The 57671-nt window shown below is 48.4% G+C and carries 47 protein-coding genes and 1 riboswitch (2 of these 48 running past the window's edge); of the genes, 40 read left to right on the top strand and 7 right to left on the bottom strand.

The features are described 5' to 3' along the window. From metE to BLS14_RS13010, 3 genes are all read right to left on the bottom strand, one after another. On the bottom strand, positions 1–623 hold the 5' end (the start) of the coding sequence (gene metE, locus BLS14_RS13020) for a 5-methyltetrahydropteroyltriglutamate--homocysteine S-methyltransferase (protein ID WP_090952082.1). Its footprint begins 1726 nt before the window's first position; the window shows 623 of its 2349 coding nt (coding positions 1–623); it begins with the start codon at positions 621–623; the stop codon falls past the left edge of the window. Between the two features lie 218 nt (positions 624–841). Then, positions 842–1040, bottom strand: a riboswitch (cobalamin riboswitch). Positions 1041–1296: 256 nt separating this feature from the next. Continuing rightward, a complete protein-coding gene (gene nrdG / locus BLS14_RS13015) occupies positions 1297–1806 on the bottom strand; it encodes an anaerobic ribonucleoside-triphosphate reductase activating protein (RefSeq protein ID WP_063567215.1) in 510 nt (169 codons plus the stop codon). Further along, positions 1803–3764, bottom strand: a complete 1962-nt coding sequence (locus BLS14_RS13010) for an anaerobic ribonucleoside triphosphate reductase (RefSeq protein WP_090952079.1) — start codon at positions 3762–3764, stop codon at positions 1803–1805. The genes nrdG and BLS14_RS13010 overlap by 4 nt, the downstream gene beginning before the upstream one ends. Before the next feature lie 374 nt (positions 3765–4138). On the opposite strand from BLS14_RS13010, the gene BLS14_RS13005 reads away from it, so the two are divergent. Continuing rightward, the gene (locus BLS14_RS13005) at positions 4139–5776 is read left to right on the top strand and encodes a hybrid sensor histidine kinase/response regulator (protein ID WP_063567217.1); all 1638 of its coding nucleotides are present in this window, start codon (positions 4139–4141) and stop codon (positions 5774–5776) included. 47 nt (positions 5777–5823) lie between these two features. Here BLS14_RS13005 and BLS14_RS13000 read toward each other — a convergent pair whose 3' ends face one another. Beyond that, on the bottom strand, positions 5824–6837 hold the full coding sequence (locus BLS14_RS13000; RefSeq protein WP_090952076.1) for a LacI family DNA-binding transcriptional regulator: 1014 nt from the start codon (positions 6835–6837) through the stop codon (positions 5824–5826). 300 nt (positions 6838–7137) lie between these two features. Here BLS14_RS13000 and BLS14_RS12995 point away from each other — a divergent pair, with 300 nt between their 5' ends. Beyond that, a complete protein-coding gene (locus BLS14_RS12995; RefSeq protein ID WP_090952074.1) occupies positions 7138–8784 on the top strand; it encodes a cellulase family glycosylhydrolase in 1647 nt (548 codons plus the stop codon). Positions 8785–8987: 203 nt separating this feature from the next. Beyond that, positions 8988–9926: an aldo/keto reductase family protein gene (locus BLS14_RS12990; RefSeq protein ID WP_072733682.1), complete on the top strand. Its 939-nt coding sequence runs from the start codon at positions 8988–8990 to the stop codon at positions 9924–9926. 132 nt (positions 9927–10058) lie between these two features. Here the strand turns inward: BLS14_RS12990 and BLS14_RS12985 are convergent, their stop codons facing one another. Next, entirely contained in the window at positions 10059–11186 is a 1128-nt protein-coding gene (locus BLS14_RS12985) for a GGDEF domain-containing protein (RefSeq protein ID WP_090952071.1), read from the bottom strand. A 275-nt stretch (positions 11187–11461) separates the two neighbouring features. Here BLS14_RS12985 and BLS14_RS12980 point away from each other — a divergent pair, with 275 nt between their 5' ends. The 23 genes from BLS14_RS12980 (at position 11462) to BLS14_RS12870 (ending at position 34846) form a co-directional block, all read left to right on the top strand. Then, positions 11462–11857 (top strand): Fur family transcriptional regulator, encoded by a 396-nt coding sequence (locus BLS14_RS12980; protein WP_063567221.1) that lies wholly within the window; start codon positions 11462–11464, stop codon positions 11855–11857. After that, the gene (locus BLS14_RS12975; RefSeq protein ID WP_072733680.1) at positions 11833–12639 is read left to right on the top strand and encodes a winged helix-turn-helix transcriptional regulator; all 807 of its coding nucleotides are present in this window, start codon (positions 11833–11835) and stop codon (positions 12637–12639) included. Before BLS14_RS12980 ends, BLS14_RS12975 begins: the two co-directional genes overlap by 25 nt. A gap of 315 nt (positions 12640–12954) precedes the next feature. Further along, positions 12955–14418 carry a catalase gene (locus tag BLS14_RS12970; protein ID WP_090952068.1) on the top strand — a complete coding sequence of 488 codons (1464 nt, stop codon included), beginning with the start codon at positions 12955–12957 and terminating at the stop codon, positions 14416–14418. 248 nt (positions 14419–14666) lie between these two features. Beyond that, entirely contained in the window at positions 14667–15083 is a 417-nt protein-coding gene (locus BLS14_RS12965) for a BlaI/MecI/CopY family transcriptional regulator (protein WP_063567224.1), read from the top strand. Between the two features lies 1 nt (position 15084). Further along, a complete protein-coding gene (locus BLS14_RS12960) occupies positions 15085–15945 on the top strand; it encodes a M56 family metallopeptidase (RefSeq protein ID WP_063567225.1) in 861 nt (286 codons plus the stop codon). Positions 15946–15985: 40 nt separating this feature from the next. Beyond that, a complete protein-coding gene (locus BLS14_RS12955) occupies positions 15986–16396 on the top strand; it encodes a DoxX family protein (protein WP_176854493.1) in 411 nt (136 codons plus the stop codon). A 224-nt stretch (positions 16397–16620) separates the two neighbouring features. Next, positions 16621–17322, top strand: coding sequence for a pirin family protein (locus BLS14_RS12950; protein ID WP_090952065.1), 702 nt, complete (start codon positions 16621–16623; stop codon positions 17320–17322). A 48-nt stretch (positions 17323–17370) separates the two neighbouring features. Beyond that, on the top strand, positions 17371–17706 hold the full coding sequence (locus tag BLS14_RS12945) for a hypothetical protein (RefSeq protein WP_063567228.1): 336 nt from the start codon (positions 17371–17373) through the stop codon (positions 17704–17706). Between the two features lie 241 nt (positions 17707–17947). Beyond that, positions 17948–18901, top strand: coding sequence for an ABC transporter permease (locus BLS14_RS12940; protein WP_063567229.1), 954 nt, complete (start codon positions 17948–17950; stop codon positions 18899–18901). Continuing rightward, positions 18898–19866, top strand: a complete 969-nt coding sequence (locus tag BLS14_RS12935; protein WP_269453530.1) for an iron chelate uptake ABC transporter family permease subunit — start codon at positions 18898–18900, stop codon at positions 19864–19866. The genes BLS14_RS12940 and BLS14_RS12935 overlap by 4 nt, the downstream gene beginning before the upstream one ends. After that, positions 19860–20618 (top strand): iron ABC transporter ATP-binding protein, encoded by a 759-nt coding sequence (locus BLS14_RS12930; RefSeq protein WP_063567230.1) that lies wholly within the window; start codon positions 19860–19862, stop codon positions 20616–20618. The genes BLS14_RS12935 and BLS14_RS12930 overlap by 7 nt, the downstream gene beginning before the upstream one ends. A gap of 41 nt (positions 20619–20659) precedes the next feature. After that, positions 20660–21646 carry a siderophore ABC transporter substrate-binding protein gene (locus BLS14_RS12925; protein WP_090952062.1) on the top strand — a complete coding sequence of 329 codons (987 nt, stop codon included), beginning with the start codon at positions 20660–20662 and terminating at the stop codon, positions 21644–21646. Positions 21647–21950: 304 nt separating this feature from the next. Further along, the gene (locus BLS14_RS12920; protein WP_240321539.1) at positions 21951–23411 is read left to right on the top strand and encodes a spore germination protein; all 1461 of its coding nucleotides are present in this window, start codon (positions 21951–21953) and stop codon (positions 23409–23411) included. 4 nt (positions 23412–23415) lie between these two features. Further along, entirely contained in the window at positions 23416–24615 is a 1200-nt protein-coding gene (locus BLS14_RS12915) for a Ger(x)C family spore germination protein (protein ID WP_176854491.1), read from the top strand. Beyond that, complete coding sequence (locus BLS14_RS12910; protein ID WP_063567234.1) at positions 24608–24829, top strand: hypothetical protein; 222 nt, start codon at positions 24608–24610, stop codon at positions 24827–24829. Before BLS14_RS12915 ends, BLS14_RS12910 begins: the two co-directional genes overlap by 8 nt. A 50-nt stretch (positions 24830–24879) precedes the next feature. Then, a complete protein-coding gene (locus BLS14_RS12905) occupies positions 24880–26085 on the top strand; it encodes a GerAB/ArcD/ProY family transporter (RefSeq protein ID WP_176854488.1) in 1206 nt (401 codons plus the stop codon). A gap of 129 nt (positions 26086–26214) precedes the next feature. Further along, positions 26215–27051, top strand: a complete 837-nt coding sequence (locus BLS14_RS12900) for a uroporphyrinogen-III synthase (RefSeq protein WP_063567236.1) — start codon at positions 26215–26217, stop codon at positions 27049–27051. A gap of 275 nt (positions 27052–27326) precedes the next feature. Then, positions 27327–28049: an SDR family oxidoreductase gene (locus BLS14_RS12895; protein ID WP_240321537.1), complete on the top strand. Its 723-nt coding sequence runs from the start codon at positions 27327–27329 to the stop codon at positions 28047–28049. Between the two features lie 35 nt (positions 28050–28084). Further along, positions 28085–28723, top strand: coding sequence for a ThuA domain-containing protein (locus BLS14_RS12890; RefSeq protein WP_079695560.1), 639 nt, complete (start codon positions 28085–28087; stop codon positions 28721–28723). Between the two features lie 72 nt (positions 28724–28795). After that, positions 28796–29173, top strand: coding sequence for a phasin family protein (locus BLS14_RS12885; RefSeq protein WP_053782782.1), 378 nt, complete (start codon positions 28796–28798; stop codon positions 29171–29173). Next, positions 29174–30844, top strand: coding sequence for an ABC1 kinase family protein (locus BLS14_RS12880; protein ID WP_063567238.1), 1671 nt, complete (start codon positions 29174–29176; stop codon positions 30842–30844). 548 nt (positions 30845–31392) lie between these two features. Then, positions 31393–32859 carry a SulP family inorganic anion transporter gene (locus BLS14_RS12875; RefSeq protein ID WP_090952057.1) on the top strand — a complete coding sequence of 489 codons (1467 nt, stop codon included), beginning with the start codon at positions 31393–31395 and terminating at the stop codon, positions 32857–32859. 424 nt (positions 32860–33283) lie between these two features. Beyond that, positions 33284–34846, top strand: a complete 1563-nt coding sequence (locus tag BLS14_RS12870; RefSeq protein WP_090952054.1) for a DEAD/DEAH box helicase — start codon at positions 33284–33286, stop codon at positions 34844–34846. A gap of 235 nt (positions 34847–35081) precedes the next feature. Here the strand turns inward: BLS14_RS12870 and BLS14_RS12865 are convergent, their stop codons facing one another. Both BLS14_RS12865 and BLS14_RS32555 read right to left on the bottom strand, forming a co-directional pair. Next, entirely contained in the window at positions 35082–36014 is a 933-nt protein-coding gene (locus BLS14_RS12865) for a hypothetical protein (protein ID WP_090952051.1), read from the bottom strand. 2 nt (positions 36015–36016) lie between these two features. Continuing rightward, complete coding sequence (locus BLS14_RS32555; RefSeq protein ID WP_167434777.1) at positions 36017–36160, bottom strand: hypothetical protein; 144 nt, start codon at positions 36158–36160, stop codon at positions 36017–36019. A gap of 289 nt (positions 36161–36449) precedes the next feature. Between BLS14_RS32555 and BLS14_RS12860 the strand changes: the two genes are divergently transcribed. The 14 genes from BLS14_RS12860 to BLS14_RS12795 all read left to right on the top strand — a co-directional run. Then, the gene (locus BLS14_RS12860) at positions 36450–38243 is read left to right on the top strand and encodes a vWA domain-containing protein (RefSeq protein ID WP_090952047.1); all 1794 of its coding nucleotides are present in this window, start codon (positions 36450–36452) and stop codon (positions 38241–38243) included. Positions 38244–38481: 238 nt separating this feature from the next. Beyond that, positions 38482–41871 (top strand): tubulin-like doman-containing protein, encoded by a 3390-nt coding sequence (locus BLS14_RS12855; RefSeq protein ID WP_090952044.1) that lies wholly within the window; start codon positions 38482–38484, stop codon positions 41869–41871. Position 41872: 1 nt separating this feature from the next. Then, a complete protein-coding gene (locus BLS14_RS12850; RefSeq protein WP_090952041.1) occupies positions 41873–44404 on the top strand; it encodes a transcription initiation factor TFIID in 2532 nt (843 codons plus the stop codon). Positions 44405–44552: 148 nt separating this feature from the next. Then, the gene (locus BLS14_RS12845) at positions 44553–45836 is read left to right on the top strand and encodes a vWA domain-containing protein (protein ID WP_090952038.1); all 1284 of its coding nucleotides are present in this window, start codon (positions 44553–44555) and stop codon (positions 45834–45836) included. Between the two features lie 20 nt (positions 45837–45856). Continuing rightward, positions 45857–46504 (top strand): hypothetical protein, encoded by a 648-nt coding sequence (locus BLS14_RS12840; RefSeq protein ID WP_063566907.1) that lies wholly within the window; start codon positions 45857–45859, stop codon positions 46502–46504. Between the two features lie 44 nt (positions 46505–46548). After that, positions 46549–47808 (top strand): TRAFAC clade GTPase domain-containing protein, encoded by a 1260-nt coding sequence (locus tag BLS14_RS12835; RefSeq protein WP_064641834.1) that lies wholly within the window; start codon positions 46549–46551, stop codon positions 47806–47808. Next, on the top strand, positions 47805–50978 hold the full coding sequence (locus tag BLS14_RS12830; protein ID WP_090952035.1) for a GAP1-N2 domain-containing protein: 3174 nt from the start codon (positions 47805–47807) through the stop codon (positions 50976–50978). The genes BLS14_RS12835 and BLS14_RS12830 overlap by 4 nt, the downstream gene beginning before the upstream one ends. A gap of 436 nt (positions 50979–51414) precedes the next feature. Then, a complete protein-coding gene (locus tag BLS14_RS12825) occupies positions 51415–52302 on the top strand; it encodes an ABC transporter ATP-binding protein (RefSeq protein WP_063566910.1) in 888 nt (295 codons plus the stop codon). 90 nt (positions 52303–52392) lie between these two features. Then, positions 52393–52665 carry a hypothetical protein gene (locus BLS14_RS12820; RefSeq protein ID WP_090952032.1) on the top strand — a complete coding sequence of 91 codons (273 nt, stop codon included), beginning with the start codon at positions 52393–52395 and terminating at the stop codon, positions 52663–52665. A 187-nt stretch (positions 52666–52852) separates the two neighbouring features. Continuing rightward, entirely contained in the window at positions 52853–53335 is a 483-nt protein-coding gene (locus tag BLS14_RS12815; protein ID WP_090952030.1) for a glutathione peroxidase, read from the top strand. 370 nt (positions 53336–53705) lie between these two features. Continuing rightward, positions 53706–55067, top strand: a complete 1362-nt coding sequence (locus tag BLS14_RS12810) for an FAD-dependent oxidoreductase (RefSeq protein ID WP_090952026.1) — start codon at positions 53706–53708, stop codon at positions 55065–55067. Between the two features lie 211 nt (positions 55068–55278). Continuing rightward, entirely contained in the window at positions 55279–56133 is an 855-nt protein-coding gene (locus BLS14_RS12805; protein WP_072733667.1) for a formate/nitrite transporter family protein, read from the top strand. Between the two features lie 95 nt (positions 56134–56228). Further along, entirely contained in the window at positions 56229–56411 is a 183-nt protein-coding gene (locus tag BLS14_RS12800; RefSeq protein ID WP_090952023.1) for a hypothetical protein, read from the top strand. 177 nt (positions 56412–56588) lie between these two features. Further along, positions 56589–57671, top strand: the 5' portion of a protein-coding gene (locus tag BLS14_RS12795; protein WP_090952021.1) for a molybdopterin-containing oxidoreductase family protein. The gene runs 981 nt beyond the window's last position; the window shows 1083 of its 2064 coding nt (coding positions 1–1083); its start codon is at positions 56589–56591; the stop codon falls past the right edge of the window.

Here is a 57671-nt window from a genome sequence, read left to right as displayed (position 1 = left end):
TGTACGCCTTCTGCTTGAAGCTCAGACAGAAGCTGGGCGTATACGGGAACGAGGCGTGTGACGATCTCTGCGAAGCGTTCCGCGTCATAGCCTTTGGCGAAACGTACATACGAGTACGGACCGACTACGACCGGTTTACCTTCCAGCCCAAGCTCTTGCTTCGCTTCGCGATAGGCGGCAAGGGGTTTATTTTCAAGCAATGCAAATGCAGTATCATTATTAATCTCAGGAACGATGTAGTGATAGTTGGTGTTCAGCCACTTGGTCATCTCACAGGCTGTTGCCTGATCATTACCCCGGGCCATGGCGTAATAAGTAGAAACGGATACCGGTCCGCCTGCATGGTTAAAGCGCTCAGGAACGACGCCAAACATCGCCGATACGTCAAGAATATGATCATAGTAGGAGAAGTCGCCCACAGGAATCAGATCGAGCTGCTGTGCCTGCTGTTTCTTCAGATCCTGCAACCGAAGTGTGGTCAGCTCCTGATGAAGCGTAGATTCATCGATTCGGCCAGCCCAGAAGGACTCCAGTGCTTTTTTCCATTCGCGTCCCGCACCGATACGGGGGTAACCAAGGTTGCCTGTCAGTACTTGTGGCTGTTGTTGCTGTGATTGCGACATGTAAAATTCCTCCTCATTTATAATAGGTAACTCATCAAGTTGAAGCTATTGTGGTGTGTTTCTTTTGAAAGCATCAAAAAAAGGCATTCCTTCCGATTCCATACCCCGAGAAACAGGCATCATGAATGACGACTGTGCACAAAGATAGAATGGGAAAGAACACCTGCTATAAGTAGTTGTAGCGGTTGCTCTAACACCTTCCTATCTTCCGTAGGTCATGCGATGCTGTCGAAACAGGCAGGTCTCCTGGCTTGCGGATCATGGTCATATGCATTCCTTCCCGGTGGTTACACCAGTGGATTATATGCACAGACTCCCCGTATACAGTGGCGGGACCGCGACGGATTTACACCGTGCTTCCCTTTTAAGCCTGAACACGCATGTAGCGCGGTAGGCACCTGTTTCCGTGTGCAGAAATGTGCGTACACATCTCTGGCTATGAAATTGGCGACCAAGCATAGATGATAGATTGTATCATGATGCAATCGTCGTATACTTGCTCTTATGCTACCAATCATAGACGATAACCTAAGGGCTTGCAACATATATCATTAATCCGATCGGAAATAAAATATTGCTCTATGAATCCTAGATATATTGGCAGATTTGACTCCTTAAAATGAACCATATCATCGCCCACGCTGTGCTTGATCCCCCTCAAATAAAAAAATCGTTACCATGCATCTAACTGCATGGTAACGATTGTCCGGCCTGCCATTGTTGCACCCACATTAACGATGCGCTGATTACGACTGCCACGAAAAGGAAGAGACACATCACGTTCAGCTGCGATATAAGGCCCATCGATAATGACGTCGCATAGCTGGGATAACTCCGCCCGTGACGGGTCTGTAATCAATTCCTCATACACAAACCCCGTGTATGCCCATACAGTCAGATCAGGTCGTGCAGCCCGAAGCTGCCGAACCCAGGAGGCGCATTCTGCCGCAGAGAAAAAAGGATCACCTCCGCATAACGTTACCCCTTCCAGCAAGGGATGAGAGGTTACCTCATGCAAAATCTGCTGCTGCCGCTCCTCCGTAAATGGTTCGCCTGCACGGAAGTTCCATGAGCCGGGGCTAAAGCAGCCCGGACAGGCATGACGGCATCCGCTGATGAACAACACGGCACGCAGGCCAGGCCCCTCATTCACCGATTCCGGAATGTAACCATACAGATTCACCGATGTTTCACCCGGTCTCTCACTTCGGCCTGCTTCGCCCCATTGAAGCGCACTTTATAGTCACCGGTCAGATATCCCGTCACCCGGCGCAGCCGCTGGAAATGCACGTGGGTTTCATGAGCCTCACATCCGGGACATACATCTCCAATAACGCCCTCATAGCCACAGGACGGACAGCGGTCAATCGGATGATTAATGGAGAAATACCCGATGTCCTGGGCCAGCGCGTATTGAACGATTCGTTGGAAAGCGGCTGTATTGGCCCTTACGTTCCCGTCGAGTTCGACATAAGAGATCGCTCCGGCATTACATAGTGAGTGGAAGGGAGCTTCCAATTCAATCTTGCGATAGGCAGGAAGGGAATGATAGACCGGAATGTGAAATGAATTGGTGTAGTATTCCCGGTCATTGACCCCCGCGATGCTGCCGTATCGCTCACGATCAATCTTGGTGAATTTGCCGGACAGTCCCTCGGCGGGCGTAGCGAACAAGGTGATATTCAGGTTATGCTGCTCACTCATCCGGTCACAGAATTCTCTCATCGTACGAATGATATTCAAGGCTTCTCGATGTACATGGAGGTCTTGTCCATGGTGACGGCCATATAGAGCGGTCATACATTCAGCAAGTCCGATAAAACCAAGGGATAACGTACCATGTTTCAACAGATCGGCGACCGGTTCATTCGGAGCCAATTGTTCACCGCCTTCCCATACTCCTTCCCGCATCATGAAGTCCGATGCTTTGGCAGGCTGGTTCATCTGAATTCGATACCGGTGCAGCAGTCCATCCGTAGCATTGTGCATGACCGATTCCAGCGCCGTATAGAAGCCAGCCCGGTCAGCGATGGCTCTTGCTCCCTGGCAGATCCCATATCGAATGCCGAGCTTGACCAGATTGATGGTGTTAAAGGACAGATTGCCTTTGCCGCTCTGACGATTGCGTCCGAAGCGATCAGCCAGTGTGCGTGTCCGGCATCCCATCGTCGCAATGATCGTATCGGGATCTTCCGGTTGATAATAGGGAAGGTTGAAGGAAGCATCCACATTGACAAAATTCGGATACATGCGCCGTGAGGAGCAGGTCACAGCAAGCCGGAACAAGTCGTAATTCGGATCTCCCTCAGATTGATTAATTCCTTGCTTGCACTGGAAAATATGTTGTGGGAACACGGGCGTTTCTCCGTTACCCAGTCCCCGAATGGTCGCTTCCAGCAACGACCGGGACACGAGCCGACCTTCGGCTGAAGTGCACAGCCCGTAGTTCAGCGAAGTGAACGGAATCTGTCCCCCAGCACGACTGCTCATGGTGTTCAGATTATGGATCAGAGATTCGGCAGCCTGTTCGGTCTCCAGTTCCGTTTCTTCACAGGCAAAGGCGAAGGCTCGAGGACACTTCTCCTTTGCTTCATCGCTATCCAGATGCAGTTGCTCATCCTCAATTGGGGCAATCTCCCCAAACAGCCGTTGCCCCTTCCGATAATGCTTACGGAACGAACGCTTCACATAAGGTGCGAGATCCCAGTCGATTTTATTGGCGGATACACCGCCGTACTGGCTGTTTTGCTGGGATTGAAAAATAATGGCCACCAGTGCCATGGCAGACATGATTGTCTGTGGTGTACGAACCGAACCGTTGCCGGTATTGAATCCGGAGGCCAGCAGTCGGTCAAACGGAATAAAGATACAGTTGGTCGTCCCAAGGGCATACTGATCCAGATCGTGTACATACAGATCGCCGTTCTCCACAGCTAGAGCGAGCTCCTTAGGCAGCACATGACGCAGAGCATGCCACTTGGCGGTCTCCGAACCGAGCCTGCTCATCTTGCCGCTGAACGAGTCTCCGTTCAGATTGGCATTCTCCCTCAGCGTATCGGCATCTTCAGCACCAATAATTCGTCTTCCTAGGTCAGATAGAAGATCAGATGCCGGTGGAGAGGCATACTCAAGCATGTTCATATCAGTTCCTCCTAAATAATGAAATTGAAATTGTATAGGGATAATGTCCATTCATTGAACACTACATGTAGAGTTTCTTTATCCATTTATAAACTATATATTGTTATTTAGGTGTGATAATGATCACATGGGAGAGGCTGATCGACTGTCATGATTTATAGCCCTGAATGATAATTGTTTTCAAAGCTGGAGGGTAAGCGTATAATTTCTATTTACCGTGCAAGTTCAGTTGACGATGCTTGAAAAAAGGATAGAAAACTTCATATATGAATAGTTTGTGACAGCTGTTTTGGAACATTTGATCCCTCGTTAATCGATTGAATCATACTGTGGGATACGGATTTGAAGTGCAGCTAAAACAAGAGGGGTGAATCATGGGAACGTTAGGCATTACAAGGGGCTTCTATGAAAATATACAGGAAGCCGCATCCCATATTGTAGATGTATTAAGCGGTATATTAAAGGTGAACACCATTTTCGTTGCCACGAATGATGGCGTGACGAATGTTATTATGGAAGCTTTTAACCGCGAGGAAGAGTTGATCGCCAAAGGTAGTGAACTTCCATTTGAAGCGTCATATTGCAGCTTGGTCTTAAGAGATAAGGGCAGCAGTCTGATCATCACGGATACATGTGAACATCCCCTTACGAAATCAATGGACGTAACAAGCGGACTGGGCAATCGTTTCTTTGTGGGGATTCCCATTATGCGGAGATCCGGGGAAACGTTCGGCACGATCTGTCTGATGGATGACCCTGATTATGTGATCAGTGAAACGGATATGAAAACACTGCAAGCCATGGCCGTTTTTCTCGGATATGTTGTGGATCTGGAAGATACGCTGCAAGTTCAGGAACAGAAGCTGAGTGATTCGGAGCAACTACAAGAGCAGTTGCAGGCAGAGAAGGAACGTGCGGAGTCTGAGGCAATGACCAAGACGCAGATGCTGTCGCTGATGAGCCACGAAATACGTAATCCGCTGAACGGCATTCTGGGATTAACGGATCTGATGCGTACACCAGATATGTCGGACGAGCAGGCAGAATATGTGAATATGATTGAAACCAGCGGTAACATACTGCTCTCCCTGCTGAATAATATGATGAGTTTTAACGTCAATGACGCAGGCAAAACGGTTGTACACGATGATCCATTTGATCTGGTAGCCACGATTGAGAATACCGTTTATCTCTATGCGGGACTGGCGCTGAGCAAGAACATTGAGCTGGGATTGAACCTTGATCTGAATGTGTCCCAGGTTTTTGTCGGGGATGAGATCAAGATCGGGCAACTATTGGCCCATGTCATTCAGTATGCTCTAGATTCAACACGGACAGGTTCGGTATTGGTTACGGCAACCGTAGCTGGTGGAGATGCAGAGGAGGCAGGTACGCTTCAACTCCATGTGAAGTACACCGGACGTATGTTGTCTTCGGACAATAAGCTTAGATCATTTAACAATTTGGATGGAAATATAAGTACACAGAAGCTGGTAGGAACCAATCTCGGTTTGGCGGTCAGCCAGAATCTTGCCATCCTAATGAACGGCCGTATTCAGGTGCATGGCATGGGAGACAAGGAGACAGAATTCGAGATCTGCCTGCCGCTCCGCAGACATTGGGAACTGCCTCAGCTTGCCAATATTCAGCATCGACTGAAGGGCAAAAAGGTGCTGCTTGCCAAGGACCCTGACATTCTGCAAGGGGCCTCTTCCCTGATGCGCAGATGGGAGATGGATGTGCATATGACCTCAGTTACCACCGAAGCGTACGACTGGATTCAGGAGGGCTTTAAGCCTGATGTGGCCGTTGTGGATATGGGACTGTTGGAGGGTGGTGCTGTGGATTTTGTACACAAGCTGAAGCGCTTGGTTACAGATTCACCGGTCATTGTTCTGATCCCGTATGGCATGCATATCGATCCACATGAAGCGGAAGTCTTCGATGCGGTCCTGACCAAGCCGGTGAAGCAGGCTGATTTGTTGAATGCGTTAAGCATCATTGTGCATTAAGAATATGTGAACATATATTAAACTGGCGCACCTGTTACGGGTGCGCTTTATGTTGTTATTTTGAAGGAAGAGGAAGCTCGAACAAGCAGCTCCGAGTCGACTTTAAATACACGTTTGTCCTGAAAGTCATTTGTATTCATCATATCAATCATCTTCTCCATAAGAATGGCCCCCATCGTATACTTGGGCTGGTTCACCGAACTTAGCGTAGGATGAATGTATTTGCTGATTCGATTGTTGTCCACACCTACGATAGCCAATTGCTCAGGGATGCGTATCCCGTATTCCATACATGCTTTGTATACACCTAGCGCCATTTCATCATTAGCCGCATATACAGCGGAGAAGGACAGGCCTTTGTTAAACAGTCTTTTGATGGCCTCGTACCCACCTTCCTCATTGAAGTTCCCATTCTCGATCAGTTCGGGACGGAACGGAATCTGATGATTGCGCAGGGCCTTCAAGTAACCTTCTAGCCGTTCATAGCTGTCAATTGCTTCAGGATAACCGTTTAAGAAAACGATATTTCGATGTCCGGCCTCAACAAGATGCTGAACAACTTCCTGGGAGAATTTCACGTTGTCCGTATATATACACGGGATCTGATCATGTTCGATATATTTGCCAACGATGCCAATGCGATACCCCTTATCCGCAAGCTGGAATAATTCCTCATCCGCCAGCATGGGCGTGATAATGATGACACCGTCAATGGTTCGATCCAGCAGCAAATTAAGATAATCGACTTCTCTCTCTTTCAGGTTATGAGCATCACATATAATGACCTTGTAATGGCGGGCATAGGCGATGTTCTCAATGCCTTTAATAATTTCGGCATAATAGGAGTTGTTAATATCGGGAACGATTACGCCAATTGTCATGGTTCTCTGTGAACGAAGATTCTTGGCTGCTGCGTTGGGGTGATATCCCAATTGCTCGATGGCGCGCATCACCTTATCTTTGGTCTTGGTGCTTACTTTGCTGTGCTGATTAATGACCCGCGATACGGTTGCCGGGGACACACCTGCAATGGCAGCTACATCAATGATTTTGACATCCATATTCTTCACAACTCCAAATAAGTGATTGACAATTAATTCAAATTCATTATAATTCCAATTGAAAACGATTACAAGTTATAACCGATTGAAACAATAATTGGGATAGTGGAGGAATAAAGGGTTTAATATTCAATAAAATGTAATCGATTTCACTAACTCCAGTTGTGATAAATAGCGGACATCCATGGATTGTCCCCCTCGTACACCCGCTGTTTATATAGCATTACCGTTACCTGTCGTGAGTGCTGCATCCTGGTTCAGTCATACCTCAAGATATGACCATTTAAGGGAGGCGTCAACATGTTGAAGAAGAGCACTATTATGCTATTGTGCAGCTGTCTGCTGCTGGGACTGCTGGCTTCGGCCGTAGGTTCACCGAAGGCCAGTGCGGCTTTTGGATCAAGGGATTTCCTGAAGGCTAACGGGACGGTTGTTCGCAATAATTCGGGTACAGGTAACGTGGTAAATCTGCGTGGTACAAACTTGGGTGGCTGGCTGCTGCAGGAAGAATGGATGACGCCATCCGGGGCGGTAGATGAATACACGCTGCGTCGCACGTTGACGAATCGTTTTGGAGAATCGGGTGCACAGAGCCTGATCAATGGATATCAGGACAACTGGATTCAGGCTGGTGATCTGGATAACATCAAGAACTGGGGCATGAACGTTGTGCGTGTGCCGATCTATTGGGAGGATTTTATGAACACCAGCGGTGTCATGAAGCCTGATTCGGTTACGTTCCGCAAACTGGATTGGCTGATTGATGAAGCGGGCAAACGGAACCTGTATGTCATTCTCGATCTGCACGGTGCACCGGGAGCCGCCTGTCCATGGCATTCCTGCGGTCAGGAGAATTCCAACCAACTGTGGACTAATTCTACATACCAGAACTGGACTATTCAGATCTGGGAACGGATGGCGACACGTTACAAAGGTAATCCAACTGTTGCTGCGTACGACTTGCTCAATGAACCTCTGGTAACCATGGGAACGGGTGAAAATGCAGCTCAAATCAAGCAAAAGATGGATTTCTATGACCGGATGTACAAAGCCGTCCGTGCCAAGGATGCCGATCACATGATCATCATCGCAGCATTCTTCGACTGGTGGGCAGCTTCACCACCAACGACTTATGGCTGGACGAATGTGATGTATCAGACGCACCATTATCAATTCACGGATTATAACAACTGGGATCTGACCAATTCGGAGATGGATCGCTGGCTGAAGGATATGGCGTCCTATCAGAAGAATTGGAACGTTCCAGTGTTAGCGGGCGAGTTCTCGTTTGGTCAGGATGATCTGACCGAGAAGTGGCTGTCTGGTCTGAATGCACTGAATGCTTCATGGACGAACTGGAGTTATAAGGTCAAAGGCGGCGGAACTTGGGGTTATTACAATAACAACAACAACCCGGCACCGAACCTGAATACGGACAGCGCGGCAACAATTGCTTCCAAATGGAGCAAGTTCACAACGGCGAACTTTGCCTCTAATACTTCGTTCCAGAATGTGGTCAAAAAACATACGGGAACGGCTCCTTTTACAGAGACATGGTCCAGCCTGAAAGCCAATGCCAACGGCACATTTGTTAGCGCAGAGAATGGCGGTGCAGATGCACTGGTAGCCAATCGGGATACTGCCGGACATTGGGAGCGGTTCAAAATCATCCAGAATTCGGATGGTACGGTATCCTTCCTGTCGATGAGCAACATCAAATATGTGCAAGCAGATCTGAATAATGGCGGGCGCTTGATCGCCTCGGCCACGTACCCATCCACATGGGAGAAGTTTACCCGTGAAGATCTGGCTGGGGGATTGGTTGCCTTCAAATCCCTGGCGAACGGTAAATATGTCAGTGCGGATCTGAATAACGGAGGCGTGCTGTCTGCCAATCGTAACGCTGTGGGCGGAGCATGGGAACAATTTAACGTAACAGCTAACTAAGATTAACTAGTGCCCATTCATTAAAATGTGGTGACTGGGTAATATTTGACGCGTGTCGTGGCTCCGCTCTTTAGCGGAGCTTTTCATATTCATCCCTATCTATTTCCCAAATTCTTCTCCAAAGCCCTTTTAATCCGAGCCGAATACGATACAATAGAAAGGGAACTTCATCATTAATCAGTTTAGAGGAGGATGTGCATTCAATGGAATACCGTAGATTAGGTGGAAGCGGACTGAAAGTAAGCGAGATTAGCCTGGGTAGCTGGCTGACATACGGAGGATATGTGGAACGTGAAAACGCGGTGAAATCAATTGAAGCCGCATTCGATGAAGGCATCAACTTTTTCGATACAGCCAATGTGTACGAGCGGGGTGCAGCAGAAGAACTGCTGGGGCAGACGTTGAAAGCGTATTCCCGCGATTCCTATGTCCTTGCAACCAAGGTTTTTGGCAAAATGGGTGACGGTCCAAATGACCAAGGGTTATCACGTAAACATATTAAGGAACAATGCGAAGCCAGCTTGCAACGGCTAGGTGTTGATTATGTAGACATATATTATTGCCATCGCTATCATACCGAAACACCGATTGAAGAGACACTGCGAGCACTTGACGATCTGGTGCGTCAGGGCAAGGTGCTCTACGTAGGTGTTAGTCAATGGACCGCGGCACAGATGGAAGCTGCGCTGGGTACCGCTGACCGCCTGTTGCTGGATCATATCGTGGTGAACCAGCCGGTATACAACATGTTTGACCGTTACATCGAAAGTGAAATCATCCCTTTGGGTGAGCGCAAAGGTATTGGACAAGTCGTCTACTCCCCGCTTGCACAAGGATTGTTGACCGGGAAATACACTTCGGTGTCCGATATTCCCGAGAACAGCCGGGCAGCGAAGCTGGGATGGGATGAAGGGAAAATTAATGCTGACCGGATTGGCAAGGTTCGTCAGTTGATTGAAGTGGCGGAAAAGCTGGACTTGAAGGTTGGTCAATTGGCTCTGGCGTGGATTCTGCGTCAAAATAACGTGTCCAGTGCGCTTGTAGGGGCAAGTCGCCCTGAGCAGGTGAAAGAGAACGCTGCCGCTTCCGGTGTGAAGCTGGATGCTGCCATCGTTGAAGAAATCGAACAAATCTTAGCTTAAGGCGAACTCAACCTCACAGGTTGCTTTTTACCCGTACGCGAGTTGATTCGAATGCTGCAAAATGTTGAGATAAGAAAGGGATGTCCTGGCTAGCCTGATAGGCTATGAGGACATCCCTTTTTTGGTTTGAGATTAGAATGGGCTTTGGCCGCCGGAGAGCGACCTGGAACGCAGCGGAATGGCACATACGCGGTTCCTGCCCGTATTCTTGGCTTCATATAATGCACGGTCTGCCTGTTCAAAGAAATCGTTATCATCCCGGTCGTCGCAGTGATCCGGAAAAACTGCGACCCCTATGGAGATGGTCAGTCGGATCGTATTGCCATCAGGCAGCGCAAAATGGTACTTCTCGACCGATTGTCTGATGGACTCGGCAATGGCCATGGCTTGGTGATGACCACAATCGAGCAATAGTATAGCGAATTCCTCGCCTCCGTTTCGAGAGACGATATCCGCTGAGCGGGCATGCTCAATGAGCAATTGTCCGAGTTGTTTCAGGACCGCATCACCTGAAGTATGACCGAAAGTGTCATTTACTTTTTTGAAACGATCGATGTCGATGACCAGCAGGGATAGTTTTTGCTTGTACTCACGAGCCCGTTCCAGTTCCAACTCAAGTGATTTCTCAAATTGTCTGCGATTACTGAGATTGGTAAGATGGTCGGTGGTTGCTTTTCGTTCGAGCAGGAACAACATCTCATTCGATTTATTAATGAATTCTGCGATGAAATAAATAAAGATTCCACCGACAAAAGAAATGGTCATCTGTAAAGGATATACTTTCATTAAAGAGTTCATGCTGGTTGTATTCAGCATCAGGATCACAAAGATCAGCGTCATACCCAGCAGGTTCATGGTAATAATTTTGGTTAATCTCGACCAGGGAGCATAGGCAAAATATACACCGGACAGTCCGATGATCGTCATGACGAATGCTGCATCGATGGCAGCGGATGACATTCCAAACATGACAATACGAAGGATGGAAATGACAAGTCCCGAGATGACCGAAGCCAGTCCTCCTAAATATACGGCTGCTGTGACGATAGCCAAATGACGCAAATCCACAATGGTAGTTTCATTTAAAGGAAAGGAATAATTCATCAGTACCGTTCCATAGATCCCGAACAGCAGACCACCGATCATCTGAACACGCATCGAGGGAAAGGGCACCCGGATACGATAGAATTTGGCTATGATTCCGGACACATACATGAACGTGATCATGACACAGAGATTGACGAAAAACGTGCTTAGCAACAAGCATCCCCCCTTTAGCGCACATTACTATATTTTAGCTGAAAAGCAGTATAGTAGCGAACCATATTATCCCAAATGAGAGCAACGGATGCTTAGAAGAGGCTTGGCTATAAGTATTCATGAATAAAATAGTCGGATATTGACTTCATTGTGCAATGAGATTTATACTTAATCTAAATCAAAATTGATTTTAATGTTTCAGGGAATCATAGCAATCAGTAGATTGCTGTGTCATCTTATATACTATTGAATGGGTTAATAAAGGAGAATTGCTGGTGAGAACTCTAAATCTGACGATACAGCGTCAAGCCGTTTACGATGTAGTCCGTCATTCCGAAGACCATCCAACGGCAGCAGAAGTGATGAACCGTCTGGTGGAGCAAGGTTATAATTTGGCTTATGGTACGGTATATAATTCACTCCGATATTTAACGGATAAAGAGTTGATTCGAGAACTCAAGTTAGGCGAGACGGCCAGTCGTTATGATGCCCGCATGGACGATCATCAACATATTATGTGTGAAGTATGTGGCAAGGTGGATGAAGTCATGACGGAGGTTCCTCCGCAATGGATGAAGCAAGTCGCGGAGGAAACCGGGTATGCGATTGATCACGCTCATGTGGTCTTTGGAGGTGTCTGCGCGGAATGCAGAAACAAACGGGTCAAGTAAAAATCAACCTGTCCGGTCGTCGTTTGCCGCTCCGGGTCAAGCCTGCCCTTGCGGATCCAACTCCCCTTGTGGATAATTGCCCGGTTACGAGACGGGTCATTCTGATTAGTCCTATGCCAGGGCAAGTACATGAGCTGGTTAAGGCACTTACGGATAGCTGCTTCGATGTGCTGGTGTTCCACCGCTGGGAACCAGATTTGCATGAACGGCTTGTATTTGATCTGTTGATCTATGACCTGTCTGTTGCTGGAACCATTGATGCTTTTGCCGGTATCAGCAGCCGATTGAATCGTGAAGCGGAACATGCAACACCCTGTCTGTATCTGGTGGGGGAGAAGATGATTGGCAGTGCCAGTGGCCCGATGCTTCAGGAGGAATTACTGGTCTGGCCAGCCCGTCCGCAGGAAGCGTTGTATCGTGTGCAACGCATGATCGGCAACAGTCCTGCAGCACCGAAACGTGGATTTCTACCTCAGGAAGGCCAACGCATCGCTTTCAAGGATCTATGGCTGGATCGTGAGCGGATGAGTGTGCACCGGAACAATGACCGCATTCACCTGACCAAGACAGAGTATGATCTGCTGCTGAAGCTGATTGATGCCAAAGGTGCAGTGATTTCCCGTGAGGAGATGCTCAGCGATATTTGGGAGACTGATTTTACGGGTGGAAGCAATGTGGTGGATGTTCATATCAAAAGCTTGCGCAAAAAACTTGGCGATAACGCGGCTTCGCCTCAATATATAGTAACGGTAAGAGGAGTGGGCTACCGCCTGGCGGATTAGTCCGCTTTTTTTTGTGTGGACACATTGTGCTGTTCATGTCACTCGTATGCGGGTATATCCACTAGAGAGAGTAGATCAAGCAATCGGAATGGATCAATGCTCATCTTACTCCAAGTTGATGTTCATATTTCATTCATGAAACGAACAAGAAACTCATCTTAATCTCATACGAACCTCATGCAAGGGGCGAGTGGGACATGTTAGAATCAATTTAACAGTTAGATCAAGTCTAAATGTATATTTAAAGCAATGGCGAATATGATTTTAATAGAGTATATACAGCAGGCATGAGACCAACATGAGGAGGATAACGATATGACAGAACGCATGACAACCAATCAGGGCGCACCCGTAGGTGACAACCAAAACTCCCGTACCGCAGGAAGAAGAGGCCCCACATTACTTGAGGATTATCATCTGCTTGAGAAGATCGCACATTTTGACCGTGAACGTATTCCGGAACGGGTCGTTCATGCAAGAGGTGCGGGTGCACATGGCGTGTTTACGCTGGAGAAGAGCATGAAGGCTTATACGACAGCCGATTTCTTACAAGACCCGGGCACAGAGACGGATGTACTGGTGCGGTTCTCCACGGTAATTCACGGTACGGGTTCACCGGAGACAGCGCGTGATCCACGTGGTTTTGCCGTGAAGTTCTACACGCGTGAAGGGAACTATGATATTGTGGGTAACCATTTGCCTGTCTTTTTCATCCGTGATGCCATGAAGTTCCCGGATATGGTTCATTCCCTGAAGCCTGCGCCAGATACGAATATCCAGGACCCTGCACGCTACTGGGACTTCATGACACTGTCACCGGAGTCGACTCATATGATGACTTGGTTGTTCTCCGATCTGGGTACGCCAGCAAGTTACCGTGAAATGGATGGATTCGGCGTACACGCCTTCAAATGGATTAATGCTCAAGGGCAAGTCTATTATGTGAAATACAAGTGGGAATCGGCTCAAGGCGTGCGAGGCTTCTCACGTCAAGAGGCAGCTGAGGTACAAGGACAGGATTTCAACCATGCCACCCGAGATTTACACGATCATATCAAAAACGGTCAATACCCGCAGTGGAAGCTGCAGGTACAGTTGCTGAAGCCGGAGCAGATGGATGATTTCGCCTTCGATCCGCTCGACCCAACCAAGACTTGGCCGGAAGATGTACTACCGTTCCAGACGATCGGAACCATGACATTGAACCGTAATCCACAAAACTTCTTCGCAGAAGTGGAGCAAGCAGCCTTTTCACCAAGCGCTTTGGTGCCTGGAATTGAGCCTTCCGAAGATAAATTGCTGCAAGGTCGTCTGTTCTCTTATCCGGATACACAGCGCCACCGGCTCGGACCGAACTATTTGCAGATTCCGGTGAACTGCCCTTATGCTCCGGTTCGCAATCATCAGCGTGATGGATTGATGAATGTGAGTCAGGACCCGTCCCCGGTAAATTATGAACCGAACAGCTCGGGCAACAGCCCGGAAGAAGCACCGGAATACCGTGACAGCCAGGTTCCGTTAGAGGGTCATGTTACGCGCGAGAAAATTGAGAAGACCGATAACTATACGCAGTCAGGGGAGTTGTTCCGTTCATTCACGGCGGTGGAGCAGCAACATTTGCTCGATAACCTGATCAATGACCTGAAGGCAGTACCGGAACAGACCCAGCTTCGTGCTTTATGCCATTTCTTCCAGGCAGATGGACAGCTCGGTGGTCGTTTGGCTCATGGACTTGGTGTGGATATCTCCGCATTTATGCCCTCACAGGATCGCAATTAAATAAAAGCACTGATTTCATCATTATTTCAGAAATGAATAATCGATTTATGAATTAGACCGGGCAGGACTGCAGAATAGCAGACCTGCCCGGTCTTTAGGCTTTTTTCAGCTATAAACCGAACTTGTGCATCAAAATGATGTTCTGAAATGGAAAACATATTTACAAATCATTTACAATAAATAGCTGACATAGAGGTTGACTTCTCGTTTGTTGGCACTACAATGAGTAGTGTGAGGGGTGTCTGAACATGAGAATACACAATTTTAAAGTGGGTGAGCGTGGGCTGAACCGGTTTTTCGGTCCGCTGGAGGCGAAGATTATGGACATTTTATGGGCGCGTCCAGGCAGCAGCATTCGCGAAGTACAAACCGCACTAGAAAAAGATAAAGACGTTAATTTCAATACAGTCATGACGGTGATGAATCGCCTCGTGGACAAGGAGCTGCTCCACAAGTCGCAGAAGGGCCGAACGTCACTGTACCACCCGGTACAGAGCAGGGAGGAGTTTATGAACGACCAATCCAAGGAATTGTCACATGAGTTGGTGGATGAATTCGGGGCACTTGCTGTGAATCACATGCTGGATGCGCTGGATGAAGCAGATGCAGGGTTGATTGAGCGGCTGGAACAGAAGATTAAGCAATGGAAAAAGGATAGCGATTGACATGTGGAAGGCCCGCTCGAAGCTGTTGTTTACCGTCGGGTTTGGCATTCCGTTATTCGTGTTCATGCAGATGTTCATGTACGCGATGTACAAAATATTTGGTTGGGACATTCCGTTTAATCTGCTCTGGCTATGTAATCACTGGATGAGCAGGCTGGGTTGGTTATCCATGGGGCATGTTCTTATGGCACTGGTGCTCCTGACGTTTGCCGGTACAGGCTGGCTGCTGTTCGATCGCATGATCAAGACAAGTGCAGCGGTACGGAAGCTTCGGTCGTTGGAAGACGGGGCCATGTCTCGTAAACTTGAGGCGCGGTACCGTCAACTGAAACAACCTCGATTCATTGTGGTGGACAAGCCGTCACCGGTTGCATTTACGATTGGTCTGTGGAAACCCTGTATTGTGCTTTCCACAGGGCTGCTCACGATGCTGGATGCTGAAGAAGAAAGAGCAGTTGTGTACCATGAGGTGCATCATCTGTGGCATCGTGATCCACTCAAGACGACATTGCTTTCGGTATTTGCCGTCATGATGCCTTATATTCCGGTGTTGAAGCATACTTCAAAACATTACAATATCATTCGAGAAATTCTGGCTGACAATGAAGCGATTGAACGTACGGGGAACGCCGCGGGCATTGGCAGTGCATTGCTCAAACTGATCCGGGCTTGCCCTGAACCTTGGAGGATTAGAGAGACAGCTATTCAATCGTCTTTTGCCGATACTTCGGTGAATGTACGTATTTCCCGTCTATTAGACCCGGAACAGGATGTTACGCTGACGCTTCCCCGCTATGCGGTATTCATTTCTGCCACAGTGATCCTGCTGCTGTCTGTCTTGTTTGTTTGGTCAATTGGTTGAAATTTAACGTTGAACTTAAACTCCAAGGAGGAAGATGATTATGAATAGAAGTATGGAGATTGGGTTATTTTTCTCAAGGATCATGATTGGTCTCATCTTTGTATTACATGGTTGGAGCAAATTCGAAGGTGGAATTAGCGGTACAGTCGGTTTCTTTGAAAGTATCGGCATTCCTGGTTTTCTGGCATCGGTTGTGGCGATCATTGAATTGGTGGGTGGTGCAGCCATGATTCTGGGGTTAGGAACACGTGTATTTGCTGCATTGTTCATCGTAGTTATGGGTGGGGTTCTGCTTACTGCCAAAGTAGGGCAGCCGTTCATGAGTGGTACCGAGCTTGATTACCTGCTGCTGGCGGGTTCATTGACACTACTCTTCACAGGCAGCCGTTTCCTGGCGGTGGATCATTTCTTCTCTAGACAAGGGAACGCTCGACAGAATGTGAGTGCATAACGGGTATATCACCATCGAGTAGGGATGGACTAACAATTTCATTCAAGCAGGTATATCCTGTATAGAAGCCTTTTCTCGCTAGTTCGGATACGCGTAATTATACGTGTGAACCATTCGAACCGGGAGAAGGCTTTTTGTTTTGGACGAAAAGCCCATCGATTTGGTACAATGAGAATAAGTATGCTACTAAGAAAAAATAAGAGAACATATAGGAGGATGTCTTTATGATTAACGTCATTCCATCCGATTCCCGTTCCAGCTTCGACCGGGGCTGGCTGCGCGGCAATCACAGCTTTTCCTTTGGTGAATACCAGGACCCGGAGAATACTGCGTTTGGACCCATGCGGGTAGCTAACGATGATGTAATTGCCCCTGGTCGTGGTTTCGGGGCACACCCGCATAGTGATATGGAGATTGTGTCCATCGTGCTGAACGGGAAGTTGCGTCATGAAGATAACCTGGGCAATGTGGCTGTTACATCATTTGGTGGAATTCAGCGCATGTCAGCAGGCAGTGGCATGATCCATACCGAACACAATGCCTCCGATTCTGAAGAAGTGCGTATATTACAGCTTTGGTTCATGCCACATACGAAAGGGCTTGAGCCGTCTTATGAGACAACTTCTTTTGATCCAGACGCACTTGCGGGAGCACTCGTACCCGTGGTATCCCCTGAAGGTGGGGCGCGTATCGCATCCATTCAACAGGATATGACCATCTATCTTGGCCGATTGGCTGCAGGTCAGACTTTAACATATGAACAGGCTGCAGATCGCCGCATGTACATTTTTGCCATTGAAGGAAAGCTTTGCTTGAACGGAGAGTATCAGCTAAATGAAGGGGATACGGCTCGTGTGGAACAGACGACATCCATGAACCTGGATGCAAGCGAGGACGCTTTCTATATGTTGATCGATCTGCCCTAGATTACCGAAATGGATTGAAACTCCAAGATCAAAGGAGGAATTACGTTTATGACGCAGCAGGAATGGTTCATGGTTAAGCATGCAGTGACAGGGCGAGGGTTAGTGAACAGCAAAACAGATTCGATGTCCTATCGCTATCAAAGAGAAGGCACTGGGTTTGTTTTTACCGTTACGGGTCTGGAACAACAGGTTGTAGATAGCATTATGGAGCTTAGACAGGAGCTCAATGTGTTTCGATTTGTACAGCGTAAAGATCAGCCCTTGGTGAAGCACTGGTATTACGTTCAGGGAGACCGGGTGCAGTATGATGGAGAAAGCCATACATTGACGATATATGCGGAATCTGAGATCCGCTATGTTCCTGAAGATTATTTTGCCGACTAACTGAATCATTAAAAAGGCCTTCCAATTGGAAGGTCTTTTTCCTTATATACAATTAAATTTGAATTATATGTGTTTCAGGTTGTTTCATGAAATTTAGAAAAAGAGAAGTAGAGGAAGGTTGACATGACGAAATTAATATCGATATAATTACTCTAATTGATAATGAGTATCAATATCAAATCTAACTAAGTAGAGCAGCTACAAGTGTTTTACGGCTATTGGTGAGGGGATTAGTAGAGAGATGAAGTTAGGCTATATGTTGATCGTGCTGGCTTTTTTGTCTATCGTATACCTGTTTATTGGCAATTCAGCAATTTCGCCCATGGATATATTTCATTTGACCCCAGTCCAGCTTCAGGTGTTACAAGTCAGTCGTTTTCCCCGTCTAGTCAGCATCCTTGTCGCAGGTATCAGTATGAGTGTCATTGGACTAATCATGCAGCAGCTGACACGCAACCGATTTGTTTCTCCGACAACGGCCGGAACAATGGACTCAGCCCGGTTAGGTATCCTTGTTACTTTGATGTGGTTTCCCGGTGCTTCTCCACTGCAAAAAATGTTGGTCGCTTTTGCCTTCGCACTGGCTGGAACGCTAATTTTTATGCGGATACTGGAGAAAGTCAAATTCAAAGATACGATATACATTGCTCTCCTTGGTTTGATGTTTGGCAATATTGTAAGTTCAGTCACGACCTTTTTTGCTTACAAAAACGATTTGATCCAGAACATGTCGTCCTGGCTGCAAGGTGACTTCTCCACGATTATGAAGGGACGTTATGAACTGATCTATATCAGTATTCCGCTGCTCATTATCGTATATCTGTTCGCTAATCGCTTTACACTTGCGGGCATGGGTGAAGATTTCTCAACCAACCTTGGACTGGCTTATCGTAAAGTGGTTAATCTCGGACTGATTCTGGTTGCCATGGTTTCAGCGGTCGTCATTATTACCGTAGGTACAATCCCGTTTCTGGGTCTTGTAGTACCAAATATTGTGACGTTGTATAAGGGGGACAACTTGCGGGATACATTGCCTCATACGGCAGTGCTCGGTGCGATTTTTGTTCTGGTCTGCGATATTTTGGGTCAATTGATTATTTATCCTTATCAGCTCTCCATCAGTTTGACTGTGGGAGTTGTAGGTAGCGTGCTGTTTCTGTATTTATTGCTTCGAAGAAAGGCTTATGAATCATGAGAATGAAGTATACGGCGAATACCTGGAAGTTTGGCATTTTGATTGCAGCGGCAGTGTTGTTAATTGGTGTATTTCTGGTCATTCAATCCGGGGGCAACTGGGATTATATTCTGCCTCGCAGAGGGAAAAAGATTCTTGCCATTGTGCTCACAGGTGCCTGCATCGCGTATTCCACTGCCATTTTCCAAACGATAACCAACAACCGAATTCTTACACCTGGCATTATGGGGCTCGACTCCCTGTATATGTTGTTTCAGACCTTTGCCGTATTTGTGTTTGGGAGCACGCATATCAGCTTTGTGAACAAAAATCTTAACTTTGCGGTATCTGTTCTGTTAATGAGTCTGTTTGCTCTACTCCTGCATCAGTTCATGTTCCGTAGAGAACGGGGGCGCAATATCTATTTGCTGCTGCTCGTTGGCCTTATTCTGGGTACGCTGTTTCAGAGCATGTCCTCCTTCATGGAGGTGCTGATTGATCCCAATGAGTTCCTTGTGCTACAGGGCAAGATGTTTGCGAGTTTTAACAATGTGAATACGGATTTGCTGATCATCTCAATGGTGGCCATTATTTTGATCCTGCTGTATGCACAGAGGTTTACCAAATATCTCGACGTACTATCCCTCGGCAAAGATCACGCGGTTAATCTTGGCGTGGACTATCAATACATCGTGAAAAGGTTGCTGCTGGTTGTGATGGTTCTGGTGTCGATCTCCACAGCGCTGGTCGGCCCAATCATGTTCCTGGGACTGCTGGTCGTGAATCTGGCGCATCAGATATTCCGATCACATCGTCATAAAGTGCTGATCTGGGGTTCAGTCATTATAGCCGTGGTTTCATTGGTCGGTGGACAGCTCATTGTAGAGCGAGTATTTACTTTTGCTACTACAGTAAGTGTCATTATCAATTTTGTAGGCGGTGTGTACTTCATCTATTTACTGCTAAAGGAGAATAAGTCGTGGTAGAAGTCAGAAATGTAACCAAACAATACGGCGGCGTCCGGGTAGTGGATGACGTATCACTGAATATTGCCAAAGGGAAAATCACTTCATTCATTGGTCCCAATGGTGCAGGCAAAAGCACACTGTTATCCATGATCACCAGGCTAATCAGCAAGGATACAGGACAAGTCCTGATCGAAGGGCAAGAGATTGAAGGCTGGAAGAACAAGGATCTGTCCAAAAAAATATCAGTTCTCAAACAATCCAATCACATAAATATCAGGTTGACTGTGGAGGATTTGGTTGCTTTTGGCCGTTTTCCTTATTCACAAGGAAGACTTACAGCAGAGGATCGGCAGTGGATTCAGGAAGCCATCGATTATATGGAGCTGGCTCCATTCCGCAAAAAGTATTTGGATGAGCTAAGTGGTGGACAGCGACAGCGGGCTTACATTGCCATGGTTATCGCGCAGAATACCGAGTATATTCTCCTTGATGAACCCTTGAATAATTTGGACATGAAACATTCGGTGCAGATTATGAAGGTGCTTCGCAAAATGGTGGATGAATTGGGCAAGACGATTGTTATTGTCATTCATGACATCAATTTTGCCTCCTGTTATTCAGACTATATCGTTGCACTCAAAGATGGGCGTGTCGTGCAGGAAGGTAAGACGGAAGACATCATTAATACAGATGTATTGCAGAAAGTCTATGACATGCACATCCCTGTGCAATGGATTGATGGGCGTAAGATTTGTGTGTATTTTGCTTGAAAAAGTTAAACCAATATAGAGAGAGCGAGAGGTGTCTATTTATGAAAAAGGGTTGGTTGTTTACGTTGCTTGTGGTGTTGTCGGTTGTTCTGGCAGCTTGCGGTGGAAGTAAAACAGCAGAAAATACAGGTGCCAGCAGTGGCACAGGATCAGAAGCGAATGCAGCAGCAGATCAGTCCAATGATGAAATCGTCATTAAACATAAACTTGGCGAAACAACAGTGAAGAAGAATCCGGAGAAAGTGGTTGTATTCGACTATGGTGTGCTGGATACATTGGATCAGCTTGGGGTAGAGGTTGCCGGTGTACCTCAGGAGGGAGTTCCCTCTTATCTGGAAAAGTATAACGATGCAAAGTACGCCAATGTTGGCGGTTTGAAAGAGGCTGATTTTGAGAAAGTAAATGCTTTGAAGCCTGACCTGATTATCATCTCAGGACGACTGCAAGACTCCTATGAAGAGCTTAGCAAGATTGCACCGACCATTTATATGGCCGTAGATACAGAAGATTATATGAACTCCCTGACTTCGAATGTGAAGACGCTTGGAGAGATCTTTGGGAAAGAAAAAGAAGCAGAAGAGGCACTCGCATCCATTGATAGCTCCGTTAAAGCTTTAAAAGATAAAGTAACGGCTGCTGGAAAGAATGCACTGGTTGTTCTGACGAACGAAGGCAAATTGAGCGCTTATGGTGCCGGTTCCCGATTTGGTATCATTCATGATGTGTTCGGTTTTACTCCGGCTGATGCAAATATTGAAGTGTCGACCCATGGACAAAGCGTTTCATTCGAATATGTTATGGAGAAAAATCCGGATTATCTGTTCGTGGTAGATCGGAGTGCAGTGGTTGCAGGCAGTGGTGAGGCAACGCCTGCCAAACAGGTGGTCGAGAATGATTTGGTCAAAAATACGAATGCTTATAAAGACGGACACATTGTTTATCTTGACCCAGATTACTGGTACTTGTCCGGCGGTGGTTTGGAATCCATTCAGGAAATGATTAAAGAAGTGGACAAGAGTATCAATTAAGTGAATGAAGATTTGATGCAAACTTTTGATGAAGCCCCAAAGGTCTCTGTAATTCATACAGAGGCCTTTTTTGTTGTCTGAAATGAAGAAGCCATTGGAAATTTTATAAAAAGACCACATAATTCTGCGCGCTCTGGCACAAGCTACCTTGTATAAAAAAACAGGAACGGAGGGGCGGCATATGGCGGACAAAACATCAGGGAAAGATGGTTCCAAGGATTCAGAAAAGAAGAAACACATCCCCTTAGGGCTGCCGTCTCCCCCTATTCTGAAGCAACCGATAGGCCTTTCACATGAAAGCCATATGTTGGCACTGGAAGACATTTTCTCGGATTGCTCGGATGTGATCTTCCGCAATGTCAAGATTTCACCTGAAGTGGAAGGACTACTGGTGTACATCGAAGGCATCGTGAATTCGACGGATATTCAGGATCATATGCTTCGGCCTCTGATTCGTGGTCTGATCGAACAACGAACCGATGAACCTGCAGCTCCTCTGGATGATACACGTATCGCCCTGACGCAGGTGAAGAAAGTGGATACCTGGGCAGACGCAGCGGATGGTGTGCTTGAATCCTCTGCACTTCTGTTGATCAACGGAAGCAAGGAGGCTTGGCTATTCAACGTCAAGGGCGGCATGCGGCGCGGTGTCGAGGAACCCCAGACCGAGTCGGTTATCCGCGGGCCACGCGAAGGCTTCACCGAAACATTGCGCGTGAACACAGCTCTGCTTCGTTTCAAGCTGAAAACACCTGGGCTTAAGATGTTAAGCATGACGATTGGAACCGAGACCAAAACCAATATAGTCCTGTCCTACATCGATGATATTGCCGATCCCAAGCTGATTAAGGATGTCAAAAAACGCCTCAACAAGATTAAGATCGATGGGATTCTTGAGTCCGGGTATATTGAGGAATTGATAGAGGATCATCCGTATTCCCCTTTTCCGCAGATGCATTATACCGAACGTCCAGATACAGTTGCAGGTAACTTGCTGGAAGGGCGATTTGCCATCTTTGTGGATGGTAGCCCGTTTGTCCTTATAGCCCCAGTAACCATGTGGCAGATGCTTCAGGCGAGTGAGGATTATTACGAACGGTTCTTTATCAGCAATCTGGTGCGGTGGATTCGGTTTTTGTTTGTAGCTATCGCGCTATTTCTGCCTGCACTCTATATCGCCATTACAACCTTCCATCAGGATATGCTGCCGACCACGTTGATTCTGAGTATTGCCGGGGCAAGGGAGGCCATTCCGTTCCCTGCACTGGTTGAAGCCCTCATTATGGAGCTATCATTCGAGGCTTTGCGAGAAGCGGGGGTCAGGTTACCCAAAACGGTAGGTCAGGCCGTCAGCATTCTGGGGGCACTCGTGATTGGACAGGCAGCGGTTCAAGCGGGTATCGTCTCTGCACCTATGGTTATTATCGTATCCATGACAGGGATTGCGTCGTTCACGATCCCTCGTTTTAACTTTGCCATTACGGTTCGTTTACTGCGTTTTCCCATTATGCTGCTTGCCGGAGCGCTTGGTTTATACGGCATTGTGTTCGGACTGGTGCTGATCTCGGTTCATCTGACGCAAATGACTTCTTTCGGTGTACCGTATTTGTCGGGCCTCAGTCCCTACAGCAAAAAGGATACCAAGGATATTGTTATTCGTGCACCATGGTGGAAAATGATCAATCGTCCTTCAACGGTTCATCGTGACCAGCAGCGGATGAATGAGAAAATCAACGGTTCACCTGAAGCTGAGGAGGGGTGGTAAGCACATGTTTTTTGTCCATAAACGGCATGTTGTCGCCATCATGCTCCTATGTACCATTTTCATATCAGGGTGCTGGGATCGGAAGGAAATTAATGATATCGCTTTTGTGATTGGTCTCGCCATCGACAAGGAAGAGGATAATTACAGAACCAGTCTGCAAATTGCCCTTCCCGGCCAATCCGGTTCCACTGGAAGTGAGGGTGGTGGTGGGGGCACAAGTGGCGATAAATCGTGGTTCATGTTATCCAATACAGCCAAAACGTTGCGCGGAACATCTATTGAAGGCCAAAAGGCACTTTCCCGTGAGCTTTATTATGCACATCGGCGTACCATGCTGATCGGAGAGGAGCTTGCACGTGAAGGCGTTGCTCCCATGCTGGACCTACTTACGCGTTACCCGCTTAACCGACTCTCTGCTCTACCGATTGTTACCAAAGGTTCTGCTTACAAGGTGCTGAATACCGATGCGCCGATTGAAAAATTTCCTTCGGAAATGGTACGTGAACTGTGCTTTCTGAATATGCGCAGACCACGTTCTCTCAAGACATTCACGGATGCGATTCTTTCCGAGGGGGTAGATCCATTCCTGCCTGTCGCCTCGACCGTTGACAATGTGCCGAGCAACTGGAAGGACGTCAAGACGAACATCAAGTTGGATGGACTCGCCATCTTTAAGAAGGACAAACTGATAGGCATGATTGAAAAAGCGCCTGCTGGTGCACTTATACTGGCTATGGGTGAAGCCAACGAGCCAGAAATTATGGTTAAGGCTCCTCGTGGGAAAGGTGATATTTTCATCAAGCTGAACGAAAACAACTCTACATTACATCCTCATATTGAAAATGGAAAAATATCGGTGACGATTGAACTTTATGCCAAGGGAGTCTTGGTGGACAACGAGTCGAACTACGGTGACCTGAGAGAGCAAGAGATTAAGAACCTGAATCAAGCACTTCATCAGAAAATCCAGGATGACATCAAGGAAGGGATAAGGCTGATTCAGAAAGAATATCCTGCCGATATTTTGGGTTTGGGTCGCTCGATTCACCAACATCTGCCCAAAGAATGGGACAAGGTTAAGGATCGTTGGGATGATATTTATCCAAGTGTAAAAGTTGTGGTTGAACCACATATCGTTATTGAAAATGTAGGAGTTATCAACAAACCGTTTGGATTACCTGAGGAGGATATTGTCCATGATTAAGCCGCTGCTGTTCACTTATTTGGGTATAGTCGTTGCCGTAATCATCATGGACTTCAAACATTTGAAGCAGGCAGCGGCTATTAATCGCTGGTTATCCTACGGACTGATCGCCATCAGCGCCGGGATTTGGTTCTATGTAACGAATTTGAGCAAAACAGTCTTCGTCACGACATGGCTTACCCAATTCATTCAGCGGTGGCTACCGTTACCATAAGGCTTTTTCAACGAATAAGCATGAAAGATAAGACAGAAAGGAGGTATTCCATGAATCAAAAAGTGACCAGTCGTCAGTTGGTGCTGCTCATCATGCTGCTCAGTATTACAGGTACGTTGATTCAGCCCCATGCACAAGCCATCTTTTATGCTGAACAGCACGCCTACTTATCCTATATCCCCGTGTTTCTTGTCATGGTGGCATCCCTATGGATGTTAAGCCGTGTTCAGCGACGGTTCCCCGATCAGGATCTGTTTGAATCTCTGGTGGAGCGTTTCCCCTTTTTGGGACGTGTGACAGGACTGTTGTATATCCTGTTTTTTCTCTTTATATTTGCCCGTGATATCCGCCTAATCGGTGACTATGTAAGCATTACCTTGCTGGAGACGACCCCGATTTCCATAATTTTATTGACCCTGTTGGTCATGGCTGTTTTTATCGTGAGGGGAGGGCTAGGGTCCTTAATTGGGATGTCAGAGCTGTATGTTACTTTGTTTATGCTGAATTCGTTAATTTTGCCGTTTATGCTCATTCAGCAAATAAACATGGATAATCTCATGCCGTATTTTGACATTGATGTTGCGGGTGTTGGCAAAGGAAGCTGGTACATATTTTCCTTTTTTGGAGAGATGATTGCAATTCCCTTTGTAATTAAGGGCAGTGATTTCCGATTCAAGTCGGTCATGTGGGGGATTACGATCGCAGCCCTGTTAATGATTCTGATTATCGTCGAAACTATCCTGGCAGTGGGGGTACCCATCGCATCCAGGTTGGTATATCCCTCCTATGAGCTTGCAAGACAGCTGCAAATCAGTGATTTCCTTGATCGGTTTGATCTTGCACTAGCAGCGGCAACTCTACCTACAATGATTACCAAAATTGCATTTGACCTGTACTTTGTCTGTTGGGGAATGAAACGAATGATTCCAAAAGTTTCAGGTAAAGTGATGACAGGACCCGTGGCTTTGGTTGGTTACGTGTGTAGTTTCTGGTTTTTCAAAAACGCGGTTCAGCTCTTTCGCTTTACACGAGAATGGACATGGATTGGGATTGTGTTCGAGATACTATTTCCCATCATACTCTTTGTGTTCCTTCGTCCTCGCAAAAAAGATGCGAAAAATCGCCGAGCAACGGATGACCAGAAGCAAAAGCAGCAACCAAAAGAGGATAAACAAGGGAAAGCATCACAGGAACGAGATGAGCCTGACAAAAGTAAACGTGATGGACATCAGGGTGGAGAACTACAGCCTTCCTGATATATCCCATCAAAAATCGTTATAGATGAACCGCCGAAAAGAGGGGAAACTCGGTTTCCCTCCATAGAAGTACCCTGTATACTGTAGTCAGACTGATGACTTTCGGCTGAATTAACGGGGGGAACATGGATGGCTCAACATTTGGCAGGTATACGCGTAGCATTGACCGGACCACGAAAATCCAAAGAGATGTCTTTGCTGGTTGAGAAAATGGGCGGGATTCCACTAGTCCGACCTGCACAGGGAACTGTTTTTCTGGACGATCGTAATATTCGAGATGGTCTGGTATCCTGGATATCCGACCCGCCAGACTGGACGGTATTAACCACGGGTATGGGATTGGACGCTATTTTTGATATGGCTGAGGATATGGAGATTGCTGATCAATTGCTGGACGTATTATCGGAATCCTTGATTGCTGCAAGAGGGTACAAAACAGTCAATGCACTCCGGAAACGTAAACTGACCCCGCTGGTACGGGATGATGATGGCAGCACAGACGGGCTGATTCGTGAATTTGCGCCTCATGAACTTAAGGGACAGAAGGTCATGTTGCAACTGCATGGGGAAACCGCGCCCAAGTTGGTCGGTTGGCTGGAGGAACAAGGGGCGCAAGTACGTCAGGTGCTTCCTTATCGTCACGTCCCGCCCGAAGAGGGCGAACTGGAACAGTTGTTGAATGAAATTTTGCTGCATGAGGTGCATGCTGTCGCGTTTACTAGTGGGCCGCAAGTGCGGTTTTTGGTTGAATACGCGGCGTCAAAGGGCAAGCTCGAATCCATGCAGGAAGCCTTCCGGCAAGGCGTAGTGCCTGCTTCGGTGGGTAGGGTTACGGCAAACGCAATGCGTGAAGAAGGTATTGAGGCGCTCGTAGTCCCAGAGGATGAGAAGATGGGGGCACTAATCGTTGAACTGGGGCGTTATTACGCTGCCCGATCTGCGGACAAGGCTCAACTGCTGCAATAATATGTGATCCCGCCTGGAGTCATATTAAGCGTTGAATGAAACGCATTTAAGATGCCAAGTTGTTCCCGGTTCTGATCCGATATATGGATCAGAACTTTTTTTTGTTGCTTGTCTCTGTGATCGGTTCATTCCCTATAAGCTGAATGAATCTGATTCAAGGGAATTCACCTGAGACTTTGGTCATGAAGTTAGTTGTACCCATTCATAATTAAAGGTTTTTGGATAATAATGTGGAATGAATTAAAGACAGATTAAGCTTGTGAGGGAGGGACAGCATGATGAAAACCGTATGTGTAACCGGGGCGGCCCGGGGACTGGGGTTAGCTCTGACGGCACAAATGCTGAAGAGAGGTTATATCGTTTATGCAGCAGGGTTGGACATGGAAGAGTCAGAAGGAATTCGTCTTCTGACGGATGCCTTTCCAAAACATTTACGCGCCATCGAACTGGACATTGCGGATGATCTGTCCGTAGCTTTGTTCACGGAGACACTTAAGCTGGATACAGAGCATTTGGATATGCTTATCAATAATGCGGCTATACTAGGAAGTATTACGGATCATATCCGCGGACCGTTAAATATGGCGGAGATGGCAGAAGTATTCAACGTAAATACCTTGGGGACATTGCGTGTGACTCATGCCCTGTTGCCCCTCCTTCTTCAAGGGACAAACAAGCTGATCGTCGATATATCTTCGGAGGCAGGCAGTATTGAGCAGTGCAGCCGGGATGGATGGTTTGCCTATTGTATGTCCAAATCTGCGTTAAACATGCAGGCCCGCCTTGTGCATAATGGTCTGAAGAATGAGGGTGGGCAAGTGATGCTGATACATCCCGGCTGGGTACAGAGTTATATGAGCGGGGAATTGAATACCGATGCAGACCTTACGCCAGATCAATCGGCTCAGCATATCACAGCACTCATCGATCGCCATAAGGAGTTCATGGGCGATCAGCCCGCGTATGTAGATTACAAGGGCGATACCCTTCCTTGGTAATTCTGTTAGAGGTAATTTGAAAGGAGTTTTTATTGATGGATCATCGTAAAAAAGCGTTATTACTTGGTGATTATACTCATCCGGACTGGCATCCGCTGCAAGGGGTGGATGCGGAAATTAGTCGGATTTTTCACGATACTATGACTGTGCAGTGCAGTGAGAATCGCAACATGCTGCTGCAAGAAAATATAACCGGATTTGATGTGTGTATCTGTTACATGGATGATTGGAAGGGGAAAGTCTCTCCACAGCAGACGGCAGGCTTATTGTCCTATGTTAGTAATGGAGGTGGACTGGTCATTATACATAACGGAATTTCGCTCCAAAATCGTTATGAGCTGAAGCAGATGATCGGTGCCAAATTCCTGCATCATCCACCTTATGCCCCACTAGAGTTCACAGTAACGGCAGAGAGCCATCCAGTGACGGAAGGCATTTCCGGATTTACGATGGAGGAAGAGCCTTATCAGTTCGAGTTCGGTTCATTTGCCGAAACGAAAATTCTGCTGGAGTATCAATCCGAAGAAGGGCCGAAGCCCGCAGCTTGGGCGCATAGATATGGTCTTGGACGCATTGTTTACTTGATGCCAGGACATCATGTACCATCTTTTGCCCATGATACCTATCGTCAGTTAATTCTGCAGGCAGGAAAATGGGCTGCGCGCTACGTGTAGCCGTACCGTTTCTTTTGTGAGCAGCTGATTAGGGGTATACTATAGAGATCAACGAAGAGGAGGATGACAAGAATGAGCGATTTGTTCAAAAAGGCAATCTCGTTAGGGCTCGGTCTTACTGTTGTAAGTAAGGAGAAAATTGAGAAAACGGTGGATGATTTGGTTAAGCGCGGGGAACTGGCGCCTGGTGAATCCAAAGCGTTGGTTGAACGCCTGATGGAACGGGGCGATGAAGAGCAGGGCCAGTTCAAAAGAATGATTCACGAACAGGTCAAGCGCGTCCTTCAGGAAGTGGGCGTTCCATCCGAGAGTGATGTAACCAGTTTGGAACAGCGTGTTGCCGTCCTTGAGAAAAAGCTTGCGGAACTGGGTCACACACCACAGCTTCAACCTGATGTATCCCCAGCTCCACTTGAAGTTCCTCCTCTCAAAGGAAACGAGATCGAGTAGATGGCTGTGCGAATCAAACATGTCGGCAGATACCGGGAAATTGCCATGGCGCTGGTGCGTCATGGCTTCGGTTATATGGTCGAGGAGCTGGGTTTGTTCCAGCTGCTGGCCATACCCCGGCGGTGGATGTCGCGTGAAGCCCACACCACCAAGACGCTGAGTGAACGCATACGACTCGTGCTGCAGGAGCTGGGGCCGGCTTTCGTTAAGCTGGGGCAACTGGCAAGCACAAGGGCAGACTTGTTGCCCGAGTCTGTGATCCGGGAATTGGTGAAGCTGCAGGATCAGGTCCCACCGTTTTCCTCGGAGACGGCACGGGGTATTTTGGAACAGGAATTGGATACACCGCTGGAGGAGATCTTTTCCCGGTTCGAGGATACCCCTGTGGCTGCGGCTAGTATTGGACAGGTGCATCTGGGTAAACTCCGAAGCGGTGAGGCCGTAGCTATTAAGATTCAGCGGCCCGGCATATCGCGTATCGTTCAGCGCGATCTAGATATTTTACGAGAATTGACAGCGATGGCGGAGAAACGCTGGGATTGGGTGAAGCAATATCAGATCCCGCAAATGGTAGAAGAGTACGCTCAGGCATTGATGGCCGAGCTGGATTATACCGTCGAGGGACGTAATACGGAAAAGATTGCACAGCAATATCAGCAGGATAGCAAAGTGAAAATACCACTGATCTATTGGGATCAAACTTCTTCTCGTGTGCTCACCATGGAGTACATCGAAGGCATCAAGCTCAATGACCGTGACGAGTTGATTAAACGTGGGCATGATCTGAATAACATTGCGCAGCGGCTGGTGGATTCGTTGTTGAATCAGATTTTCATTCATGGATTCTTTCATGCCGATCCACATCCGGGCAATCTGATGGTTCTGAAGGATGGTAGGCTTGCCTTTATTGACTTCGGCATGGTAGGAAGTCTGAGCGATGAGATGAAGCAGCACCTGGCTTCGCTCATTATCGGATTGATGCGTAAAGATACGGACAGCATGATTCGGGCGATTGAGAAGCTGGGCATGATGCCGGATGATATGGATCTACGAGGGCTTCATAACGATCTGGACAAGCTGCGCAGCAAATACTACGATATTCCCTTCTCCAAAATCAGCGTGGGTCAGGCATTGAATGATCTGTTCGGCGTGGCGCAGCGACATCGGGTTGTGATGCCTGCCGACATTCTGCTGCTAGGGAAATCGCTACTCACGATGGAAGGTGTCATCGAACATCTCGATCCTTCCTTGAGTATCGTAGATATGGCAGAACCATTTGGTCGAAAGCTGATCAAGGAACGCTTCAATCCTGGGAGGATCAAGAACCGTCTGTTCCGCAGTGCTGCGGATATGGCCGAAAGTGTCATGGGTCTGCCAGGGCAGTTAAGGCAATTGTCTTCCATTATTAGCAAAGGTAAGCTAAGGTTGGAGATCAGTGTCCCCGAACTGGATGCGCTCATGCGCAGAATGGACCAGATCAGTAATCGGCTGTCTTTTAGTATTGTACTGCTCGCATTTTGTATCATTATGGTTGGATTGATCATCGGTTCTTCGATCAGTCACCAGTCAACCATGCTGTGGGATATTCCGGTCATTGAGATCGGTTTTCTGGTAGCCATTCTGATGGTGGCCTTCCTGCTCTATTCGATATTTAAATCGGGGAGATTTTAAGTATAGACGTAATCAAGAGAGTCGTTAAGTTTCCTGTCAGGGGAGCATTAGCGGCTTTTTTTTGTTTGGGCATCGACGGGAATATTTAAACAAGATAAACAGAGTATAACTGAGATATTTTACATAAATAAGAGATAATAAAAGATAATATACCAATTACGGATACATACTCTGTTCGTGTAGAAGAGACTCTAGGACTATAATAATAGGTCAGTACATTAACGGACCCGGTTTTTCTGAGAGGGGAAAACCTAGAGAACTTGTGATTGGCTCACGATGTCTCGAAAGCAAGACACCTGAATGTTGTAGTGGAAATAAGAGGTGCACACTGGAACGGATGAGACATGTTCAGACATGATATCGGATAACTTATTCGGATCATGGTCAATCCAACATGTTTTCAACTTATATAGACACATTTTTGCGGGAGGGTATTCCGCTGTTTTGTGTTGTTTGTTGTAGTTGCTCAGTGACGAACCATTCCATTGCCGTTCAGGAGATAAGTCAAATTTGAGTTTAAATACGTAGGAGGACCGGCAAAGGACGATATGAATACTTTAAAACAACAATGGTTTGGTAACATTCGCGGGGACGTGCTGGCAGGTATTACGGTAGCGCTGGCGCTTATTCCGGAAGCCATTGCTTTCTCGATCATTGCGGGTGTCGATCCGATGGTGGGATTGTATGCTTCAATTACGATTGCCATCGTGATCTCGATTGCGGGCGGAAGACCGGGCATGATCTCGGCCGCAACGGGTGCTATGGCGGTACTGATGGTGGGACTCGTCAAGGATTATGGCGTGGAATATCTGTTCGCCGCTACAATTCTGACAGGTATAATCCAGTTTATTTTGGGGATTTTCAAGGTTGGTCGGTTTATTACATTTGTGCCTCATTCGGTACTGACCGGGTTTGTGAACGCACTAGCCATTCTGATCTTTATGGCTCAGCTGACCCATTTCACGGGCGCAAACTGGATCATGTATGCAATGGTAGCGGGTACGCTGGCAATCATTTATATTTTGCCACGGTTTTTCAAAAGTGTTCCGGCTCCACTGATTGCTATTGTAATCATGACGATCATTACGGCGCTATTACATCTGGACGTCAAAACCGTAGGTGATATGGGGAATCTTACGAGTACCCTGCCTATGTTCCATCTGCCGAATATCGACTGGTCCCTCAATACGCTAATGATTCTGCTGCCGTATTCGTTCACGATGGCTCTGGTAGGTTTGCTGGAATCTTTGCTGACTGCAACGATTGTGGATGAAATGACCGAGACCAAGAGCAGCAAAAACCGTGAAGTACGTGGTCAGGGGATTGCCAACTTTGTTAATGGCCTTTTCGGTGGCATGGGTGGTTGCGCGATGATTGGACAGTCGGTTATTAATGTGAAGTCTGGTGGTCGAGGTCGATTATCGACATTTACGGCTGGCGCTTTTCTGGCCATATTGTTGTTATTGCTTAGTGGTGTGGTGAAAGAGGTGCCGATGGGTGCACTCGTAGGTGTGATGTTTATGGTGTGCATCGGTACGTTTGACTGGAGCTCCATCAAGAACATTGCGCGTGTGCCACGTGCGGAAGCCTTCGTTATGGTAGTCACAGTTGCCATTGTGGTGTATACCCACGATCTGTCTATCGGTGTGATGGTCGGCGTTGTGCTTAGTGTGCTTCATTTTGGTTGGAAACAGACCAAGATTCGTGTGCAGGCATTTGAGGAGCAAGGGAAGAAGGTCTATCGGGTCCACGGACCGTTCTTCTTCGGTTCATCTTCCCATTTCGTCGATGAGTTCAATGCTGAGGCTGATCCGCAGGAAATCACGATTGATTTTGGTGGCTCACATATTTGGGATAATACGGCGGTTGTTGCCATTGGTAAAGTGAAGTTCAAATATGCGAAGCTGGGCAAAACGGTGCATCTGTGCGGACTGAACGAGGAAAGCTCTCGTTTGCTTGAGAAGAGCGGATTTGCTACGGTGCAAGGGCACAGTGCTATAGTTGAATCCAAATGAGTATCATTGATAGATGATAGGTGCTGTCCTGCAAGTCATGATGGATCATGACAGGGACGGCCCTTTTTTGTTTATGTCAGCAAAATGCTTAGTTAGTTGAGGTCTATAGCGTGGCTGAAGTTCGTCACAATTTCACAGGTTTCCATGACTGCGGTATAAGGTCTGTATGATTCGTTAAGGCTTTAAACACAACGATCCGGGACATTTGTGGACAAATGCAGGAAAGTAACGCCTGATCCCCTTTTGTTTTGCTTGACTAACGTGTAAACTACAGGGTATGGAGAAGAAGAGCAACGGACCGATTGCTTTTTAAAAAATTCATTTCATAATCATGATTGATATACGGAAAACTAGTCTTGATTGAAGCCAAGTGAAAGCAATTATGAAATGGACTTATCTAAATGAATATACAGAGGTGTAACGATTGGCAAACTTTGAACAACTGGGCATTCGCCCGGAATGGTGCGAGATCCTGAAACATCAGGGCATCGCCGTGCCGACTCCGGTACAGGAGCGTTCGATTCCGGTATTGCTGGGTGGGCGTGATATTATTGCTGAGGCACAGACGGGTACAGGGAAAACACTGGCTTTTTTGCTGCCGATTATTCAGAAAATTAATGTATCCGACCGCTCGCCGCAAGCACTGATTATTGCCCCTACGCGGGAGCTGGCGCTGCAAATTACGGAAGAAGCGAAGAAGCTGACTGCAAACGACGATAAGCTGCATGTTCTCGCGGTATACGGCGGACAAGATGTGGACAAACAGCTGCGCAAGCTGCAAAACGGCACACAGATCGTGATTGGTACGCCGGGACGTCTCCTGGACCATCTGCGTCGTGGCACGTTGAAGCTGGATAATGTTAAGAAACTTGTGCTGGATGAAGCCGACCAAATGCTGCACATGGGCTTCCTGGATGATGTTGAGACCATCCTTAGTGAACTGCCACACAAACGTCAGACAATGCTGTTCTCGGCAACGATGCCGAAAGGCATTCGCAACCTGGCGAAGAACTACATGAAAGACCCGGAGGATGTGAAGGTATCCTCCAAGTCCGTGATTCCGATCAATCAGATTCGCCAGCAGGTGCTGGAGTGCACGGATCGTGGCAAACTTGAGGCACTTCGCGGCATGATTGATACGTATCGCCCGTACCTGGCAATTGTTTTCTGCCGGACCAAGCGCCGTGCATCCAAGCTGAATGAAGATCTGCGTGAAGCAGGTTATGCGAGCGATGAACTTCATGGTGATTTGTCTCAATCCAAGCGTGAGAACGTAATGAAAGCATTCCGCGACGCGAAATTGCAAATTCTCGTTGCTACGGATGTTGCGGCACGCGGACTGGATGTTGAAGGCGTAACGCATGTATTCAACTACGATATGCCGCATGATGCGGAAAGCTATATCCACCGGATCGGCCGTACGGGTCGTGCTGGCGGCACGGGCCTTGCCGTGACATTTGCAACACAGCACGACAGACCGGAGCTTGCTCGTATTGAGGAAGGCACCAATCAGAAGCTGTCCCGTATCCAGTGGACAAGTGAAGGTCCGGTAGCATCAACTGGAGCCAATAGACGTTCTATCAACAGTCAGGGTGATGAAGAACGTTCTGGCGGACGCTCCGCTGGGACAGGCAGTGCCCGTCGCGGCGCAGGTCGTACCGGCCGCAGCGAAGGCGGACGTGGTGGTCGTGGTGGTTCCCGTGGCGGCGAAGGTGGACGCAGCGGTGGTCGTAGTGGCGGCCGCAGTGGCGACGAGCGCAGCGCAGGCCGTGGTTCCGCGCGCAGCAGCAGCGACAGCAGTCGCGGTGCAGCGGGTCAAGGCGGGCGTGCTGCAGGTCGCAGCGGCGATGAGCGCAGCAGCGGCTGGGGCGGCCGTAGCGCCGACAAGCGCAGCTCCGGGCGCAGCAGTGAAGGTTCACGCCGACCGGACTCCGCAGGACGTGGGCCAGCCAAGAGCGACCGCCGCGATTCTCGTCGCGGGCGGTAATAACGATAAAACCTATGGCAAGTAGTCTGGAAGAACGCCATACATTTTCCAAATATCAAAACACCTCATCCTAGACCTAAGGATGGGGTGTTTTTTCGTCGAAGCTTATATGATAAAAACTATACAATGTCACGTGTGAATCCAGTATGCATGCAGGGGTAAACGAATTTTGGTTCGTCTATATACAGGGATTGAGTTTGCACTAATTTACATTTCGAGTCCATATACATCAACTCTACACATGAACATCTGCGTACGAATCCCGATATTTCTCGTTATACACCCGACCAACCGACTCCGCCAGACCACCGCGTGCCTTACCAGGATAGAGCTCCAGAGTTCGATAGAGTCTCATAAACCGATCTTTGGGCATAAAGCGCGCGTAGCGGGTAATAAGACTTGGGAACAACTCAATATATTTACTCTTGCGTACAGCAGCGGCGGCTACAGCCGTCAGAATCTGAATCCCGTTGTGCAGCTGCAAAATATTCACTTCGTACGTGGCGATATACCGGATCGCATCTTCACGGACCAATTCGGGCTTCAGCCGTGCGATTTCACCGATATATTCAGCAAGCAGCCGCTCGAAGCTGTGCAGCAGCAGCGGTTTGAGCTGCAGGTCCATATCACTGCGCAGCACGAAGGATTGCAGCAGCGCAACCTGCTGCAGACGAATCCGGTCGTTATAGACGAGTGAACCGATCTCCCTGAGCATTTCATAGGCTAGCGCTTCATCCTGCTTGCGTGCTTCTGCGACAAGAGCCCAATTCCGGTTAATGCCTTGGCGAATCGCTTCTTCATCCTGACGCAGCATGCGTTTAAGTTCACGCTGCTGTTCCACTTGGAAGGATCGCTTTTGCATGAAGATCAATCCAGCCAGAAGCAGCAGGGAGACACTGGCCGCCGCCATCGTTTGGTCTATGGTTTCACCAAAATAAGTGGCCGCTGCACCAAGGATTACCGTAATGAACAAGTCGCGTGCAATCCGACGTTTGACGCGGGAAGAGGAGCGTTCTTCCACTGTGGCAGGGGTGCCGCGTCCACAGGCAGTACAGTGATCTTCCCACAGGCAGGTATACTGGCCACACCGCTTGCAGACACGCAACTTTTGAAATGCATGCGTTGTTCTTATAAAAGGTTTGATGGATACAACTTGTTTATTGCTCATGCTCAATCACGCTCGCCATTCAGAATAGTGTAGAGGGTTCGATCGGCATCTTCCCGGGAAACGGGTTTGCGCCGATGAAGCAGGAAAGCAATCACCTTTATAATGACAAAAAGAAACAATATGGCGAGGCATCCGTATGTAACCATAATCCGTTCCTTTCTAGGCATAGTTAAAATATGCGTAGTTATAATGTTTACTGATCGAGCGTCGTTATATTGCAGTTTGCTGGCAATAACTATATCATATTTCCATAGTTGGAACTTTTGTGCCAGCTACTGACATGAATTCGTCGATTTTTGTCAGTCATTACAAAACTGTAACTGAAGATAGGGGTGCTTTTCAGAATTTATTAGTAGACTGTTAAGATTTCCTTAAGGCTTGACGCCTATAATAAACTATTCCCATTTTAATCTCAAACGTGAAGGAGTACACCCAATGCTGCGGACAAGCAAAATACGCTGGCTCAGCGGAACTCTGGTTCTGCTGGCATTTCTAACGCTACTGCTACCTCAGGCGTTGCTGCCACATGCTGCAGCGGCTCAGGCACAGACAAGCGGAATCGATGCGGTACTTGTAGCCGATGTAAGTAATTCAATGAATACAAGTGACCGTGACAAGATCAGCAATGAAGCCATGAAAATGTTTATTGATATGCTGCCGGTCCAGGGGGACAAGGTAGGGATTGTCGCTTACACCGATCAGGTGGAGCGGGAAAAGGCATTGCTGGAGATTCAGTCCGATGCGGACAAGAGCAGCCTGAAAGATTTTATTGATCAGCTCGGCCGAGGGCCATATACCGATATCTCTGTTGGGGTGGCTGAAGCGGTGAATGTGCTGAACCATGGGGCAGACGCATCTCACTCACCAATGATCGTGCTGTTGGCTGACGGCAACAACGATTTTAACAAAACCAAAGGTCGTACCCAGTCTCAGTCAGATGCGGATCTGGCAAAGGCCGTCAAAGAAGCACAGGATCAGGGGATTCCCGTCTATACGATCGGGCTGAACGCAGACGGCAAACTGAACAAGGACGCACTTGCAGATCTGGCTAAGCAGACCGGAGGCAAGTCCTTTATCACAGATACACCGGATGATCTGCCACAGATTCTGAGTGAGATTTTCGCCGATCATGCCAAACTGAATGTCGTGAAGCTGCCCTCCATTACAGGAAACGGCAGTTATCAGGAAGTTACCGTGAACGTACCGAACGACAGTGTACTTGAAGCCAACATCTCGATCATGTCTTCAAAACAAGTCCAGATTGAATTAACCGATCCTTCGGGCAAGGCCGTAGATCTCAACTCTGACGCAGCCAAGCTCTCGACTTCGAAGAGTTATTCCTTGGTGAAGCTGCTCAAGCCTCAGGAAGGCGACTGGAAACTTCGGGTAAAAGGGGCTCCGAAAGACAGCATCGATATCAACCTGTTGTTCAACTATGATCTCCAGCTCGTTGTGGACCCAATTAAGACCAAGTCCTATACGAAGGGCGACAAAGTGAATCTGACTGCCAAGCTGGAGAACGGAGGACAGCCGCTGCAGGATAATGACTTGTACGCTGATATGAAGGCAACATTGGTCGTAAACGATCAGGATACAGGCAAAAGCACAGAACAGCCGCTCGAAAACACGGGCTCCGGGTTCGCCGGAACGTTCGAAGTGCCGGACAAACATAACTACGAGCTTGTTATCCGTGCAGAAGAAGACAGCTTCTACCGGGAAAGTGCTCCAATTACGATCAATGCGGGCGGAGCAGCCGGTAGCGGAACTCAGCCAACGACACCTGCGGGCGAGCAGGACAAGCCGTTTCCATGGATGCCTGTTATTTTGGGCGTGATCGCCTTGATCGTTGTAGCTGTGGGTGTCTGGTTCCTGCTAGGCTGGCTGAAACGCAAAAACCGTGGATTTGTCGGACAGATGGTTGTCGAAATTCGCGATGAGAATACCGGGGACAAGTCGTACCCGCAATATAAAAAGCTGGCATACTTCCGGGGCAGATTCCATCTGCACCAGCTGTTACAGCTGGACCCTGAATTGAAGGAAACCGAAAAGTATGTATTTACGCCCAGCAATGGAGATCGAATTATAATCCGTAACACCGCTGGCGGAACGTTGGAGAAATCCGGCCGTACCGTTGATGCAAGCTCAGGCGTTGAACTGAAGAACGGTGACCGACTGAGCATTCCGCTGCAACAGGCGGACAAAACGATTTTAATTGAGTATCTGGTGTAATTTGATTATTTGGTTTAAAAGGAATGCATTTTAATTTGGATATAATTGTTTACACGAGAACGGAGAGGACAGAGAAAACCTGAAGAAGCGAAGCGTTCGCCTTTATCCCCGGATTTTCACTTTGTAAAAGTGAATTGAAAAAATCTGGGGATAACAGCGATCGGAAGGTTACTCTGTCATCGGAGTGGCAAGTGTAATGAGTTTTAGCCCAACTGGTTTAAATAAGGGAGGACTTGGAATGAAACCGATTGTTAGAGAACATATTCAGCAACTGGATGTATCGCTTGGCGGAGGGATTGTCAGTGAGAAAATCAGAGTCGATACGATTGATAACCCGATTCTGATTATCGGTCTTGGAGGAACAGGTATTGATGCGCTGTTGCGCCTTAAATACCAGATTAACCGACGTTTCAAGCTGCCACAGGACCCGGTATCCAAGAAAAAAATGGATAAACCGTCCAACGTGGAATTTCTTGCTTTTGAAACGAACGAACAGGATCGCGCCAAGAAGTATAAAGGCATCGGACTTGATCCAATTAATGAATTTGTATTGCTGTCCAATGCCGAGATTGGTGGATTGCTTCAGAACCGCAGCGTATTGGAGCCGTATATTACGGACTGGCTGTCTCCAGAGCTGAGCATCACCGATGGCATGAACGGCGCCGCAGGTGTGCGTCAGGCTGGACGCCTGCTGCTGTTCACGAAGATTAACCAAGTCGTGCAGGCAATCGACAAAAAGATCAAAACATTATCTGTAGGCACGAACAAAAAACTGATGGTGTTCCTGCTGACCGGTCTTTCCGGCGGTACGGGCAGTGGTTGCTTCCTCGATATTTCCTATATCGTGCGCGGGATTATCGAACGTGATCACGGCTCTGCCGGGATTGACCGCGTGAACACGCTGGGATATCTGTTCACCCCAGACGTGAACCTATCCAACAAAAGCTTGAGTGAACACACTCGTGAGTACATCCGCAAGAATGGATACGCTGCGCTCAAGGAATTGGATTATTGGATGAACGTGGACAGCCGGGGTGAGCGTTTCTCCCAAAAATACGGCAACATTCTGACGGTGAATTCACCGCTGCCACCGTTCAACCTGTGTCATCTGATTTCTGCAACCAATACGGAAGGCAAATTACTGGAGAATGCTTATGATTACTGCATGAACGTCACCGCCGAGAACATCACCAACTTTATGGCGAGTGAGGAAAAGCAATCCGGCGAGGAGTTTGCCATCCACGATTATATCAGCAACATTCGCACGAACATTGCTCAGATGAACAAAGCCTATCCGGCCAACTATGATTACAACATTATCGGTGCATCCTCAGCGGTACTGCCGATTGAAGAAATGACGACTTATCTGGCTTACCGCATGTTCGACAAAATGAACACCATGTTCTCCAAAGCGCCGAACCAGGAGGATACCGAGAAGTTTGCCCGCAAGCTGGGCATTGATCTCGAAAGTGTGGTCAAGTCCTTTGAAGCCCGTGTGCCGGAGCCGCTGCCAGGTTACCAGAACAGTGAGCGTCTGTCCTATGGCAATGTGGTGAAATCACAGGTCGTGAACATGGACACCGAACTGGAGCAGAACTTCCTGGCTCGTGCCCGTGAGGAATATATCAAGGCGAAGAAGCAGCTGCCGGGAGAGATTGCGGGTCAGTTCACCGAACAGATCCGGCGTATGTTTTTGCATCCTGAACAGGGTCCGTTCTATGTCTCCCGTCTGATCTACACGGAAAAAGGCTTCTGTGTACTGAAGATGATTCAGTCGTACATTGAAACCCTGCGTGAGAATGCCTTCCGCATTCCGCGTGACATTGAGGCCGCTCAGGAGCAGTCCGAAGAGAAGCTGGGCGATGCGAAGAGTGCTTTCGTCTCCAAAGAGAAGAAGAAGAATGCTTATATTGAAGCAAAAATTCATGAGTACTGGCTGCATGCCGATGTGGAACGCAATGATCAGATGATTGAGTTCTACGAAGACCTGTACGAATTGCTGAACCAGGAGAACAGCCGCATTTATAACGTATTTACTGAAACGCTGAACGCACTCAGCTCGATCTTCTCCAAAAACGGGGATATCCTGACACGCGGCGAAGAACAGTCTGATCACAAAGGCAACAAAACGTATTACTGGAACGTTGTAAGTGTGCCGGATATCGTCAGTGTGGTGGATGGACTGCTGGACAAGCGCGATACGGATGATCTGATCCGTGACTTCTCGCGTGAATTGCTGGAGAACTCCAGCCAGTGGGTGAAAGAAAACGAGATCGATATCGTCAGCTCCATCTCTGATTTCCTGACTGAGAAGTTCGGCGATCTGATTACCCGCTCGATGGAGGACTTCCTGGTTATCAAATATGGACAGGACGAGTCTGTCGAGAAATTCGTGGAACGTTTCATTGCAGGCAAACTGGATGATGAGGCGGTTCCGGTGTTCAATCTGAGCAACAGCACAGGCAGTCTGCATTTCCCATCCTGGGGATTCGTATCGGTGCCAGCACAGGCGCCGGGCATTCTGAGAGGGATTCGCAACTATCAGAACAATGCGGTGGGCAAATCCCATTTTACCGTTAAGGAAAGTGAAGTGCGCAACCGGATCTTCTGGCTGAACACTCGCAACGGGGTACCACTGTTTGTGTACACACCACTCAAAGTATATGAGGAAAGTTATGAACGTACCATTTTGGACAAAGAAGGTATCGGACGCCATCTGGTGCAAACCGAAAAGAATAACTGGACCTATCTGCCGTCGCCAATTCCAGAAAAGTCATGGGGAGATGTGTACGAGAACGCCCGGGTCAAGCAGTACAATGCCCGTGTACGTACCGAATTCGAGCAGGCGCTCGGATACAACATTGTGACAGCCAAATCCATTGATGAGAATACAAGCAACCGCTATGCAATTGTGACAACGGAACCGTTTGACTTGTCTGCTAAGCTGGGTGCCTACGACATGCGCCTCACGTCCACCACGCCGAACCTGGGTGAAGTGAAGCGGGCAGTTATTGAATTGAAACGCCTGCAATCCGAAGGATTGCCACGGGTGTCGGTGAAGGACATTTTCGGAAGTATTAATGAAGATATGGCCAAAGAAAACCTGGTGCGTTCCCCGCAGCTGATCGCACGGGTACGTGAAGAACTGGCGAAGATGAACGCTATCTCAGCCAAAGTCGCCGAGCTGGAAGGCATTCTCGCCCAGCATCAGGACGAGGAGCAGTGGTATGACCGCTTCATCGAAGCACTATACACCGATACCATCGTGAAGAAAGGCGCGCTGTACGTCTATGACCGTGATCCGGAAGAAGACGCGTGGGAGCCGTTTGCGAACCTGATGAAGAGCCGTAACTTTGCCGAATATGAAGTGTTTGGCAACTTCCGTGGACTCGCGGAGAAGGATCGCAGCACATTGCTGCGCAAAGCGTCCAGCCGTGATAACGACCTGACCGCTTCTGAAGATATCACGCCACTGCTTACGAAGTTGGATGATCTGGCTGCATTGTTCATGGAATCCCGTGATCGTCTGGAATACGAGCGAGTAGAACTGGCGAACGGGGAAGACATCTACCAGTTCTACAGAACGATGTCATCGAAACTGAATGACATTCGCAGAAGGCTGAAGTAAGATGGCGGCCGGGATGGAGTTCAGCTCGAACAATGCTCTGAAGCGCAATCTGGAGAAGTATGCAGCACAGTATGCAACAGAGCAGGAGCGTCAAGGCAGCCTGGGTGATGGTCGAAGCAGCATCCATTACCCCGCGTTGTTCTTGTTCGTGGGTGACCAGGTCGCTCCGGCAGTGTCTGCTGTCCAGGAAATCAACCGGCTGAAGTGGGATAACGGAGAAGGCGTAGTCTATGTACAGATTGGAACGGAAAATCAGGAGCATGCCCGACATCGTGACCATGACACCGCGCAAACGAAGCATGACCATTACAGCGATGGTGCTCATTCAGGATATGCGCGTGTTAACGGCGGGAGTGATGCAAGGAATGGCAGCACTTCTGATGATGGTCAGGTGACCCGTCACGTGCTTCCCTTGTCCACCATACAGACAGATCGACCATCCAAAACGCTTCGCAAGGATGTGCATCGCAGTTTCCACGATTCAGATCAGGCACTCTTTGGTCTGAATCGTACCTTGCGGCGGGTGAGTAATCGTATTGCCGAATACGGACTCCTATATTCATCGTTCGATCGAATCTACGTGACCGTTGTGACCAGGGCAGATGATCCATTGAATGTATTGTTGCCGGAGCTTACCAAGCTGACCGAGACGATACTGGCTCAATCCTTCAAGTCGGTACAGACCGATTTGCATGTGCTAGTCAGCGAGATGGAGCAGGTCGATTCCTTTGGATATGCAAGCGCAGCGGGACTCGCTTTTCTGCGGGAACTGGATTACATGCAGGGGCTGGACTATACGTTCAGTGGCAATCTGCTGGTTACGGAGGACGGTATCTCCATTCCGGTTGTACATCCCGCTTCTCCGTTATTCGATCTCGTATATATTTTGTCAGACAAAAACGAGCGGGGAACTGGCGTACCCGGCGGGTGGATCGAAAATGCCGAGATCATCTGCCGAATCTGTCTGCTCAAGAATCGGAAGCAGGATGCAGATAGCTCTGGTTCCGTATCAAGCACGGGGGCCAACACGTATAACAATACGTCGTTCAAAAATAACATTCGTACGACCTCGGATCAGCATGGTTATGCCAGTGCAGGTTTTGCCGAGATTAGACGGCCGAACAAACCCATTGCACTCGCGGTGTTGTATCACCTGTATCGTTATTTGCTTGAACGGATGCGGCAGGAACCCGAGTGGAGCATCAAGGACAAGCTCGCCTTTTTCGGACTGGATGGGGCTTCGGTAGAACGTAAAGTGGAAGGGATTCTTCCCGATGAGGATCTGGTGAGCGGCATGAGCGGCATAATGACGCATAACGTCAGCTTCACCGATCTGAAGCCGCTCTCGCTGCGTGAAGCGGAGAGAGCATTGTTCGGGCAGGGGGCAGAGGTGTATTTCCGTGATAATGTGGTCCGTCTTGCGGAGGAACGAGTACGTCAGCGCAGCACAGAAGGTTCCCTTCGTCGTAAGGCTGAGCAATCGCGCACGGAGCATCCTGAGGTTGGCTATTTTCAGTGGGCTGCCTGGAGTGACAATGGGTTCGGCAGCGTGCGTGAGGCTTTGCTTGGACTGATTCGTGATAAATCGGTGCAACTTGAATCCGCACGTGCCTTGCTGGAGCAGCGTCAGCAGGAGCGGGTAGAGGATCAGTCGTTCAAACGGGCGTTGTTCCGTGACAAACAGAACGTGCGCAACCTGATCGATTGTTTACTGGAGCGTGTGTATGTGCCCAAAGTTGAATTGCTGCGCCTGGAGAATGAATTGCAGCTGCTTCGTGTCTATGACACAGAGATGGAACAGCTGCACACGTTCAGCCGCAGCGTGACGGAAACACTGGCAACGCTGGAACGTGTTTTGCGTGAGACAGCGGTAGAGAGCATAGCGGCTGCAGATGAATATATCGGTCAGAACGTAATGGAGTATTACGGCAAAGTGACGGAAGCGCTGATTGCAGATTTGGAGGCAAAGCGTGGACGGGATGTCTGGTTTGAGGACCGCCATATGGGGGATATGAACGGGCTTGCCACAGAAGGAAACGAGCGACTCCTGCAACGTCTGATGGAGGTATGTCATGTGATGCTGCTTACAGCAGAACCGCTCCGGGTACCTTTCGAAGAAGAATTGCTGTTGCGGGCGAATGTTACAATTACCTATGGGGACAAAAATGTACTGACCCGTGATGATCTGTTCCGCCGATTGTATCGCACACTGGAGGAGCAGGCGGTCGTTCGGGTAAGAGTATTCGACTATACGCAGGAACATCGTTATGAAGAAAAATATTTCTTTGGTGATCACCATAGTGCCTTCATGGACTACGCGGCGTATGCCGAAGAAACGTCACGGATCTATAAGCTGGGTGTGGTATATGAAGAACGAAGCAGTGGTGTGGAGAAGCTGAATCTGATGGGGGGCTTCCATCTGGAAGACCTGATGGTGTATCGCAATGGTCGGGTGTATTACGATTCGTATACAGAGAATGGTTATGAGCTCCATCCCTCCGATCTGGCCGAGAAGCTGTCACCCATGCGTTAAAACATAAGGCTGTATCTTATATGGACGGAAGGGAGGTACAGATCGATCCATCTGTTTCCGTCCAGTACATTATACGTTCATTTTTCATCAACCCATCTTGTATTAATTCAGCCGTTCATCGGCTGGTTTGGAAAGGATGCATGCAAACATGCAGCGAAAAATCAATCTTCTCCTGGTCCTGTTCAGCCTAATTGGCGGAGCTGTGGGCTTTGCGGCTGGAGAAATCATGCTGCGTCAGTGGCTCGGGGAAATGCCCCGTCTATTGCTGATGGGATTATACTTTGGCGTGTTGGCGCTTAGCGTGGGATTATTCTGTTTACTCGCAGAGATGATCTCGCCAAAGCTGAACGGGGCTTCCTGGAAGCTGCGATATCTGGGACTATCCTGGAAACTGCTTGTTCCGGCAACGCTGGCGCTGTTGTTTGTCGTCGGACTTGCCCTACAATTGCTCTATCAGATTAACCCAGGCGGTGTGAAGCAAGTCAAGGATATCGTGCTGATGATCGATAACTCGGGCAGTATGAGTGAGACAGACCCAGATAACGGTCGCTTTGAAGCGGCCAAAACACTGATTAGTCAAATGGAAAGCGATAAACAGGTGGCGGTGATTACCTTTGATGATCAACCCGAGCTGCTTCAGCCGTTCACCCCGTTGGACAGTGAAGCTGCCAAAAATGAGGTGTACAGCAAAATTGATGGCATCGTGACGACCTCGGGCGGAACTAATTTCGATGCAGTACTGCGGGAAGCGATGGAGCAGATTAAGGGCAAACAGGACCCGAAACGCGGAACGGTAGCGATTCTGCTATCCGATGGATTCAGTGATGCAGACACATCCGGCATTTTGTCTGAGTATGCAAATGAACAGATCGCCGTCAATACGGTGGGGCTGAGTCTGGTGGACCCTTCCGGAACCGACTTGCTGCGTCATATCGCACAGCAGACGGGCGGTATGTACTATGATGTACCAGATTCCGGTGGACTTAATCTGGCATTCCAGCAAATTTACGATACGATTGATGAACGAACGCTGGTGACCGAACGTACAGGCATGATGGAGCACAGTACGTATCTGGCTATTTTCCGAGTGGCTGCCTTACTGTTGATTGGTGTCGCACTGGGCGTGTCGCTAGGACTTGTATTTGATAACCGTCATCTCGCACTCAGTTTCGGAATTGGTGGTGCCGTGTCTGGTTTATTGGCCGGACTTCTGCTCGAATGGGGACTGGACGGATCAACGGTGGGTGATACATTTGTAAGATTCGGAGCGATGCTCATCTTATCTGGTGTGTTAACCCTGTTCAGCTGGATTATTCCGATCAAGGAGAATACACCGCGGAAGACGCGTGGGCGTCGCGATGCTGGTGGAGGAACCAATTCGGTGGAAGGATTCGGTCAGCGGGCAAGAGATTCGCGCAGCAAAGGATTTTGACGTCTGGAGGTAGGCGATAGATGCGTTTTACGGATGCAGACCCTTCAGCGCCCCTGATTCGCAGACTGACACTTGCAGTGGACGAGAGCCAGTGTACACTTCGCTGGCTCTGGCCAGAGAGCGTGGAAGCTGTATATGTTGAACGGCTGGAGCTCGATATGATGGGTGATGATCGTACCGAGGAACAGGCTGCACAGGGCAAGCTGAAGTTATACACAAAAGAAGAATATAAGGCGAGCAATGGATATATGGATCGAATCACGGGTTTTGGTGCCATCCGTTATACAGTGTATGTGTGTCAGATGCAGGAGGACGGGCCAGTTCTGGTGCGTCAGCGTGATGGAGACAACACGGTAGTTGCCAGTGCAGGCAAGGCGGATATTCGCTTTTCGATCCGATACAAGAGCGGTTTTTTTCAGAAACGAAAAAGTGTACTGATGACCGTTACAACGGAAGCACCTGTTCCGAAGGAGGCACTCTGTTATGTCCGCAAACAAGGTGGGGTTCCGTTGAATAAGGAAGATGGCACGGTGTACCCTTTTGTGAGTGATTTTGCTCCCGGGAGAAATGAGATGCCACCGGTTGAGGTAGCCAAGGACGATTACGTGAGGCTATTCTTCACGGACGGACCAAAGTATGGAGCCGCCTATAGGCTCATATCAGACTAGATAGTTAGGCTTTTTGTCTAACTGATCAGGGGAGGGGAGTGGCTATGAGCTTTTTTAGTCGGTTTTTGAAGAGACAGCAGCCTGAAGAGCGGCCGTTGTTTTACGATATCGTATGTCCGTATTGTTTCAGCAAGTTTTCACCGGAGGAGGTTGTGTTCCGTGCTGCACATCATCGCGACGACGATGAGGACTACGCACTTGGGGAAGATGCGAAGCTGAATCGATATCGCGAACGGTTTGGACTGGATACGGTGTTTGATATGGAGGCCGTGCTGGCTCCGCATGATGTACCTGAGGAACATCGCATCTATTCGGATCACATTGTGATGGGACTGAACGATCGTTACGGTGTGGTTACACGGCGCCGGCTGTGTCCACAGTGCCATAACGAGCTGCCTGTCACGGCAGGCAAAGCACCAAGCAATATCATTTCCATTATCGGGGCATCCCAGGTGGGTAAATCCGTCTACATGACTTCATTGATTCATACATTGCAGCATTACACAGCCGATCATTTTGATGCGGCCTGCATGCCGCTGAACGCGGAGATTAGCCGCCGGTTCCGTGCAGATTATGAAGAACCGCTATTCGAGCGGGGCGATCTGTTGGATTCAACGCAGAAGGAGAAGCTGCAGGAGCCGTTTATTTTCCAATTTGTATTCAAGGATGAAGATAAAGCTCCGCTGACACTGGTGTTCTTTGACGTCGCTGGTGAAGGTATGGTGGAGCAGGACTATCTGGGACTTCACGGGCAGCATATCAAGAACTCGGCAGGCATTCTGTTCATGGTGGACCCGCTTCAGATTCGTTCCATCCGGGACAAAATTCGCATCAACCTCGGCAACGAGCCAGGCGAGTGGACGCCAAGATACGATGAACCGCGTGATGTGGTGTTAACGATGTTCGGTGACTTTATCGCGTACCAGGACAAAGCCAAGACGAATATTCCGACAGCCGTTGTACTCACCAAAAGCGACATGCTGCATTCCCTCAAGGATGAAGAGGGCGATTACATCAAATCCAACAGTAATGTATTCCGCAACATGGTGCACCGCGACTGGTTTGACCTGACCGAATTCGAGAATATCGACGGGGAGATCCGGCGTTTTATCGAGAAGGTGGACCGTCCGTTCAAAGGCACGATGGATGTGTACTTTAAGGATACGGCTTACTTTGCGGTGTCTGCGCTGGGAAGCAATCCTGTGGATATGAAGCTGCAAGGTGTGGTCAGTCCAATCCGTGTCGATGAGCCATTCCTCTGGCTGCTGTACAAGCTGAAGTACATTGAGGGGAGAGTGGGATGATGCGTTCTTCCATGACCCCGCCAATTGAACAACAGCTGTACACTCGAGAGCGGCGCGGGGTGTTTCGCACAACGGAGGGGTTCGATACGGTTGCCGCATCGCCGGGACTGGACCCTTCTTTTATCAAAAAAGTGCTTCATCCCTACTGCGTCTATGACGCTCCAGCGGAGCTGACGGGCCGGAGTGAGAAGGATGAGACGAAGTTTCCCCCGTCCATTCATCTGCTGCATCTGGAGAGCGGGGAGACGATACTTGGGCAAAATGTGTACCAGTCCGTTGATTTCACCGGGCTGCGCAGCGCTTTTTTCGCCCATAACTATGTCTTGTCTCCTGAACGCTCAGAAGAGCAGATGAAGCAAGGTGGCTGGCTGGATGCTGTGTTCGCCACGTCCTATGACATCGAACAAGGTACAGTGCTGCCTGCGCTTACTGAATTGCCACGAGCAGCTGGTGTTGGACAAAGCTCTCCAAGTCAGATCTTTGCCGCTCTGAAAATGGACGAGGTGGTATTCAAACGCCTGCTCTACGCCGTCATGCAAGCTGTAGCTACACGTCGGAAGGTATACATTGCGCTAGATGTGCCCGCTGAGGAAGTTACAGCCGGAGCCAAGGGACTGCTGCGTTTGTTATATACGGCGCTGCCTTACGCGTTCCGGCGGCAGCTCGGCTTTATGACGTTTGCAAAGGAGCCGCAGGCAAAGAAAGGCATCCACCTTCAGTTTGTGGAGCGGGGTACGCTACGTCCAAAAGATCGGAATACGGAGAAGGATTTTACCTTTGATCTGGTATCGGGCAGAGTTACCCATGCAGATGCATCTGTGTCGAAGCTTCCTTATGCGGAATTCGCCTGGACCCTACTGCACGAACCTGCGGCTGCCGATTCATTTTATGCTTTTGCGGATGAGATGCTGTCCGGAATGGAGCCTGGACGGGAGCTCTCCATTGAAGCATACGGGGAACTTTCTATGTTCTATCGTCTGGAGCAGGGGATGGAAGAGTTATACCTGGATAACAAAAGCGATGTCCTAAGTGGATTGCTCACCTACTTGAAACCGGAAGGCGGAGCGCAGCAACGTTCACGCTTGAATGAGTTGTTCCTGACGTTGCTTAGTCGTGAGCTGGACAGCGTCAAACGGGAGAATGTACCTGAGGAATCAGTTGCAGCACGCATCGGGGAGTATTTTCGGGTCGCTGCGCCAGTCGTACAGTCCCGAATTGTGGATTATTTCATCTATGGCATTAATAACGCCCGTTCGCAGAAACGTATGCGTGCCGTGCAGGAACTGTACGGCTTGCTGGATCGGGACAGCCTGTTAAGCCGTGCTTTCTTCGACAAAGTGCTCGCGAACGAATCACTGACCAAACTGTTGTTTGAGCCCTATCTGGATAATCAGCTGAAACGCACGGAATCAGCCGCCGATGTTGTGGAAGTGATCCAGAGATGGATTACATCTCACCCGTCTGCCATCCACAACAGTTTCTTGCTGGAACGGACAGGAACGGAGCTGCGTGAACGTTTGTGTTCTGCGCCCAACCCTGTTCAATCTGCCAATGAGGCACTTAAGCGGGTTAGTATCTTGGATCGTGTACCAGTCGCAGGCGGCTTAGACACAGGTATTACCGCCCGGATTGGACAGTCTGGAGCTTCAGTTCGTGCTAATCGGAAAGGTGGACCTGGGTCCGCTGTCCAACCACCAGCGTATCAGGAGGATTTAACCCGGCTCGCAGATAAGCTGGCTTACGTCATTAACTTGTTTATGATTCAGGATCTCGATCTGGAGCGGGTTAACCGTGAACAGCTGTTAAGCATTGATATTTTGTTGCACGGAAACGAGGTTCGGGACTGGGCTGCTCGCCAGGGCTCAGATGTATCTGCGCGTACAAACATGATGCTGGCAGCGAGAGCATGGCTTAGCGGTGAGGGGCGTGACGAAGAGGAGCTGGAATCCCTCTCTTTGGCCGAACGTAATGAGCTCCAGCGCTGGACGCGTCGCTGGCTTGCCGGAGAGCTTCGTGATCGCCCAGATACGGCTGCATTTGAAGCACTGCCGCTGGCTTTCTATCGCGGTGGCAGCGGCAGCAACAGACTCGATTATCCAGGCCTGATTGAATTTATCTATAGTAGTTCAGGACGTACAGAAGTGTTGTATCAATTTATGGAGTGGTCAGGGAATCAACGCTTGTTTATTCGCGGCTCTAACGCACATAAGGGATACTCGGATGCAATCGTGGCCTATTTCAAGGCCCATGATCGCGAAGCTTTTAAGTCAAAGTCAGCTTTCAAACCCTATTATGCCAGAGCAAGTAAGACGATGAAGCCGGCTTACGATCGCGCCAAAACAGAGTTGTCTTCCCCGCTGGTACGCATGCTGACAGGTAAAAGGAAGAACCTTTTTCTAGGATCGGTTGTTGTCATCCTGATTATTGGTATTGCTGGAGGCACGTATGCTTTGATGAGCGATAAGGCGGAGACACCTGAGGCATCACCTCCCCCGACACAGGAGCCCGTTGTTCCTGCTGAACCGGAGGTGGAGCTCGCTGAACAGATCGCCTACCTCGTTCCTGCATCCAAAGCGGACGACGGTTCAAAGACGCCTGCCCAGTTGGTGATCCGTTACAGAGACGAAACGGACAGCAACGCTTTGCAAACGGACACTCTCCAATGGAACTTGAAAGATGGTACTACACAGAAGCTCAATGCTGAGGGTGAATGGGAGAGTTTCAACCGAAATGAGGAGCCGGATGGCGAAGGTACAGCTGGTGACAGCTCAGAGGGTACGTCTGAAGGAAGCTCAGCAGGTTCTTCTACCGATAAGGCGGACGATACTCAGCCGAGCGGAGAAGCCGAGCAAGGGGCAGATTCAGCCTCAACGGAGGACAACACTTCAGACCCAGCAGCAGGGAGCACGACGGATGCAGGTACTGGCACAGCCTCTGACACTACGGATGAAGGCACAGGACAGGGAGATGCAGACGGCACGGCTTCAGATTCGTCTCAGTCTAAGGGAACAGAATCATCTTCAGTGGAAAATCTGACTGTTGCTGAAGCAGATCGTCTGTATCCCTATGGGCACCAAGTGGAGCTTCCGGCCGATTTTAATCTAAAGGACATCGTGAGTATCCAGAGTGGAACGCTCGTGATCAACCTAGTCCCGGAACCGAAGCTCTAAGCGGCATTAATTGAATATATTATTAATGGAATACAGCCACCTCGAAGAATTTCGTAGGGGCTGTATTTTTGTTTTTGCTCAATTGATGGGGAATGACATATACAAAATGAATCAATATAGGTCTAATTTTCACAATTCGGACACATTATTAAGATGTTGGGCAAGGATGAACATACGCAAAGCGATGAAATGCACGTACACGATGAGAAAAGCTCTCACATAAAGTGCGAAAAATTTGAACGATTTCTAGTAAAACACTTCAAAAATAGCTTTCAACTATCAAGGAATTTGGTATTTACTGTTGACAAATGATAATGATTATCAGTATCTTTAGAGTATAAGATCTTGTTGCGCCGGAAATACGCTGAACTACAATTTCGTTTTCGTTGTCATAGCCGGAATACATAACCGGGATAAATGAGAGAGGGATGATCGCATGTTTCGTCTGGAGACGTCCAAGTTGGATATCGCTTATGAGGAAAGACTGATTGTTGAAGATCTGAATATTCAAATTCCCCAAGGAAAAATTACAGCACTTGTTGGAGCCAATGGTTCAGGGAAGTCTACTATCCTGAAAACGATGGCACGGATCATGAATCCAAAAGCAGGTAGTGTATTGCTCGACGGGAAGTCCATCCATAAGCAGTCCACGCGTGAAGTAGCCAAGCAGCTTGCGATTTTGCCACAAAATCCAACAGCTCCTGAAGGACTTACCGTAACCGAACTTGTGTCCTACGGACGGTTCCCATATCAAAAAGGTTTTGGTTCGATGCGTGCTGAAGACAAACGCATGATTGAATGGGCTATCGAAGTGACAGGCATGACGGAGTTCCATGATCGTCCAATCGATCAACTGTCCGGTGGACAGCGTCAACGTGCCTGGATTGCCATGGCTCTTGCACAAGAGACAGACATTCTGTTCCTGGACGAGCCAACAACGTTCCTGGATATGGCTCACCAACTTGAAGTACTGCAATTGCTGGAGCAACTGAATGCCACAGCAAACCGTACAATCGTTATGGTTGTGCATGACTTGAACCATGCTTCCCGTTATGCGCATCACATGATTGGTATTAAAAAAGGTAAAGCCATCGCTACAGGTTCACCTGTAGAGGTTATGAACTCCGATGTGCTTCGCGAAGTATTTAACATTGAAGCGGATATCGTGATTGATCCTCGTTCCGGTGTACCGCTCTGCTTGCCTTACGCCCTTGCGGGTGAACGTCAGCAATCAGCACCTCCAGAACAAGTGCTCATGAACAGTGCAATGGTTCATGCTGGAGGACGGACAGAGCAACGCGTTCGTCACGCGACAGGAAGTTAATGAAACGGGCCATATGTGGTCCTAAACTATAGAATGAAGCCGCTGTGCATTACGCACGCGGCTCATTCGCATTCTAGGAGGTCTACAGGAATGGGAGAAATCAACTACACCTGGTTACAGCAATATGGACGAATAACAACCGGGATGATCGATGAATCGGTCTTTGGCATGCCTTTGACGGCATTGAAACATCCGAAGCAGGCCAAGCTTATGCTGGAAGCTTATAATGAGCATCTTCGGGCCGATTCTCTTCGCTCAGCGGCAGTATATTTCATGCATTCGGTTCGTGGCCTGATGATTGGGGTGACGAAGGCAGAGCGGCAAGAGCGGTATGATGCTATTTTGGTTGCGAAGTCAGGCTAAAAAGGTATATGTCCATGTCGATGGACAAAATTTGATTCTACGTATGAACTTAGGCAGGGTTTAATCGCAGATTTGGTAATTGACCGCCTCAGGTCTATAATATAGAGACAGGCTGTGTGCCGCATGGTTATTCGGTACAGTACATACAGCAGCCCAACCTACATCTTACTCATGGGAGGAATCAGTCATGTCCGTATATTCGTATCAGGCGGTAACGACCGCAAATCAGGAAGTTTCACTCGATTTGTATCAAGGCAAAGTGTTGGTGATTGCCAATACAGCCAGCAAGTGTGGGCTGACTCCACAATACGGTGAATTGCAGAAGCTCTATGATCGCTATCGTGATCAAGGCTTGGTTGTATTGGGATTCCCTTGTAACCAGTTCGGAGGCCAGGAGCCGGGTACCAGTGAGGAAGCAGAATCATTCTGCCAAATCAACTATGGCGTTAATTTCCCGGTGTTTGCCAAGGTCGATGTAAATGGTGAAGATGCGCATCCATTGTTCAAGTATCTGCGTGAGCAGCAACCTGGTGTTGGCGAAGACAATAACATCCAATGGAATTTCACCAAATTCCTCGTGAATCGTGAGGGTGAAGTTGTAGGGCGTGTTGAACCAAAAGAATTCCCTGAAGCCATGACTGCAGAGATTGAAAAGCTGCTTGGCGTATAAAATAAACGAAGAAGCCTGCCTCCATATTGGAGGATAGGCTTTTTTTGATACAATTTTTTAGTGCAAATATCCTCTTCATATAAGTGTCTCCTCAGTAGTTACTACGCTTATTTTGAGCATAAACCAGCCATAAGCAGGGAAAACTGAAGTCAATGGAGATTGAGTCGATGACTCGCTTGATCGTAAATAAACCACATCCGAAAAATTTATTTTGATTAACCCCTTGCAATGTGAAAAATATCACATTATAATAAGTGTACAAAGTGAAATAAATCACATAATCAGCATTCATTTAGAAGTGAAATATTTCACAACCACAATGACGTTAAATTCAATTTTTTATTTATATACTCCAAGGGGGAACCTTATCATGAAAATCGCAGTTATCGGATGTACACATGCAGGAACCGCAGCCATCGTTAACACCGCCAAATTGTACCCGGATGCTACCATTACAGTGTATGAGCGCAATGACAACATCTCCTTCTTATCATGTGGCATTGCGCTTTATGTAGGTGGCGTGGTGAAAGATCCAGACGGATTGTTCTATTCTTCGCCAAACCAACTGGCCGAGCTCGGTGTCGTTACCAAAATGCTTCATGAAGTGACGTCAGTAGATGCTGCGGGTCACAAACTTCAGGCTAAAAACTTGAAAACAGGGGAAGAATTCGAAGATACCTTCGACAAGCTGATCGTGACCACGGGTTCATGGCCTGTCGTACCGAAGCTGGAAGGCATCGAGATGGACAACATTTTACTTTGCAAAAACTACAACCATTCCAACACGATTATTGAGAAAGCCAAGCATGCCAAACGTATTACTGTGGTAGGAGCCGGATATATCGGCATTGAGCTGGTGGAGGCTTTCCAAATGAACGGCAAGGAAGTTACACTGATCGATAGTGTGGACCGGATCTTGAACAAATATCTCGACCCCGAGTTCACGGATGCTATTGAAGAAACGTTGACTGGACACGGCATCAAGCTGGCGCTGGGCCAAACTGTTCAGAAGTTTACCGGAGAGAATGGCAAAGTGAACAAGGTCATTACATCCAAAGGAGAGTTCGATACAGACCTCGTTATTCTGTGCATTGGTTTCCGTCCAAATACCGAGCTGCTCAAAGGCCAAGTGGATATGCTGCCGAACGGTGCAATCATCGTGGATAAATATATGCAAACCAGCCAAAAAGACGTCTTCGCTGCTGGAGACAGCTGTGCAATTCATTACAACCCAACTGGCAAGGCAGCGTACATTCCACTGGCAACCAACGCAGTGCGGATGGGTACACTCGTAGCAAGGAATCTTGTTCGTCCTACGACACGTTATATGGGTACACAAGGCACATCAGGTATTAAAATTTATGAGCAAAATATTGCAGGTACAGGCTTGACGGAAGCATCTGCTGCGGATGAGGGTCTGGTCGTTGAAGCTGTAACACTTGAAGATGCTTACCGTCCAGAGTTCATGCCAACGGCAGAGAAGCTGCTGCTCAAAGTAATCTATGAACAGGCTACACGCCGCATTGTTGGTGCGCAGGTCATGTCACAAGCTGATCTGACACAGTCGATCAATACGATCTCTGTCTGCATCCAGAACAACATGACGATAGATGAGCTGGCCTTCATCGACTTCTTCTTCCAGCCACATTACAACAAACCATGGAACTTCCTGAACTCGGCGGGTCTTCAGGCGTTGCCACCAGTAGAAGTAAAAACACCAGCGATGGTATAACCATAAATATCTGAGAACTGCCGCAGTCATTCTGCGGTAGTTCTTTTTGTTTTTTCTGCATATCAAGCAAGACACAACGGAAATATTAAAATGTAGTTTTCAGACTTTGTGATAAAAGTAACAAACCTCTTGAAACCTTCGCGATACAATGAACATATCAACAAAACAGGTTGAATTATGATGTTCATGAACTGTGAAGGAGAGGATCGTTATGGCAGCAAAAACACCTCTTGAGGTTGCACAATATACGGCGCATACGGGGATGAAGAAAGCCCAAAATCCGGTGTCCTCCGTATTGATACTCAGTTTTCTGGCAGGCGCTTTTATTGCGCTTGGATTTCTGCTGGATATTCGGGTCATTGCCTCTGCTCCGGCCGAGTGGGGCAGCTTGGTTAATCTGATTGGCGCAGCAGTGTTCCCGGTAGGTTTGATATTGGTGCTGATTGGCGGTGGGGAACTGCTAACAGGCAATATGATGGCTGTTCCACTCGCGACGATTGCACGTAAACTGTCCGCAGGCAACATGTTGAAGAATCTCACCTTAGTAACGATAGGTAATTTCCTTGGGGCGATCTTTGTGGCCTATGCGTTTGGGCATGTGCTTGGTCTGACGGCAGAGGGGGCTTATTTGACCAAAGTGGTGGATATGGCTGGACACAAGCTGGACGACAGCTTCCTTCAGGCTTTTATATCCGGGATCGGGTGTAACTGGCTGGTCGCTCTCGCGGTTTGGTTGTCTTATGCATCGGATACGATGAGTGGAAAAGTATTGGGCATATGGTTCCCAACGATGGCCTTTGTAGCTATTGGATTCCAGCACGTTGTCGCCAACATGTTCCTGATTCCTGCTGCGATCTTTGAAGGGCATTATTCGTGGGGACAATACGTCATGAATTTCATTCCGGTATGGCTTGGCAACCTGACGGGAGGGGCGCTGTTTGTTGCAGCTGCTTACTGGATGGTGTACCTGCGCAAGCATGAGCCGGAAGTGAAGCCTGAGGTGGCCATGGCGGCGGCCCAGCCTGTGGAAACGGAAGCCAGACCGATGTGGAGCAAGCAGGCGTAGCGGAATTTTGCCGAGTAATTGAGTAGCGTTGTAAACGTGGTACAAGTGCGAAAACGAATGAAAAGACGAGTGCAAAGTAAACAGGAGAGGCGATTTTGATCTCGTTCAAGTCATGGCTGTCTGCTGTGATGGACGGGAGAGGAATCGCTTTTTTTAATGTAAAAATATCCACGCAAAATAAATTCGCCATGACAAGGTTCGGGGGAACGAAACCTGTTCATGGCGAATTTCGGGAGTGGTCCATGATATGGCATGAGGAGGAAGTGGGGAAACACTAGCCTAATGCCTTATTTTTAATTTACCCCTGAATTTCGAGATTGAATCAAAGGAAAAAAAGATTTTTTTGAAAAAAATTTGGAGCGGTTGTGGCGGTAAAAAAAAGACTGTTCTCTTTACGCGATTACCAGGAAGAAGATATGATATGAGGATAGCTTTGAAGGGGGAGGGACTTGTATATGATCGATCAGGAGAATGGCGTATTCCCGGCAGTTTGCCCGCTCGATTGTCCGGATACTTGCGGCCTGCTGCTTCATAAGGAGAACGGTAAGATCGTGAAGGTAGCGGGCAATCCGGACCATCCGATTACAAAAGGCGCCATCTGTAACAAAGTCCGAAATATGACGGAGCGGGTGTATCACCCCGAGCGGCTGCAATATCCGATGCGACGCATCGGAGCCAAGGGCGAAGGCCAGTTCGAGCGAATCAGTTGGGACGAAGCCATCGGCGAGATTACGGCGAGATTCAGTTCGCTGGCAGCTACCTACGGACCGGAGAGCATCCTGCCCTACAGCTTCTATGGAAACATGGGCATTCTTGGTGTGGATGGCATGGATCGTCGATTTTTCAATGCGCTAGGTGCGAGCAAGCTGGAACAGACCATCTGTAATGCAGCGGGAAATACCGGCTGGAAATATACGATGGGTGCGAACCGTGGAACATTGCCCGAGGATACAGAGCATGCGGATGTCATTCTGGTGTGGGGAGGAAACATCGTCAGCACCAATATGCATCAGGTTGTTCTGGCCGAGAAAGCTCGCAAAAGGGGCGCCCAAATCGTCGTTATTGATGTCCATCGCAATCGGACCGCCCAATGGGGAGACTGGTTCATTCCACTCTACCCCGGTACAGACAGTGCATTGGCACTCGGATTAATGCATGTATTGTTTGAGCAGGGACTGACGGATGAGGCTTTTATGCAAAAATATACCGTGGGCCATGAGGCACTGCGTGATCATGTACGCAGCTACACCCCGGAGCGCGTTGCACGCATTACAGGCGTGCCGGAGGCGGACATCGTGAAGCTGGCTGAGCTGTATGGCAACGCACAGGCAGCCCACATTCATATCGGCAATGGCCTCCAGCATCACGACAACGGTGGCATGAACGTACGCAGTGTAGCTTGTCTACCTGCCATTACAGGTCAGTGGCTGAAGCGCGGCGGTGGCGCCATTCGTACCAACAGCTACGCGAGCACGAATAGCGATGCGCTGGAGCGTCCGGAGCTGAGGCAGAACCCGGAGCCGCGCGTGGTGAACATG

The sequence above is a fragment of the Paenibacillus sp. OK060 genome (assembly GCF_900101205.1).
Classification (GTDB): domain Bacteria; phylum Bacillota; class Bacilli; order Paenibacillales; family Paenibacillaceae; genus Paenibacillus; species Paenibacillus marchantiae.
This window is presented reverse-complemented; position numbering and strand designations above follow the sequence as displayed.

What these genes read in the sequence shown, in the direction of transcription:
- BLS14_RS12850 (WP_090952041.1), top strand. Translation starts at nt 41,873, where the DNA reads ATGGCGGCCGGGATGGAGTTCAGCTCGAACAATGCTCTGAAGCGCAAT.
- BLS14_RS12910 (WP_063567234.1), top strand. Translation starts at nt 24,608, where the DNA reads ATGATTAAGCCGCTGCTGTTCACTTATTTGGGTATAGTCGTTGCCGTA.
- BLS14_RS12830 (WP_090952035.1), top strand. Translation starts at nt 47,805, where the DNA reads ATGATGCGTTCTTCCATGACCCCGCCAATTGAACAACAGCTGTACACT.
- BLS14_RS12845 (WP_090952038.1), top strand. Translation starts at nt 44,553, where the DNA reads ATGCAGCGAAAAATCAATCTTCTCCTGGTCCTGTTCAGCCTAATTGGC.
- BLS14_RS13010 (WP_090952079.1), bottom strand. Translation starts at nt 3,764, where the DNA reads ATGAACATGCTTGAGTATGCCTCTCCACCGGCATCTGATCTTCTATCT.
- BLS14_RS12940 (WP_063567229.1), top strand. Translation starts at nt 17,948, where the DNA reads ATGAAGTTAGGCTATATGTTGATCGTGCTGGCTTTTTTGTCTATCGTA.
- BLS14_RS12835 (WP_064641834.1), top strand. Translation starts at nt 46,549, where the DNA reads ATGAGCTTTTTTAGTCGGTTTTTGAAGAGACAGCAGCCTGAAGAGCGG.
- BLS14_RS12935 (WP_269453530.1), top strand. Translation starts at nt 18,898, where the DNA reads ATGAGAATGAAGTATACGGCGAATACCTGGAAGTTTGGCATTTTGATT.
- BLS14_RS32555 (WP_167434777.1), bottom strand. Translation starts at nt 36,160, where the DNA reads ATGGTTACATACGGATGCCTCGCCATATTGTTTCTTTTTGTCATTATA.
- BLS14_RS12815 (WP_090952030.1), top strand. Translation starts at nt 52,853, where the DNA reads ATGTCCGTATATTCGTATCAGGCGGTAACGACCGCAAATCAGGAAGTT.
- BLS14_RS12880 (WP_063567238.1), top strand. Translation starts at nt 29,174, where the DNA reads ATGGCTGTGCGAATCAAACATGTCGGCAGATACCGGGAAATTGCCATG.
- BLS14_RS12920 (WP_240321539.1), top strand. Translation starts at nt 21,951, where the DNA reads ATGTTGGCACTGGAAGACATTTTCTCGGATTGCTCGGATGTGATCTTC.
- BLS14_RS12825 (WP_063566910.1), top strand. Translation starts at nt 51,415, where the DNA reads ATGTTTCGTCTGGAGACGTCCAAGTTGGATATCGCTTATGAGGAAAGA.
- BLS14_RS13005 (WP_063567217.1), top strand. Translation starts at nt 4,139, where the DNA reads ATGGGAACGTTAGGCATTACAAGGGGCTTCTATGAAAATATACAGGAA.
- BLS14_RS12900 (WP_063567236.1), top strand. Translation starts at nt 26,215, where the DNA reads ATGGCTCAACATTTGGCAGGTATACGCGTAGCATTGACCGGACCACGA.
- BLS14_RS12945 (WP_063567228.1), top strand. Translation starts at nt 17,371, where the DNA reads ATGACGCAGCAGGAATGGTTCATGGTTAAGCATGCAGTGACAGGGCGA.
- BLS14_RS12805 (WP_072733667.1), top strand. Translation starts at nt 55,279, where the DNA reads ATGGCAGCAAAAACACCTCTTGAGGTTGCACAATATACGGCGCATACG.
- BLS14_RS12975 (WP_072733680.1), top strand. Translation starts at nt 11,833, where the DNA reads ATGCAGAAACAAACGGGTCAAGTAAAAATCAACCTGTCCGGTCGTCGT.
- BLS14_RS12995 (WP_090952074.1), top strand. Translation starts at nt 7,138, where the DNA reads ATGTTGAAGAAGAGCACTATTATGCTATTGTGCAGCTGTCTGCTGCTG.
- BLS14_RS12855 (WP_090952044.1), top strand. Translation starts at nt 38,482, where the DNA reads ATGAAACCGATTGTTAGAGAACATATTCAGCAACTGGATGTATCGCTT.
- BLS14_RS13000 (WP_090952076.1), bottom strand. Translation starts at nt 6,837, where the DNA reads ATGGATGTCAAAATCATTGATGTAGCTGCCATTGCAGGTGTGTCCCCG.
- BLS14_RS12965 (WP_063567224.1), top strand. Translation starts at nt 14,667, where the DNA reads ATGAGAATACACAATTTTAAAGTGGGTGAGCGTGGGCTGAACCGGTTT.
- BLS14_RS12820 (WP_090952032.1), top strand. Translation starts at nt 52,393, where the DNA reads ATGGGAGAAATCAACTACACCTGGTTACAGCAATATGGACGAATAACA.
- BLS14_RS12885 (WP_053782782.1), top strand. Translation starts at nt 28,796, where the DNA reads ATGAGCGATTTGTTCAAAAAGGCAATCTCGTTAGGGCTCGGTCTTACT.
- BLS14_RS12890 (WP_079695560.1), top strand. Translation starts at nt 28,085, where the DNA reads ATGGATCATCGTAAAAAAGCGTTATTACTTGGTGATTATACTCATCCG.
- BLS14_RS12960 (WP_063567225.1), top strand. Translation starts at nt 15,085, where the DNA reads ATGTGGAAGGCCCGCTCGAAGCTGTTGTTTACCGTCGGGTTTGGCATT.
- BLS14_RS12865 (WP_090952051.1), bottom strand. Translation starts at nt 36,014, where the DNA reads ATGAGCAATAAACAAGTTGTATCCATCAAACCTTTTATAAGAACAACG.
- BLS14_RS12970 (WP_090952068.1), top strand. Translation starts at nt 12,955, where the DNA reads ATGACAGAACGCATGACAACCAATCAGGGCGCACCCGTAGGTGACAAC.
- BLS14_RS12955 (WP_176854493.1), top strand. Translation starts at nt 15,986, where the DNA reads ATGAATAGAAGTATGGAGATTGGGTTATTTTTCTCAAGGATCATGATT.
- BLS14_RS12875 (WP_090952057.1), top strand. Translation starts at nt 31,393, where the DNA reads ATGAATACTTTAAAACAACAATGGTTTGGTAACATTCGCGGGGACGTG.
- BLS14_RS12925 (WP_090952062.1), top strand. Translation starts at nt 20,660, where the DNA reads ATGAAAAAGGGTTGGTTGTTTACGTTGCTTGTGGTGTTGTCGGTTGTT.
- BLS14_RS12915 (WP_176854491.1), top strand. Translation starts at nt 23,416, where the DNA reads ATGTTTTTTGTCCATAAACGGCATGTTGTCGCCATCATGCTCCTATGT.
- BLS14_RS12905 (WP_176854488.1), top strand. Translation starts at nt 24,880, where the DNA reads ATGAATCAAAAAGTGACCAGTCGTCAGTTGGTGCTGCTCATCATGCTG.
- BLS14_RS12990 (WP_072733682.1), top strand. Translation starts at nt 8,988, where the DNA reads ATGGAATACCGTAGATTAGGTGGAAGCGGACTGAAAGTAAGCGAGATT.
- BLS14_RS12860 (WP_090952047.1), top strand. Translation starts at nt 36,450, where the DNA reads ATGCTGCGGACAAGCAAAATACGCTGGCTCAGCGGAACTCTGGTTCTG.
- BLS14_RS12840 (WP_063566907.1), top strand. Translation starts at nt 45,857, where the DNA reads ATGCGTTTTACGGATGCAGACCCTTCAGCGCCCCTGATTCGCAGACTG.
- BLS14_RS12950 (WP_090952065.1), top strand. Translation starts at nt 16,621, where the DNA reads ATGATTAACGTCATTCCATCCGATTCCCGTTCCAGCTTCGACCGGGGC.
- BLS14_RS12810 (WP_090952026.1), top strand. Translation starts at nt 53,706, where the DNA reads ATGAAAATCGCAGTTATCGGATGTACACATGCAGGAACCGCAGCCATC.
- BLS14_RS12895 (WP_240321537.1), top strand. Translation starts at nt 27,327, where the DNA reads ATGATGAAAACCGTATGTGTAACCGGGGCGGCCCGGGGACTGGGGTTA.